Raw genomic sequence first — 57,219 nt, forward strand, 5'->3', positions numbered from 1 at the left:
TGTTCGGCGTAGAGCCGTTCCGCTGCGGCCATGATGGCCTCGCGGGTCTCGTGGGCAGCGGCCATGGTGGCCTCCTCCTCACTCGATCGTGCTGAGCTGTGGAAGCCACGTTAAAACACGTGAATTAAATAAATCAACTGATTGAAGAAACTGATCTCCCGGGTGGAGTCAGCGCCCGGGCGCGGGCGGGCGGCAGCGCAGGGCGGTCAGCGGGCCGGACAGCCGCGTGGGCCCCGCCGCGTACGGAAGAAGTACGGTCTGCCCTGCCGCCGTCTCAAGCGGGGGCCCGGACGCGCAGGTCAGCGTCCCGGCGCCGGTGAGGCAGACCAGCACCGAGAAGCCCGCGTCCAGCATCGTCGCCGGGCCGCCCCGGCACAGCTCGGCGCGGAAGTACGGGTCGGCGTCCGGCGGGAGCACGCTCCCGGTACCTGCCCCTGCGCCCGGTCCGCGCAGCCGGTCCAGCGCGGCGGCGGAGAGGCCCCGGCGGTCGACTCCGCCGAGCGCCAGGTCGAAGCCGAGGCCGAGATGGCCCTCGGCGGCGCCGAGGATCGCGAACCCCTCCCACTCCAGCAGCACGGAGAAGTCGGTCGGCTCCTGGAGCTCCACCAGCAGCACCCCCGCGCCGATCGCGTGGGGCATCCCCGCCGGGCACAGCAGCGCGTCACCGGGGGCGACCGGAACCCGGTGGACGGCGTCCAGCATCGCGCCCGTGTCCCCGGCCGCGACCCATCCGGCCAGCTCACGGGCGGTGACGTCACGGGCGAAGCCCATCCGTACCTCGGCGCCGGGGGCGGCGTCCAGGACGTACCACGCCTCCGTCTTGCCGTGCGCGCCGCCGAGGTGGGCACGGGCGAACGCCCGGTCGGGGTGGGTGTGCAGGGGCAGCCGCTGACCGGCGTCCAGCAGCTTGACCAGCAACCCGGTGTCGGTCCCGTACGCCGCCGTGTGCTCCGGCCCCAGCCAGGCCGCCGGATCGGCGGCCACGGCGTCGGCCAACCGGACGCCATCGGGCAACGTGGTCAGCCCGGCCGGGGCCCGCGCGAAACGCGGGGTGGTCGAGGCGACCCAGTCCTCGGGACGAAAGCCGTCGCCGCTCGGCGCGGTGCGCCGGAAGCGGGCGATGGCGCCGGAGTCGCGGTAGAAGGAGCGCGGCTGATTGGGCGTCAGCGGGATGGGTGCGGCGGTCATGCGGGGCTCCTCCCGGTCGGATACGGCGTACGGATGGGATGTGGCCGGGCCGGAAAGCGACAGCCACCCCAGCGGCGCCCAGCCGCGCCGGGGAGCCGCCCAACGGCAGCTTCCCCGGGGCGCGGGCGGCCCCGAACCCACGCTGCGGGCTCCGCGCGAGGCGCCCGCACGGAGCCCGGAGACGGGCGGGACCAACCCGGCAACGCGGCGAGTGGAACCGCCTCCCGACGCAGCGTGCGATCGGGTCGTCCTCGCGGCCCAAGTCCGGTACGGGCCAGACGAGTTCGGCAACGCGGCGGCCGGAGACACGGCCCAGCGGAAGCCCCGCCAGCGCGCGACCGGGACGCCGTCGCGGAGACGCCTTCCGCACCGAGCCCAGGAACGGGCCGGACGAGCCCGGCAACGCGGCGAACGGAGCCGCCTCCCAGCACAGCCAGGGCAGCGCGCGACCGGGACGCCCTCGCGGAACACACCTCCCGCACCGCGTCGGGCAACGTGGCGGGCGGGGACCACGCGGGGCGCCCCCGCACCGCGTCCGGCACCGCGGCGGGCCGGGAAGCCAGCGGGCGGGGCGGCTTCTGGCGGTCGGCGGGCCCGGGCGCTGGCCGGGAGGCGGCCACGACCGTGCGGGACGGGGCGTCAGACGGTTGGGTGCCAGGTGTGGAACCAGCCCTCGGGCAGGCGGGCCAGTGCCTGGTCCAGGGAACGGCCCGGCAGGAACGGACGGCCGTGTTCGCGGATGACCGCGTTCAGCTCGTCCAGCCGCCCGCGGGCCTGCTCGATGCCCCGGGCGCGCTCGGCCGGGTCGTGGGTGGAGACTGCGTCGCGCCAGATGGACCGGCCCGCCAGGTAACCGCACGCCCCGGCCTGGGCGGAGATCCGCACCTGGGTGCGGAAGTCCTCGTAGCCGACGCCCGCCGAAAGGATCACCCACGGGACGCGCACCGAGGAGTCCAGCTCCTTGCAGGCCGTGGCGGCCGCCGCGCGGCCCTGCTCGGTGTCGACGTAGCCGGGGAACTCGACCTTGAGCATGTCGACCCCGAGCCGGTCGGCGTCCACGGCCGACTGGATGATGCCCGCGACCCGGCGCTCCTTCCACTCCGCCGACGACGGGTCCTCGCCGGGCAGCGGGTACCAGATGGGCTCGACGACCAGCGGCAGGCTCAGCTCCGCGCACTCGGCCACCAGGTCGCGTACCACCTGGCGCTGGTGTTCGGCGGTGGCCGGGTCGCCGTCCGGGCGGTACCACCACAGCAGCTTGGCCACATCGGTCCCGGCCAGCTTGATCTGCCGGGTGGACCAGCCGTCGCGGTGCCGGGTGCGGCGCGGGCCGTCGGGGATGCGGTAGTCCTCGTCCTCGACGCTGGCCATCAGGCCGACGTCACGCGGCAGGGCGCCGCTGGCGGTGAGGTGGCCGACGCCGTAGTGGGCGTCGAGGAGTACGGCGGTCACGCTGGGCGCGACCGCGCGGATGACGGCGTCCTTCGCCCGGACCACGTCCGCGAAGCCCACCGTGGAGGGGTCCGGGGCGAGCAGTTCGGCGAAGTCCGAGAGATGGTCGAGGGCGCAGATCAGGAAGAAGCCGTCCTCGCTGGTCACACGGGTCAGTCCGCGCAGCTTGCCCGGGTCGGTGGTCAGGTCAGGCGTGGTCATCGGGGTCCTTTCGGGTACGGGTCGGGGCACAGCCGGAGTGGAGCGAGCGGGCGAGCAGCAGCCCGCCCACGAACGTGTCACCGAGGCCGATGGTGGCGGCGGGGCGGCTGAGGTGAGGGGCGGGGACGCAGTCCGCGCGCAGCCCCTCCCCCAGTGGCCCGTCGGCCGGGCGGTCCTCGGTGTAGTCGGCCGCCGGTGGCGGCGCCAGGTCGGCGGCGGGGGCGCCGCGCGCGGCCCGCGCGGCGGCGAGCAGGCTGCCCGTCATCAGCGCGGTCCGCTGTTCGGTGGGGTCGCCTCGGTGGACGGCGAGCACCCAGCCGTCCGCGTGGACGCACACCCGGTCCAGGTCGTACGCGGTGGCGAAGTGGGCCGCCGCGGTGGCGGGTGAGGTGCGGGCCGAGGGACCGGCGAGCGTGGCGAGTTCGGACAGGCTCATGCCGACGGAGTCGGCCAGCGGGGCGTACTCCTCGCATCCCGCGCGCAGGGCGCGGACGCTGGTGAACTCGGCGAGTTCGAGGTGGAGCAGTGGCAGTCCGCCGTCCCGCCAGGTGCGTACGACCTCGGTGAGCCAGGCCCGGTCGGCGGGTCCGGTGCCGTCCTCGGGCAGCCCGTTCATGCCGGACAGCAGCCCGGCCTCGGCGGTGCGGGCCAGTTCGCCGGAGCGGGCGGCGAACCACTCGTCGCGCTCGATCCCGTCGTCCGCGAAGCGCAGGATGATCCGGGAGGAGCGGGGCAGCCCGCCGGGCAGTCCGGCGGCGGGGGTGCCCTCGGCGAACTCCAGGACGCTGTGCGGCTGTTTCACCCTGCCCGGCAGGGGCGCCTCCGCGCCGGTCAGCCGCCCGGCCGGGGCGGTGCCCTCGGCCGTGCACAGCGTCACGTCGGGGTGGAGCACCGCGAGCTGCTCGGCGCTGCGGTCGGCCAGCGGGACGACGCTGGGCGCGCCGAGCACGGCGAGCGCCCAGGAGGCCTGCGGTCCGGTGCCGCCGAGCTGCACCCGGTCGGGCGCGCCGAGCAGGGCGCCCACCCAGTCGGTGCCGCCGGGCCACGGCAGGGCGATCTCGCCGCCCCGGCCGTCGCGGATGCGGCCGATGACCTCGGCGGCGACCTCACCGGCGGGTCCGGGCGCGGTGGTCTGGGCGGCGAGGGCGGCGATCCGGTCCGGATCCATCCGGCGGACGTGGTCGACGCAGGCGCTGAACCCGGCCAGCACGGGTGCGGCCTGCCGGGCCCGGGCGCGGACCCGGTCGGCCAGCGCGCGGTACCGCTCGGCCCACAGCTCGTCGCGGGCGACGACGCGCGGGATGGAGAGGCCGGTGCGGGCGGTCACTCCTTCACCGCCCCGGAGGTGATGCCCGCGACGATGCGGCGCTGGAAGGCCATGACGATCAGCACCAGCGGCAGGGTGACCACGACGGACGCGGCGGCCATGTCGCCCCAGGGGACGAAGTACTGGGACTGGAAGCCCGCGATGCCGACCGGCACGGTCTGATGCTCGGGCGAGGAGGTGAAGGCCAGAGCGAGCATGAACTCGTTCCAGTTGGTGATGAAGCCGAGCATTCCGGCGGCCGCGATCCCGGGCAGCGCGAGCGGCAGGATCACGCTGCGCAGGGTGCGCAGCAGTCCGGCGCCGTCGATGGCCGCGGCCTCGTCCAGCTGGGTGGGCAGGGACCGGAAGTGCGCGTACAGGACGAAGATCATCAGCGGCAGGGCGAGCCCCACGTACGAACCGGAGAGACCCGTGTACGTGTCGAGCAGCCCGAGCGCGTTGAGCACCAGGTAGAGCGGGACGACGATCGAGATCTGCGGGAACATCGACAGGCCGAGGACGACGGCGAGCACCACGCCCTTGCCGGGCACCGGCAGCCGGGCGAGCGCGTAGGTGGCCAGGGCCGCCAGCAGCAGCCCGATGGCGGTCGCGGTCACCGTGACGATGACGCTGTTGACCAGGTACTTGCCGAACTCGTAGTCGGTGAAGACGGCCCGGTAGTGCTCCAGGGTGCCCGGGACGGGCAGCCAGTGCGGGGTGACCGAGGACAGGTCGCGGTCCCGCTGGAACGAGGTGCTGAGCTGCCACAGGAACGGCGCCAGGGACCATACGACGACGGCGGTGACGGCCAGCCGGAACAGCGTCCGGCGGGTGAAGGCCCGGCGGCGGGCCCGGAGGGCTGCGGGCGCGGCGGGGACGGGCGCGGGGATGGCGGTCATGGCTCAGCCCTCCAGGGCGCGGTAGCGCCGGCTCAGGTAGTAGGCGAAGCCCGCGGCGATGAGCACTTCGGTGAGGAAGGCGGCGGTGGCGATCATCGAGCCGTAGCCCAGTTCGAGGCCGGAGAAGAGGGTTTTGTAGCCGAAGGTGGACAGCGTCTCGGTGGAGTCGGCCGGTCCGCCGCCGGTGAGGACGTACGGCAGGTCGAAGACCCGGAAGGCGTCGAGGATCCGGATGAGGGCGGCGATCAGCAGGGCGGGCGCGATCACCGGCAGGGTGACGGAGCGGAAGGTGCACCAGGGCGAGGCGCCGTCGATCTTCGCGGACTCGCCCAGTTCCTTCGGCACGGTCTGCAGCGCGGCGAGCACCAGCAGCGCCATGAACGGGGTGGTCTTCCACACGTCGGCGAGCCCGATGGTGGCCAGGGCGGTGTGCGGATCGCCGAGGAAGTTGACGTAGCCGTCGGTCAGATGGAGGCGGGTCAGCAGGTAGTTGGCGACACCGGACTGGCCGTCGAAGATCCAGCCGAACATCCGCGAGGTGACGACGGTGGGGATGGCCCACGGGATGAGGACGGCGGCGCGGGCCCAGCCACGGCCCCGGAAGGACTGGTGCAGTACGAGGGCGAAGCCGATGCCGAGCGCGGTCTCGACCAGGGTGGTGCCGAAGGCGAAGGCCACCGTGCGCCACCAGGCGTTCCAGAACAGATCGTCCCCGAGCAGCCGGGACAGGTTGGCGGTGCCGGTGAAACGCGATCCGCTGGAGAACCCGGCGTCGTGCAGGGACAGCCACAGGGTGCGCAGCACCGGGTAGAGGGAGACGGCGAGGACGGCGGCGAGCGCGGGCGCCAGCAGGACGATGCCCACCAGGCGCGGGCCCGGGGACGAGGACTCACGTGGCGAGAAGCGGCGGCGCGGGCCTTTGGGGTCCTCTGGGCCGGGCGAGAGCTGCGGCTGCTCCAGGGAGGGCGCGCGGTGCTTGCCGCGCAGCGGGGTGTGTCCGGGCGTTCGGTGGAAGAAGGCGAGGTGGCCCATCAGACGATCGCCTCCAGGTCGCGCCGGGCGGAGCGGAGGGTGCCGGGCACATCGCCGTAGACCAGGGCGCGGGAGACCGCGGACTGGAGGGCGAGGCTGACCCGGGAGTAGTGCGGGGTGACCGGACGGGGCACGCCGTTGCCGAACGCCTCCTTCAGCTTGACCATCGCGGGCTGGCCCGTGGCGAGCTTCTTCTCGTCGTAGACCGAGACGCGGGAGGGAGCGTTGCCGAAGTCGAGCGCGAAGGCGAGCTGTGCCTCGGTGCCGGCGAGCCAGTGCAGGAAGTCCATGGCACCTTCCTTGTTGCGGGATCCCGCCGCGACGCCGAGCTGGTAGCCGCCGAGGCAGGAGGAGGACGTGCCACCGGGGAAACGGGGCAGCGGGGCGACGTCGACCTTGCCGACGACCTTGGACTGGTCCGGGTTCTGGGAGACGCCGTAGACATAGCTCCAGTGCCGCATCATCCCGACCCGGCCCGCCGTGAACGGGCGGCGGCTGGGCTCCTCGTCCCACGAGAACACCTCGGAGGGGCTGACCTTGTAGCGGTGGACGAGGTCGCGCATGAACTGGACGGCCTCGACGCACGCGGGGCTGTCCACCCGGACCGCGCCCGAGTGGTCGATGACGTGTCCCCCGTTGGAGGCGATGAACTCGACCAGGTCGCACAGCAGGATCTCGGCCTGCTTGGCCTGCCACAGATAGCCCATGGGCACCCGGCCGCGCTGCATCTCGGCCGCGATGTCGGCCAGTTCGTGCCATTCGGTCGGGGGTTTGCGGCCGAGCGCGCGCATCAGGTCGGTGCGGTAGTAGAGACCGCCCGCGTCCACGTACCAGGGCAGCGCGACGAGTCGGCCCTGATACGTGCACGCGTCGACCACACCGGGGAAGAAGGAGCGGCGCAGGGCCGCGGAGACGTCCCGGTCCAGGGGGTGTACCCAGCCCGCGTCGGCCAGCTCGGCGATCCACACCACGTCCTGCGCGAAGACGTCGACCGTGCCGTCCTTGCGGGCCAGCAGCTGGGTGAGCTGCTGATGGCATTCGGTGCTGGAGCTGGGCGGCGGCAGGTTGCGGACGGTCACCCGGTAGCGGCTCTGGGCGGTGTTGTAGCGGTCGGCGAACGACTGCATTCCGGCCGCGCCTCCGGTGAACGCCGCGCAGGCGAAGGTGAGTTCGGTCCTGCGGCCACCGCCTCCGCTGACGCTCCGGCCGGACTCGTCGCCCCCGCAGGCGGTGAGCGCGGGGGTGGCGGCCAAGCACCCGAGGGCGGTGGCGACGACCCGGCGGCGGGTCCAGGGCGGTTCGGGGCGTATGGATGGGCGGTGCGGCTCCACGGCGACTCCATTGGCGCGCAGAAAACGGTGCAAAGCTGCGCTTGTTTATGCGACTCTTTGCTGCAAGCTACGGCTGCCCGTACCACCGGTCAAGGGTTGTGCTGCGACTTCTTGCGGTAAGGTGCGAGAATCTGCGGTGTTGCGCAGGATCACAAAGGGGGACCACACGATGACGTCAGCAGAGGGCACCCGGGCGGCGAATCTGCCCGCGCGCCGCCGGGCCGACCTCACCGCCTTCATCCAGCAGCGCGGCCAGGCCACCATCGGGGAGCTGGCGAAGGAGTTCGCCGTATCGGTGGACACCGTACGGCGCGATCTGGACCATCTCGCGGCGCGCGGCCTGGTGGCGCGCACCCACGGCGGGGCGGTGCCGGGCGGCGAACTGGCCACGGCGGACAGCCCGGTGGCGGACCGGATGAACGAGCGCCGGGAGGCCAAGGACGCCATCGGGGCCGCCGCCGCCCGGCTGGTGCGGGACAACGAGACCCTGCTCGTCAACGGCGGCACCACGGTGCTCTCGGCGGTGGCCGCGCTCGGCGGCCACCGGGGGCTGACGATCGTCACCAACAATCTGCGGGTCCCGGGAATGGTCCCGGCGCAGGCCCTGCGCGATCTGTTCGTCCTCGGCGGCGCGTGCCGGACCACCGCGCTGGTCACCATCGGCCCGATCCGCTTCCCCGACACCGCCGGGGTGAGCGCGGACACCGCCCTCATCGCGGTGGGCGGGGTCAGCGCGTCCGGGCTTTCGGTGTCCAATATCCCGGAGGCCCAGATGATCCAGGAGATGATGGACTCCGCGTCCCGGGTCGTGGTGCTGGCGGACACCGCCAAGTTCGAGCGCCGGGCGCTGGCCCGCATCTGCCCGCTCAACCGCGTCGACGTGCTGGTCAGCGAGCAGCCGCCGAGCGGTGAGCTGGCCCTCGCCCTGGAGCGGGCCGAGGTCACCCTCGCCGGGCCGTACCTCCCCGAGGACGACGGCTGACCCCGCCGGGCGCGTGGCTCCGGCGGGGTGCGCGCAGGTATGGCGTGTCTTACGTGAGCCGGTCCTTGGCCTTGTAGTACGCCCCGGCGAAGGGCAGAAACCACGCCGTCCCGTTGTAGAAGGGCACCGGGATCTTCGGGAAGCCGATGCCGCGCAGCGGGTTGGCCTCCGGGTGGCCGTCCATCACCTCGGCCATGGCGCGGCCCATGTAGGTGGCCATCTGGACGCCGTGGCCGCAGTAGCCCATCGAGTAGTACACGCCCCCGGCCTGGCCCGCGTGCGGGATGCGGTCGTAGGAGAAACCGACGCTCCCGCCCCACACATAGTCGATGCGCACGTTGCTCAACTGCGGGAATATCTCCGCCATCTCCCGCTTCAGCACCGCCCCGCTGCGGCGGTCCGAGGCCGGGTCGGAGGGGGCGAAGCGGGCGCGGCCGCCGAAGGCGAGGCGGTGGTCGGGGGTGAGCCGGATGTAGTGGCCGATGTTCTTGGAGTCGACCACCAGACGGGCCTTCGGGATGATCTCCCGGGCCAGCTCCTCGCCCAGCGGTTCGGTGACGATGACGAAGCTGCCGACGGACACCAGCCGCTTGCGGAACCACGGCAGCGACCGGTCGGTGTACGCGTCGGTGGCGGCCATCACCTGCTTGGCGCGGACGGTGCCGTGCACCGTCTCCACCAGGAAGGACCCGTCCGGGGCGCGGGTCACGGCGGTGGCGGCGTTGCGCTCGTGGAGGCGCGCCCCGGCCCGTTCGGCGGCGTCCGCGAGGCCGTGTACGTACTTGCCGACGTGCAGTCCGGCGCTGAGCGGGTCCAGCAGCGCGCCGTGGTAGTAGTCCGAGCCGAGTTCGGCGCGCAGCTCGCGCGGGCTCAGCAGCACCGTGTCATGGCCGAAGTTCTCGGCCAGATCGCGCTGCTGGGCCTTCTTCGCTTCGAAGTGCTCGGGCTTGTACGCCACCCCGAGACGGCCGCACCGGCTGAAGTCGCAGTCGATGCCCTCCTTCTCCGTCAGCTCCTCGACGACGTCGACCGCCTCGCGGAAGGCGTCGTACAGCTCGCGGGCGCGCGGCTGGCCGTAGCGCTTGCGCGCCTCGCCGGTGGAGATGGTGATGCCCTGGGTGCACATGCTGCCGTTGCGCCCCGAGGCACCGGAGCCGATCTTGTCCTTCTCCACGAGCAGGACCTCGGCGCCCTTGCGGGCGGTGTGCAGGGCGGTGGACAGACCGGTGAGACCGCCGCCGATCACCACCACGTCCACCGCGTCCGGCAGTTCCTTGCCCGAGCGGTCCGGAAACCGCGGGGCGGTGTCGAGCCAGTACGGGATCTGCTTCATGTGGTGCTCCTAGCAGCCGAGCAGGGCGGGGAGGCCGGACAGGTCGGACAGCTCGTCGTAGGGCTGGTAGGCGGTGCTGCCCCGGCGGCCGAACCGGTTGATCCACACCCGCCGGGCCAGACCCAGGTCCCGGGTGGGGATGAGGTCGTACTCCCAGCCCTGGGCGGTGTGGATGACCTGCGACGGGTCGACGCCGATGGTCTTGTACGCGTACTCGAAGGTCTGCCGGGACGGCTTGTACGCCCCGGCCTGCTGGGCCGTGATCACATGGTCGAACTCCACGCCGATGCGCTTGACGTTCTGGGCGATCAGATCGTCGTTGGTGTTGGAGATGATGGCGATCTCATAGCGGGACTTCAGGGCCCGCAGCGCCTCCGGCACCTCGGGGAAGGGCCCGAACCCGGCCACGGCCTCCACCAGGGCGTCGCCGTCGGAGGTGCGGAACTCCAGTCCGTGCAGCCGCATCGCCTTCTCCAGGCTGGAGTGCAGCACCTCGTCGTACGGGCGGTAGGCCTCCAGGACCGCCTGGAAGCGCATCACCCGGAAGTTGTCGAGGAACTTGTCCACGTCGAGCCCGTCCAGATCGAGCCGGTCCCGCAGCGTCTTCAGCGTCGCCGGGACGAGTTCGAAATCGACGAGGGTGCCATAGGCGTCGAAGGTCACTACCTGGCGCATGTTCTTTACCTCACTGGTTGTCATGGGGGTCAGACCACCCGCTCGCCGGGGGTCACGATGTCGTCGAGGGCGGCCAGATCGGCCGCGTCCGGTATCCATTCGGCGGCCGCCGCGTTGGCGGTGGCCTGGTCCGGGGTCATCGCTCCGCAGATCACGGAGCCCACCCCGGGGAGTGCGGCGAGTCCGCCGACCGCCACCCGCAGCAGCGGCTGGCCACGCTCGGCGCCGTAGGCCGTCAGCGCCTCGACCCGGTCGAGGGCCGCGTCGGTCAGCCACCCCTCCCGCCAGGAGAGCCTGCTGCCCGGCGGCGGTGGTTCGCCACGCCGGTACTTGCCGCTGAGCAGGCCGTTGGCCAGCGGATAGTACGGCAGCAGCGCGGTGCCCAGCCGGGTGGCGGCGGGGGTGAGCGTGGTTTCGGCGGTGCGGTCCAGCAGGTGGTAGCGCACCTGGGTGGAGACGAACCCGGCCACCAGCCGCTCGCCCGCCATATTGGAGCAGCCGTAGTGGCGCACCACGCCCTCGGCCACCAGCTCCTCCAGCGCGGCGGCGGTCTCGGCGACCGGGGTGATGCCGTCCGGCTCGTGGTACTGGTACAGGTCGATGTAGTCGGTGCCGAGCCGCCGCAGCGACCTCTCCACGGCGTGCCGGATGTACGGACGTGAGCCGCGCGGGCCGAAGCGTTCGTACTCCGGTCCCATGGCCATGCCGAACTTGGTGGCCAGCACCACGCGCTCGCGACGGCCCTTGAGGGCCGCGCCGAGCAGCCGTTCGCTGTCGCCCGCCTGGCCACCGCCCCCGCCGTATCCGCCGTAGGTGTCGGCGGTGTCGAAGAGGGTGATGCCCGCCTCCAGCGCGGCGTCGACCACTGCCCGGGTGGCGTCCTCGTCCAGCCGTGAGCCGAAGTTGTTGCCGCCGAGGCCCACCACCGAGACGCGTGGCCCGCTGTCGCCGAGCTGCCGGTAGCGCATCAGCCCTCCCCCTCGCCGGAAACCACGCCGAAGCCGACGCACACGTTCTTCAGCTGGGTGTAGCTGTCCAGGGCGGCGAGGCCCTTCTCGCGTCCCCAGCCGCTGTGCTTGTAGCCGCCGAAGGGCAGCTCCACCCCGGTGCCCACGCCCACCGCGTTGACGTTGACCTGCCCGGCCCGGATGCCGTCGGCGAGGCGCAGCGCCGTGGGCAGGTCACGGGTCCATACGTACGAGGACAGGCCGTACGGGGTGTCGTTGGCGAGGGCGAGCGCGTCCGCCGCGTCGTCGAATTCGATGACGGTGATGACCGGGCCGAAGATCTCCTCCTGGGCGGTGCGGGTGTCGTTGGTGAGCCCGGTGAGCACGGTGGGCTCGATGAAGTACCCGTCGGCGAGCGCCGGATCGGCCGGGCGGCCGCCACCGGTACGGACCACTGCGCCCTCCTCGCGGGCCAGCCGCAGATAGCCCTCGACCCGGTCGCGCTGCCGGGCCGAGACCAGCGGGCCCAGGTCCGGATCGGCCGGGCCAGGACCCAGCCGCAGCGCTTCGGCGTGGGCCACGAGCCGGGCGGTGAACTCCTCGGCGAATCCGTCGCCGCGCTGCAGCAGCAGCCGGGTACCGGCCGAACAGGTCTGCCCGGCGTTGCCGAACACCGAGCCCGCCACCGCGCCCAGCGCCAGGTCCACATCCGCGTCGGCGAACACCACGCTCGGGGACTTGCCGCCCAGCTCGACCACCGAGGGCACCACATTGGCGGCCGCGCCGCGGGCCACCGAGATCCCGGTGGCCACCGAGCCGGTGAAGGTGATCTGGTCGATTCCGGGGTGTCCGGCGAGGGCCGCGCCCGTCTCGCCGTCCCCCGGCACCACGTTGAGTACCCCGGGCGGCAGCCCGCACTCCAGGGCGATGCGGCCGATCTCCAGCGGCGTCAGGGGCGCCTCCGGGGACGGCTTGAGGACGACCGTGCAGCCCGCCGCGAGGGCGGGGGCGCTGCCCCGGGCGGTGTTCTGGAGCGGGTAGTTGAACGGGATGATCTGCCCGGAGACCCCGATCGGCTCCCGCACGGTGTAGTCGAGCAGTCCCGGGCCGAGCGGCACGGTCGTACCGCCCAGCTTGTCGGCGACGCCGGCGTAGAACTCGAAGTAGCGGGCGGCGGCCTCCACATCGGCCCGCGCCTGGCTCAGCGGTTTGCCCACGTCGAGCGATTCCAGCCGGGCCAGTGCGGTGGCCCGGAGGCGGATCTCGGAGGCGATACGGAACAGCAGCCTGCCCCGGTCGGCGGGGCGCAGCCGTGCCCAGTCGGCGGCTTCCAGGGCGCTGCGGGCGGCCGCCACCGCCCGGTCCACATCGGCCGGACCCGCCTTCGCCACCTGGGCGATCGGGGTGCCGTGGGCCGGATCGAGGACGGTGAAGGTGGCGCCGTCCGTGGCGAGGACGGGCTTGCCGTCGATGAGCAGTTCGGTGACGGGCTCATCGGTGGCGAAACTCGTCCCGGGCTCCGCCGTCATGGCCGGATCTCCCCCTCGACACCGCCGAAGATGACCACCTCGTCGCCGGGGCGCACGGTACGGAGCCGGCGCACCCACAGCACGATGCCGTCCCTGGGGGCGCGCACCTCCTCCAGCACGGCTCCGTAGTGGTCGATGACGGTGCCGATCAGATCGCCCTCCTTGCACTGCTCGCCGGGCGCCGCGTGGCCGAGGAAGAAGCCGCCGTCGGCCGAGCGGGCGAAGGTGCCGCTCACCGCCGTGTAACTGGTGCGCCGTTCGGACTCGCCCTCGATCATGCCCAGTTGGCGCATGATGTTGCGGACCGAGCCGAGGTGGAGGTCCACGGTCTCCTCGCGGTACGTGCCGCCGCCCGCCTCGATGGTGATGGCGGGCTTGCCCGCCTGGAGGGTGGACAGCCGGGCCGTACCGCCCCAGGAGCCGCCCTTCCAGATCAGCTCGTGTCCGGCGGCGAGACCGATGGGGGTGGCCAGTTCCTCGTAGCCGCCCTGGACGATGGTCAGCGGGGCGATCTCCCCGAAGGTGCCGCCGGTGTGCAGGTCCACCAGGGCGTCGATGGCGGGGATGACCTGGTCGACGAAGGTGGCGGCGAGCCGCAGCGAGTACGAGCCGTCCGCGTCGCCGGGGAAGATGCGGTTGAGGTTGGCGTGGTCGAGGCCGCTGGTGCGGGCTCCGGCTTCGAAGGCCGGGGTGTTCACGCAGGGGATGCCGACGAGGGTGCCGCGCAGGGTGGTGGGGTCGGTGGTGGCGACGGCGCGGCGGACGGCCTCCATGCCCTCGTACTCGTCGCCGTGCACACCGCCGTCCACGCACAGCACCGGGCCGGGGGCGGTGCCGTTGACGACGAGCAGCGGGATGCCGAGCTGGACGCCGTAGGAGTGGGCGCCGACCGGGATCAGCCCCTGGGCGCGCTCGCCGGGGGCGCAGGTCACGGGGCCGATGGTGTAGGAGGCGACGTCGGTGACTGTCATGGGTGGAAACCTCGTGTGTGTGAGTGCGGGTCAGGCGGTGGGGAGGTGGGTGGCGGCCTCGCCGAGGGTGGCGCCGATGATGTCGACGATCCGGTCCAGCAGCGCGCGGTCGCTGATGAGCGGCGGCGCGATCTGCACCAGCGGCGCGGCGCGGTCGTAGACGCGGGCGAGCAGTCCGGCCTCGCGCAGCCGCCGCGGGATGAGGTCGCGTACGAGCGCGGCGCGCAGGGGTTCGCTGAAGGCGCCGTGTTCGCCGTCCCCGGCGAGTTCGACGGCGTAGAAGTAGCCCTCGCCGCGGACGTCGGCGACGATCGGCAGCGCGCTCAGCTCGGCCAGCCGCTTGGCGAGGTGGTCCTGGCCGTCGCGGACGCCCGCCAGGATGCCGTCGCGTTCGATGATGTCGATGCTGCGCAGGGCGATGGCCGCGCACAGCGGGTGGCCGCCGAAGGTGTAGCCGTGGTTGAGGACTTCGCCGGGGCGGTTGAGGACGTCGGCGACCCGGGTGCTGATCATGGTGGCGCCCATCGGGGCGTAGCCCGCGGTCAGCCCCTTGGCGAGGGTGATGAGGTCGGGGCGGGCGCCGTAGCGGTCGCCGCCGAACCATTCGCCGAGCCGTCCGAATGCGGTGATGACCTCGTCGGCGGCGAGCAGGAAGCCGTACCGGTCGGCGAGGCGTCTGAGCCCCTGCCAGTACCCGGCGGGCGGCGGGATGCAGCCGCCACGGTTCTGCACGGGCTCGGCGATGAGCATGGCGATGGTCTCCGGCCCCTCGTCCAGGATCGCGGCTTCCGCGTCGGCGAGGAGGTGTTCGGTGAACGCGGCGTCGTCGAGCGGTTCGGGCAGCCTGCCTCGGTTGGTGTCGGCGATGAACCGGGTGGTGACGGCCGCGGGCCCGTACGGCTGGGTGAGGCCGGGGTCGTCGGTGAAGGACAGCGCGCCGAGGGTGAGCCCGTGGTAGGCGCCGTGCCGGGCGATGGCCTTGGTGCGGCCCGGTTCGCCGCGCAGCGCGTGGTATTTGCGGGCCACCTTCCAGGCGGCCTCGACGGCCTCGGAGCCGCCACCGCTGAAGAAGGTGTGGGTGATGCCATCGGGTGCAAGCGCGGCGATCCGGTCGGCGAGTGCGAGCGCGGTGGGGTGCGCGGAGCTGGACCACAGCGGGCTGTAGCACAGCTCGCCGAGCTGGTGGCGGGCCGCGTCGGCGAACTCGGCGGCGTATCCGTAGCCGAGCTGGGCGCAGTACAGGCCGGACAGTCCGTCGATGTAGCGGCGGCCGTCGGCGTCGTGGACGTACGGGCCCTCGCCACGGGTGACGACGAACAGATCGCGGCCCGGGGCGCCGATGGATCCGTTGGCGGTCATGTTGAGCAGCAGATGCCGCTCGGCGGTGCGGTGACCGGTGGTGGGAAGGGCTTCGATGCTGGTCATACGGCGTCGCCTCCGGGGGCGAGTCCGGCGGCGTTCTCCACCGACAGCAGGGAGTGCTGACGTCCCGAGCCGATCCAGCGCACCAGACCCACCAGGACGAGCGCGAGCACCGCGAAGGCGATGAGCACGGCACTGACCGCGGTCACGCTCGGGTCGACGTCGTAGGAGAGGGCGTTGAACACCTGCACGGGCAGGGTCACGGTGTTCGCGGAGGACAGGAACTGGGAGATGAAGAACTCGTCGAAGCTGGTGATGAAGGAGAAGATGGCGGCGGCGACGATGCCGGGCGCGGCCATCGGGAAGGTGATGCGGCGGGCCACGGTGAGACGGCCCGCGCCCATGCTGGCGGCGGCGTCCTCCAGCCGTTCGTCGATGCCGCGCAGAGTGGCCACCAGGATCATCACCGCGATGGGCGACGCGAGGACGGTGTGGCCGAGGGCGATGGCGATGGGGCTGCCGAGCATCGCGGCGGGTTCGAAGAGCAGGAACAGCCCGAGCGCGGTGACGACCTGCGGGATCAGCAGCGGGCCGAGGACGAGGGCGTACACCGCGGAGCGCAGCGGCAGTTCGCTGCGGGTGAGCGCGGTGGCCGCGGTGATGCCGAGGATCACCGAGAACACGGTGGTGATGGCGGCCACCAGCACGCTGAGCGACAGCGCGGCGGGCCACTTGCTTCCGTCGGCGAACAGCGACCGGTACCAGCCGAGGGTCCAGGTGCTGGGCGGGAACGAGCCGAAGGCGTCGCCGCCGAAGGAGGTCACGACGATGACGATGATCGGCATGGCCAGGAAGAGCAGGATGAGGGTGGCGGCGGCGGTGAGCGCGATCCGCCCCGTCCAGGTGCCGCGCAGTCCGGTCATGACGTACTCCTCTTCTTCGCGCCCGCGCCGATGGACCGGGCGGTCTTGAGCAGCAGCAGTCCGGCGAAGGTGATGAGCAGCAGGACGACGCCCTGGGCGGCCGCCCCGTTCCACTGGTCCTGCTTCATCACCTGGTCGTTGATGAGGGAGGCCACCATGGTCTGCTTGGTGCCGCCCATCAGGGCGGGGGTGATGTAGTAGCCGAGGCACAGGATGAAGCTGAGCAGTCCGGCGCTGGCCAGGCCGGGGGCGACGAGCGGCAGATAGATACGGACGAAGATGCGCACGCGTCCGGCGCCCATGCTGGCCGCGGCGGCGAGCAGCCGCCGGTCGACGCCGCGCATCACCCCGTACAGCAGCAGGACGGTGTACGGGAGCATCACGGCGGTGGTGCCGATGACCACGCCGGTCTCGTTGTAGAGCATCCGGAACGGGGCGCCGGGGATCTTGAGGCCGGTGAGGGACTCGTTGGCCAGGCCCTGGTCGCCGAGCAGGATGATCCAGCCGTAGGTGCGCACCAGGGCGCTGATGAAGTGCGGTACGACGACGATCAGCATGACGAGCCCGGCCCAGATCGGCCGCAGCCGGGAGAGCGCGTTGGCGAGGACGAAGCCGACGGCGAGGCTCAGCAAGGACGTTTCCGCGGAGATCCGCAGGGTGGTGAAGAGGACGGAGAGATTGGCGCCGCTCAGCGCCTCCGCGTACCAGTGCAGGGTGAGCGATCCGTCGGTGCTCTTCAGGCTGAGCAGCAGGGTGCCGAGGATGGGGAAGACGAAGAGGACGAGCAGGTAGAGGACGATCGGCGAGGCGTTGAGCAGGCCGATCCGGGCCCTGCGGGTGCCCACCAGCCGGTGGCGCAGCCCGCGCGGGCGGCTCGGCTTGGGGGCGCTGTGGGGACGTACGGGCGTGGCGGGGCGCACCAGGGATCCGGCCATGGCTCAGCCGTCCCGCTCTGCCGGGAAGACGTTGATGTCCTCGGCGTCGGCGGTCAGTCCGACCCGCTCGCCGGTGACGGGGGCGCGCCCGGCGGGCACTTCGAGACGGAGCGGCGGGGTGTCCTCGGCGATCCGTACATCGCTGCGGACGAGGGTGCCCACATAGGTGACGGTTTCCACGGTGCCGGTACAGAACCCCTGCTCGGGGGCGCAGACGCGGAGCCGTCCGGGCTGGACGGCGGCCTGCACCGGCTGGCCGGGGCGGAGGGGATGGGGGCGTGCGGTGAGCAGTCCGCCGTGGTCGAGGCGGACCAGGGTGACGTCGTCGTCGCCCTTCATCACCCGGCCGGGGAGGAAGTTGGCGGCGCCGAGGAAGTCGGCGACGAATGGGGTCCGGGGCCGCTCGAAGAGTTCGCGCGGGGTGTCGAACTGGTCGATGCCGCCGTCCCGCATCACCGCGATGCGGTCGGAGAGGACCAGCGCCTCCTCCTGATCGTGCGTCACATAGATGACGGTGAGGCCGAGTTCGCGCTGAATGGCCTTGATCTCGATCTGGAGCTGGTCGCGGAGTTTCTTGTCGAGCGCGCCGAGCGGTTCGTCCATGAGGATCACCGGCGGGCGGTAGATCAGCGCCCGGCACAGGGCGACGCGCTGCTGCTGTCCGCCGGACAGCTCGCGCGGGCGGCGTCCGGCGAAACCGGCCATGCCCGCCATCTCCAGGGCCTCGTGCACCCGCCGCCGGATCTCGGACTTGGCCACGCCGCGCAGTTGCAGCGGGAAGGCGAGGTTCTCGAAGACGGTCATGTGCGGGAAGAGCAGATACTGCTGGAAGACGAAGCCGAAGCCGCGCTTCTGCGGGGCGAGCCGGGTGACGTCGCGGCCGCCGACGGTGACGGTGCCGGAGTCGGGTTCGACGAATCCGGCGACCATCATCAGGGTGGTGGTCTTGCCGGAGCCGGAGGGGCCGAGGAAGGTGACGAACTCCCCCGCCGCTATCTCCATCGAGGCGGAGTCCACGGCCACGGCGCTGCCGTAGGTCTTGTGGAGCCCCACGATGGACAGGGCCTTGCCGGTGGGCGATGTCTGCGGGGACGCGGTGGTCATGGCGGGTTCGGGGTCGGCGATGTGGAGGTCAGGCACGGGACCACTCCAGCCAGCGCTTGGCGATGGTGTCTTCGTTCTTGATCCACCAGGCGACGTCCAGGTCGAAGCCGGATTCCAGGTGGGCGGGCGAGCTGGGCAGATTGGCCTTGATGTCGTCGGAGAGATCGTCGTAGGCGGACGGCACGACCGGGCCCATCGGATAGATCTTGGCGAACGCGGCCTGGACGTCGGGCCGCAGGGAGAAGTCGATGAGCTGGTAGGCGGCGTCGGTCTTGTCGGTGCCCTTCGGGATGCCCCAGCCGTTGGACTGCCTGCGGGCGCCGTTCCACTGGTACGCCATCGGGCTGCCGCCCTTGATCAGCGCGTCCAGCCGTCCCTGCCAGACGCTGGTCATCACCACTTCCTTGCGGCCGAGCAGCACTCCGGGGAGCGCGCCGGTGTCCCAGTACTTCTTCACCGAGCCCTTGATCCGGTCCATGGACTTGAACGCGCGGTCCACGTCGAGCGGGTAGAGCTTGTCCATGGACACGCCGTCGGCGAGCAGGGCGAATTCCAGCTCGGGCAGGTCGGCGTCCTGGGTCTGCAGGGAGCGGCTGCCGGGGAACTTCTTGGTGTCCCAGAAGTCCGCCCAGGACTCGGGCTTACGGTCGCCGAAGGTGTCGGTGCGGTAGGCCATGACGCTGGCCCAGTAGTTCTTGCCGACCGCGTAGTCGGTGACGAGCTTGCTCGCGATCCGGGCCTTCTTGAAGTTCTTCAGCCGGTCGTGGTCGAGCTTCTGCAGGGCGCCCTTCGCACCGAGCTTCATGAAGTCGGCCATCGAGTCGTCGATGACGTCGAACTGCGGCCTGCCCTGCTTGATCTGGGCGAGCATCTGGGCGTACTGGATGTTGACGACCCGGATGGAGATGCCGGTCTCCTTGGTGAAGGCGTCGTACAGCGCCTTCTGGTTGGCGTCCCCGTAGGTGCCACCGCTGTTGCGGACGGTCAGGGTCTTCTTGCCGCCGCCGCTGTCGGCGCGGCTGGTGCCGGTGCCGCAGGCGGCCAGCGACGGCAGGGCGGCGACGGCGGCGAGGCCACCGGCCCCGCGCAGCAGTGCTCTGCGGCCGATCAGGGGATCTCTCATCACTGCACCTCCGGGTTGTGCGGGTCGGGCGGGTCGAGCGGGGTGGCGGTCGAGGCGGTATGCGGGGTCGCGAGGGCGGCGAGTTCGGCGCCGGTGGCGACGGTGAGGCCGTGCATCCCGTAGAAGAGGCGGCCGGTGGCGGGCGCGGTGACCTTGTGTTCCCGGCCGTCGGCGGGGTCGACGAGGCGGCCGAGGATCTGGCCTTCGGCCACGTCCCCGCCCCGGCCGGTCTCCGGGTACCACAGCCCGGTGGCCGGGGAGGTCACGGACGCGGCCCACACCCACTCCCGGGTGGCGGGACGCGGTGCGGGGTCGTCGGTGTTCCCGGTGTCCGGCAGAGGGTCGAGGGTGCCGAGGTGGCGCAGCAGCCGGAAGAGGCCGTCGAGCAGGGTGCGTACGGTGTCGGGGTCGCGGTCCCCGAGCTGGCCGGTCTCGATGAGGATGGCGGGCACGCCCCGGCGGGCGGCGGCGGCGTGGCTGTTGCCGCCGGTGGCGTCGGTGCCGAGGATGACGTCCGGGTAGCCGACGGCGTGGGCCATGCCCCGGGTGGTGGCGTCCAGTGCGGCGTCGCCGGTGAGGCGGTAGCCGACGAAGTCGGTCAGGGTCTCGTCGATGCCACCGCTGTGCAGGTCGGCGTAGGCGTCCGCGCCGGGCAGCAGCTGAGTGAAGAGCCAGTCGGCCAGCCGCTCGGTGGGCCCGCCGTCCGGGTCGCCGGGGAAGATCCGGTTGATGTTGACGCCGTCCAGCGGGGATACGCCGAGGCGGCCCTGGTAGACGGCCGGAGGGTTGGCGACCGGGCAGAGGACGACCTGTCCGCACACCTCCTCGGGGGTCAGCAGGGCGGCCAGCCGCGTGGCGGCGTCGACACCGGCGAACTCGCCGCCGTGCACTCCGCCGGTGAGCACGACGCGGGGGCCGGGGCGGACACCGTTGACCAGCGTGACCGGGAGGTCGACGGTGACCGGGCCGAGATCCACGGGGACGGTGCCCCGGGTCTTGCGGCCGGTGTCGGCGGTCAGCGGACCGACGGTCAGTGTCATCTCGTACCTTCCGTGAGGGGGGTGCCCGAGGGCTCAGGCCGTGGCGCGGTCGCGCGTGGACAGGAAGTCGATGGGCTGGAGCGTGTCGCCGTCCAGGGCGAGGTCGGCCGCGATGTCGCCCATGGCGGGCGAGAGCTTGAAGCCGTGCCCGGAGAATCCGGCCAGCAGCACGATGTCCTCGCAGCCGGGCAGCGGGCCGACCAGCGGGCGGCTGCTCTCGGTGTAGCCCTCCATGAAGACCGAGAGCCGCACCGGGTCGGGGTGCAGGTCGGGCATGAAGCGGCGGGTCAGCTCGGTGAAGACGGCCAGTTCCTCCGGTGCCACGGTGCGGTCCAGCCGCTCCGGGTCGGCCACCGCACGGTGCAGGGCGCGGGAGAGGCCGAGCTTGACCGAGATGCCGTCGGGTGAGGGCAGTCCGTAGCAGTGGGTGGGCGCGGTGCGGATGAAGGCGGGCGCCTCGGCGCCGTGCCAGTCGTGGGCGGTGGGCAGGAACCAGGCGTTGACCAGCCGCCGGATGTCCACCTCCCACTCCAGGTCGGGCAGCAATTCGTTGACCCAGGGGCCGACGGTGACCACGGCGGCGTCGTACGTCTCGGTGCCCTGGTCCGTCACGACGGCCACGCCACCGCCCGCGGGGGCCACCTCCCGCACCGGTGTGTAGCGGTGCAGCCGGGCGCCCAGCCGCTCGGCGCGGGCGGCCGCGGTGTGCACGCTCAGCTCGGGCCGCAGGAAACCGGCGTTGCGGTCCAGTACGGCGGCGTCGCCGTCCTCGACACGGAACTGGGGGAAACGTTTCGCCAGCGCGTCCGCGTCCAGCACCTCGTGGTCGAGGCCGTGTTCGGCGATGGACTCCAGGACGGTGCTCATCTGGTGGTGTTCGGTGGGGCCCATGAGCAGACATCCGGTGAGCCGCCGCAGCTCGCGGCCGGTCTCCCGCTGGAGTTCGTTCCACAGCGCGTCGGCGTGGCGCAGCAGCGGTACGTAGCGGGAGTCCTCGAAGTGGGCGCTGCGGAAGATCCGGGTCTCGCCGCCCGCCGCGCTCCGGTCGTGGCCGGGTGCGTACCGGTCGTAGCCGGTCACCTCCGCACCCCGGGAGGCCAGCCGCCACATGGCCTGGCTGCCCATGGTCCCGGTGCCGATCACCGCTACGCGCTTCCTCATTGCCACGGATGCCTCCTGGGGTGGAGTGGCGAGGTTTCCCAGACGGCCTGTTCCACAATGTGGCATGCCGTGCTAGATTGCAGCATCAATGTCGCAGCGCTCCAGGGACCGGTCAAGAGACCGTGCAACGAAAACTCCAGAAGTTAATGGCGGAAACCAGATGGAAATGAAGAGCGTGATCCGCAGCCTTCGCATCCTCGAAGCGGTCGCCCAGCACCAGCCGGTGACCGTCGGCGAGCTGACGAAGATCTTCGGACTGCCCAAGTCGACCGTGCAGCGCACCCTCGTGACGCTCAACGAGGCGGGCTGGCTGCGCGCCAGCCGGGGCGACACCACGCGCTGGGAGGTCGGCGCCCGGGTGCTCGCGGTCCGCCCGGCGGCACACCAGGGGTCGAGCCTGTTCGCGGCGGCGCGGGAGCCGATGTGCCGACTGCGCGACGCGGTCGACGAGACCATCCATCTGTCCGTCCCGGACGGACTGCGCTGCATGGTCATGGTCGACCGGGTCGACTGCACCCAGGCGGTGCGCACCTATCACCAGGTCGGCGACACCTCGCCGATGCACGCCACGGCCACCGGCCACGCGGTCCTCGCCCTCCTCCCCGCCGACGAGGTCGACGAGGTCATCACGGACGGGCTGGACCGCTACGGCGATGCCACCATCACCGATCCGCGGGAGCTGCGCGCGGAGCTGGAGCGGGTCCGGCGGGACGGCTATGCCGTCAATCGCAACCAGTACCGGCCCGGCGTCTGCGCCATCGCCGCGCCGATCGTCACGGGGGACGGGGCCCCGGTGGCCACCGTCGCCATCTCCATGCCCGACTCCCGCTACGACCCGCACGAGGTGGACCGGTGGGGGCGGCTGGTGGCCGATACCGCGGCGGAGATCAGCGCCCGTCGTTTCGAGTGATGTCACTGATGTCTGTGATGTCAGTAGATATCCGGGCCATGCTCGACGAGCGAATACCTCTTTGTCAATAAGTCGTTTTCGCGAGAGAGACATCGGACCTGTCGAGCGGAATTACCGCAAGCACGCCCTCGAATCCGCCTCCCTCCGTTGACCCCATCCGATGTTTCTCCTAGGTTGCGGTCGACCCTGAACACTGGAGGCGGTAGATGAGATCCACGCTCAGGCGCATTTCCGTGACCGCCGTGGCGGCGCTGGCCGTCCTGACCTCGGCGCTGCCGGGCACCTCGGCGGCCGAGGAACGGCAGGGGCGTACGTACTACGTCGCCACCTCGGGCTCCGACCGGGACAGCGGCGACCGAAACCACCCCCTGCGCACCATCGGCCGCTGCACCGAGCTGGTCCGGCCCGGGGACACCTGCCTGATCCATCGCGGAACCTACCGCGAGCGGGTCGCCCCGCCCTCGGGCCGCGCGGGCGCCCCGATCACCCTCGCGGCGTACGGGGACGGGCCGGTCACCGTCGACGGGACGCGGACCGTGACCGGCTGGAAGGACGCGGGCGGCGGTCTGGTGGCCACCGATGTGAGCCTGCCGCTCGCCCGCGACGAGAACGCGCTCTTCCTCGACGGCGGCCGCGCCATGGAGGGCCGCTGGCCCAACTCCGGCCCCGATCCGCTCAATCCGTCCTGGGCGGTCGCCGAGCGCAGCTCCACCGACCAGCACATCGACGACCCCGACCTGCCGACCGGTGACCTCACCGGCGCCACCGTCCATCTGTGGGCCGGATCCAACCCGTGGAGCCAGCAGACCGGCACCGTGACCGCCACCGCGAAGGGTGCCCTCGATTTCAAGGGCGGCAATTACCGCTGCACCCCGCTGTGCATGGGCGACCAGACCTACCGCAACTATTACCTGGTGGGCGCGAAAGCCACTCTCGACCAGCCCGGCGAGTGGTATTACGACACCGGCGAGAAGCGGCTCTACCTGGTCCCGCCCAAGGGCGGCATGGCGGGCCACACGGTGACCGCGAAATACGAGAAGTGGGGGCTGGACCTCTCGGACAGCTCCCATGTCACCGTCCGCGGACTCGGCGTGTGGGGCACCTCGCTGCGCACCGGGGAGAAGAGCACCGGTGTGCTGGTGGAGGGGCTGCGGGCCCGCTACCTCTCCGAGTTCTCCACGCTGCCCATGCCACGCGACGACGAGCTGGCCATCCCGCCGGGCGAGGGCCACATCGTCGCCTCCCGGGTGCTCGACTCCGGCGTCCAGATCCTCGGCACCGGCAACACCCTGCGCGACAGCGACATCGGTTTCTCCGCGGGGACCGGTGTGCTGCTGCGCGGCAGTGGCAACACCATCACCAACAACTACATCCACGACGTGGGCTGGATGGGCAGCTATACCCCCGGCATCGAGATCAACGGCAGCGGGCAGACCGTCACCCACAACACCGTGCGACGCACCGGCCGGGCGAGCATCGACACCGCCTGGCAGCTGAACGGGGTGCCCTTCAAGGACAACCGCATCGCCTACAACGACCTGTCCGAGGCGATGCGCACGTCCCGCGACGGCAGCCCCTTCTACGTGTGCTGCAACCTGGACGCGACGGGGACGAGCGTCGACCACAACACCGTCCACGACGCGGACGGCCAGGTCGGCTACTACATCGACAACTCCTCCAGCCAGTTCCTGCTGCACCACAACGTGGCGTACAACACCGGCACCCGCGGCACGTTCTTCAACGGCCACAGCGGGGTCAGCCTCGGCAACCGCGACCACAACTCGACGTACGGGGCGGGCGTTTCCACCGCCGTGCGGCTGAGCGGCGCGACGGACGCCACCGGTACGTACGTCAGCAACGACGTGGCGCTCGCCCCGATGGAGATCTCCGGTCCGGGCGATCCGGCCCCCGTGGTGCGCAACAACCTGCTGCCACCGGCCGACCCCCGGTACACCGACGTCCGCAACGGCGAGCTGTGGCCCCGGGCCGGATCCCCCGCCATCGACGCGGGCGAGAAGGTCGACGGGGTGACCACCGGGGTACGCGGCGCCGGGCCCGACCAGGGCGCGTACGAGTACGGGGCGCCGATCTGGTCGGCCGGGTGCGATCTGGCCGGGTGCGAGTCGCGGGTGCGCAACGACGGGTGGAAGGCCACCTTCTCCGGGGGCGGCTCCGGGGGCGGTGACGCCTCGGCCGCCGTCGACGGTGTGCAGACCACCCAGTGGAAGGCGGGCACCGCCCAGACCGCCGGGCAGGCGCTGACCCTCGACCTGGGCGCGGCGAAGTCCTTCTCCCGGCTGGCGGTCGACGCCGGCCTGGACGCCACGGGCCACCCCTACGGCTTCACGGTGTCCGTCAGCCGCGACGGCAAGGACTGGGGCGCCCCCGTCGCCCGCGTCGCGGGCCGCTCCTTCACCCAGGACGCGGTGTTCGAGCAGCGCACGGCACGGTATGTACGGATCGAGCTGACCGCGGCCGGTGACGTGCCGTGGGCGGTGAACGAGATCCGGCTGTACGCGGACGGGCCGGACGCGGCCAGCACGCTGCAGGCCGAGCGGGCGGAGGTGCTGCGCGGCGGCAAGCGCGGCGACGCGGCGACGGGCGTGCTGGGCTCCGGCGGCCTGGTCGGCTTCCGTCAGGTCGCGTTCGGGGCGGACACGGCGGAGCGGCTGACGGTGCGGATGGCGTCGGCGGGCTGCGGCAAGCCCTGTGCGCTGCAACTGCGGCTCGACGGTCCCGAGGGCCGGGTGGTGGCGACGCTGCCGGTGCGGGACACGGGTGGCGCGGACCAGTGGCAGGAGAAGTCGGTGCGGCTCGCGCGCGGGGTGACGGGCGACCATGACGTGTACCTCGTCGCGACGGGCGCGCGGAAGGTGGCCTCGGTCGACTGGCTCACGCTGCGCGGCTGACCCATCCGATGAGCGCGGCTGGAGCGCCTCGGTCCGTCAAGGGCGGCCGAGGCGCTCCAGCCGTTCGTCCACTCCGGGGCACAGCTCCCGGGCCGTGTCCAGGAAGGCCGCGAGGACCGGGGAGCGGTCCTGGGCGCGGAAGGACATCACCAGATCGGGCAGTTCCACGCGCGGACTCACCTCGCACACCCAGGTGCCAGGACGCGGCGCCGCCCGCAGACACGCCGGGCCGAGCCCCACCCCGACGCCGCACGAGGCCAGCCCGATGATGGTGTGCACATCGCGGGCGTCGGTGACCCCGCCGCCCGGCGCGGCCGCCCCGGTTCCGTCGCCCAGCAGCGTGTCGAGCCACCCGGCGACCACCGGTTCCTCGTCCTCGGGCGCCACGATCAGATGCTGCCCCCTGAGCTGTTCGACGGTCACCCTCGGCTGCCCGGCGAAGGGGTGAGCGGCCCCGACGACCGCGACCAGCTGGTCCCGGCCGACCGTGAGCGACACCAGATCCTCGGCCCCGGCACCCCGGGGCGCGCCACGCCCGATGCTGATGTCCAGCTCACCGCCGAGCAGGGCCGTCGCGGACTGGCAGGTCGACATCTCGTGCAGCCCCAACCGCACCTCGGGGCGCTCCCGGATGAACCGGCCGAGCAGGGACGGCAGCAGCTCCAGCAGCGCCGAGCCGATGAAGCCGAGCCGCAGCCTGCCGGTCTCGCCCCGGGCGGCCCGGCCCGCGTCGGACACGGCGCCCGACATCTCGGCCAGCGCCCGGCGCGCCCTGGCCAGGAACGCCTCCCCGGCGGCGGTCGGAAACACGCCACGCGCCGTACGATCGAAGAGCCGGGCGCCCAACTCCCGTTCCAGTGCGGCGATTTGCTGGGACAGCGGGGGCTGGGCGATGCCGAGGGAAGCGGCCGCCCGACCGAAGTGCCGGTGATCGGCCAGGGCCAGGGCGTACCGCAGGTGTCGTGCTTCCACACGGGCGATGATATCGAGGAGCTATCGGCGGGCCGGTCGTGAGATATGGCGGTGGATGGCGCCCGGGCGCCGGGGTGGACTGTCGCCATGAGCGATCGGCCACTCCCGGCCAGAGAGGGTGTTCAGCGATGATTTCCGACCATCACGGAGACTCCGTCCGCACGAACCGTGCCACCGTCAATGGGACGAGCCTGCACTATCGGACGGGCGGGTCCGGTCCTGCGGTGGTGCTGCTGCACGGTGTGCCCAAGACCGGCTACCACTGGCGCCACCTCGTCCCGAAGCTGACGCCGGGGCACACCGTCGTCGTCCCCGACCTGCGGGGCCTCGGCGACTCCGCCCGTCCCCCGGGCGGCTACGACTCCGCGACGATGGCGGACGACATCGCCGCGCTCATGGCGCACCTCGGACACGAGTCCTACAGCGTGATCGGCGAGGACTGGGGAGCGGTGATCGGCTACCAGCTCGCCGCCCGCCACCGCGACCACGTGGGCGCCCTCGTGTTCGCCGAGGCGTTGTTCCCCGGGTTCGGCTTCGAGGATCACACCGCGCTCACCGAGGAGAACGTCTCCAGCGGGATGCACCTGTGGCATCTGGGCTTCTATTTCCAGCCGGACGTACCCGAGATGCTGATCGCCGGGCATGAGCGCGAACTGATCACGTACATGATCAAGAATGAGCGCAGCCTCCCCGACACCGCCACTCCTGACGCGGTGGACGAATATGTGCGCTGCTACTCCATGCCCGGCGGCATCCGCGCCATGCTCGCCATCTACCGCGCCATGCTCGTGGACGCCGAACAGAACCGGCGGGCGGCGCGGAAGCCGCTGGACATCCCGGTGCTGGCGCTCGGCGGCTCGGCGTTCATCGGCGACCGGAACGAGGCCCAGATGCGGCTCATGGCCCGCGATGTCACGGGCCATGTCTTCGACGCCGGACACGACCTCGCCGAGGAGGTGCCGGACGAAATGGCCGCCGTGGTGCTGCCCTTCCTGGCGGGGCGGGGCTGACGCTGGCACAGTGACCGCATGGACTTCGCCACCGCCTTCCGCCGCGAGACCCTGGCGTTCGAAGCCGCCGCCCGCCGGGCCGTGGACGGGGGCACGTCGCCACTGGTGCCGTCGTGCCCCGGCTGGTCGATGGCCGATCTGGTGCTGCATCTGGGTGGTGTGCACCGCTTCGTCGCCCGGATCGTGGAGGACGGGCTGACGGAGCCGCCGGACGTCACGGACGTGACGCTCTTCGGCCTCCCCGAGGACCGCGCGAACTGGCCCACGCCGGAGGGCGGACCACACGCCGGACCGGTGCCGCCGGACCTCGTCGCGTGGTTCGCCGAAGGGGCCCGGGCGCTGGAGGCGCACGTCCGTGACGGCGATCCGGGGCAGCGGGTGTGGACCTGGTCGCGGGAGCGGACCGCCGGGTTCTGGTGGCGGATGCAGACCATCGAGGCGGCGCTGCACCGCTGGGACGCCGAGAGCGCGCTCGGGGTGCCCGGGCCCGTCGAGACCGCCCTCGCGGTGGACGCCGTCGCCCAGACGTTCGAGGTCATGGCCCCGGCGCGGCGCGCCTGGAAGGAGGCGCCACCGGGCGCGGGCGAGCGGTTCCGGCTGCGGCAGACGGACGGGCCGGGCGGGTGGACGGTGTCGTTCGAGGGCGATGAGGTACGCCTCGACGGGGACGCCGCCGGGCCGTGCGACCTCGAACTGACCGGAACCGCCTCGGACTTGATGCTCTTCCTGTGGCGGCGGATCCCCGCCGACCGGCTGGACGGGGTGCGGGGCGACCCGGCGATGGCCGACCGCTACTTCACCCTCGTCCCGCCGGTGTGACCACGCGGGCGTCCGCCACCCCCGGTTAGTCCCGGTCGTACTCCTGGGAGATGACCTCGACGCGTCGGGTGCTCTGGTCGACGCGTACGGTGTCGAGCCCCATGGCGTCGAGCTGGCTGATCGCGTCCGCCTCCGCCACCGGGTCCAGCACCCGCAGGGCGATGGCCAGGTCGTCGCCGTCCGCGGGCAGGTCCTTGAGCAGCGACTTCATCAGCCGGTCGGAGCTGCCCTCGGGCGCCTCCGCGCCGACGGCCATGTGCACCATCAGCTGCTCCACACCGGTCTCGTTCCACCGGGCGTGCCCGATCCACACCGCGTGCACACCGGGGAAGTCCAGCAGCCGGTCGCGCAGGGCGTCGCGCAGGGCCACCGCGCGCGGGTGGGTGGACCACCTGAGGGTGAGCGTGCGGTCCTCGGCGAGCCGCTGGCCGCGCTGCTGGAGGATCTGGTGCAGCAGGTCCATGGGAACCCCGGCGTAGCCCCCGGGGGAGAACACCGACAGGGTCGCCACCTTGGTCTGCTGCTCGATGTCCAGCAGCCGCGCCGCATCGCAGTGCACCGCCCCGGCGGCCTGCGGAAGCCGCTCCCGGCAGCACTCTTCGCTGGTGTATCCGGGCAGGCTAGGGCCGCTTCCCTCCATGCCGACGAACATCACCGAGCCGTTCGCGTCCACGGGCAGATACACCCCGAAGTCCACGATGGCGTTGAGCAGTTGTTCCCCTTCGGTCCTGGCGGCCTGTCGGTCGAGTATGTCGGCGAGTGCCTGGTTCCCTGTTGATGTCACGCACCGAGCATAAAAGGTGTGCGGATGCCACGATGATCTGGACCGCGTCGTGGACGAGGCGTGGACTCGATGGGTCACCCCGTGGCCACCCCCGGGGCGCGCTGGCGGATCGGGGTGCACACCCCCACCGCCACGATGAGCAGGAACAGGGCGGCGGACCCCAGCAGCGGGCCGCGCACCCCGAACCGCGCCACCAGCGCGGTGAGCCCGGCGGCGCCCAGCGGGGCGAGCGAGTTGTGCAGCGTCCAGAAGGCCGAGGTGACCCGGCCGAGCAGATGGTCCGGGGTGACCGCCTGGCGCAGGGACATCGAGGAGATGCCCGCGAGCGTCATGCCGAATTGGTAGCACAGCACCGTCACCGTCGTCCCCAGCACGGTGGTGGACCGGGACAGCAGGCCCAGCGCCAGCGCGCACAGCGTGTTCGAGCCCAGCCAGCACACACCGAACCCCAAGGACCGCCGCAACACCGGGATGAGCACGGCGGCCAGAACGGTCCCGGCGCCCGCCACGCCCATCACGACGCCGACCGTGCGGTCGCTCCCGTCCAGCCCCTCCCGTATCTGGTAGATGAAGACGTCGGTCATGCCCAGGCTGAGCAGCGAGACGCCGGTGAGCAGCACGGTGAGCCAGCGCAGCACCGGCGCCTGCCACAGGAAGACGAACCCGGCCAGGAACTCCTGCTTCGCCCTGCGCCACCCGGCGGCCCCGGTGGCCCCGGCGGCCCCGGCGGGTGGCGTGGCGTCCTCGGCGGCCGTCTTCCGGAAGCGGATCAGCGAGAGCGCGAGGGCCGAGGCGGCGAAGCTCGCCGCGTTCACCGCGATCGCCGCCGTGGGCCCGAGCAGCCCGGACAGTCCGCCCGCGAGCATCGGCCCGGCGATGAAGGCGATGGCGTTCGTCGTGGTCAGCCGCCCGTTGGCCTCGATGATGCGCTCGGTGTCCACCAGATTGGGTACGGCGGCGACATACGTGACCTTGAAGACCATGTCGAAGACCGCGGCCAGCGCCATCACCACGTAGAGCAGCCAGACCTGGGGACCGGCCAGGGCCCAGCTGGCGGGGATGAGGGCGAAGAGCACTACCCGGACCCCATCGCACACGATCATCAGCTGCCGCCGGGGCAGCCGGTCGACCAGGATGCCCGCGAACAGCCCGGTGCCGATCGACGCGACGCCCGCGACGGCCGTCAGCAGTCCCATCTGGACGACCGACCCGGTGGCCTTGAGCACCAGCAGCGGCAGCGCCACCAGGGCGAAGGCGTTGCCCAGTTCGGAGAAGGTCTGCCCGCACCAGAAGACGGTGAAATCACGGTTGGCCCATAACGGCTGCCGCCCCACGGCCGTCCCGGCCCTGACCGCCCTCACCGCCCCTGCCGCTTCCGCCGGGCGGTGCGGGGCGCGGCGAGGGCGTCCCCGCTCTCCCGCACCGATACGCCGAGGGCCTGGGCGAACTGCGGTGCCAGTTCCAGGAGTTGAGTGCCGGTGATGGTGGCGCCGCGCAGCGCGTCGATCCCTTCGGTGATGTCCAGCCGGGCGGCGTCGCGCAGATCGACGCGGGTCATACGCGCGTTGCCGCACCGCACCCCCTCCAGCGTCGACCCCGGGAACGCGACGTCCGTCAGCTTCGCCCCACCGAGGTCGGTGTCCCGCAGGAGGCAGTCCGCGAAGGTGACCTCCCGCAGGTCGGCGGTGCGCAGGTTGACCGATTCGAACTTGCATCGGTGGAAGGTCACGCGGTGCAGCGACGTGCCGAACATCTCCAGTCCGGCGAGTACGCAGCCGATCAGCTCAGCGTCCAGCCAGTCGCCGTCCGCAAGGTCGGAGCCGACCCAGCGCACGCCGTCCAGCCAGACGTCGTTGAAGCGGGCCCCGCGATAGCGGCCTCCGGTGAACGACACGGCGGAGAAGGCGGATTCGAGGAAGCGGGCCTGTCCGGCGTCGGCCCCCTCGAACTCGCCGCCGTCGAAGTGGACGGTGTCGTAGTCCCCGTCCACGGTCAAGGAGCCGTCGAACGGGCGCAGATGGCCCGCGTACGGCAGGTCGGCGAGCTGACGCGGGGATGACATGGCGAAACCTCATTTCCGGGGCACCACCGGCCCGGGTGCGCGGTGTGCGAGATCGGTGGTGGATCGATAGTGCCATTCAACTTCCGCGGTCCCGACCGTTGACATGTGGTGTAAGCCACTCCTACCTTCGGGCAAGCCGGTTCGGGTCTCCGGCGATCCTTCGATATTTCGAACGCACGGATCTCCCGAGAGGTACGCGTCAGTGGTGTCGAACCGGTTCGACCAGCAGCCCCCGCCCGTCAATATCGGCGAGATCGCCCGTCTCGCCGGGGTGTCGCGCAGCACGGTCTCGTACGCGCTCAGCGGCAAGCGGCCGATCTCCGACCGCACCCGGCAGCGCATCCAGCAGGTCATCGAGGACCGGGGCTTCCAGCCGAACGCCAGCGCCCGCGCGCTGGCCCATGGCCGCACCCGCACCCTCGGGCTGGTGTTTCCGACCGTCAGCCGCCGCTACACCGATATGCAGCTGGACTTCATCAACAGCGTGGTCGACGCCGCCGCCGCGCACGACCACGACATCCTGCTCTCGCGCAGCGACGGCGACGGCGACGACTCCTTCCGCCGTCTGGTCGGCGAACGGCGGGTCGACGGCGCGCTGCTGATGGAGATCCGGGCGCCGGACTCGCGAGTGGAGCCGCTGGTCCGCTCCGGCTTCCCGTTCGTTTCCATGGGGCATACCGAGGACACGGACACGGCCGAGCTGTCCTGGGTCGATCTGGACTTCGCGGAGCTGACCGCCGCCTGTGTGCGCCATCTCGGGCGGCTCGGCCATCGCCATCTCGCCCTGGTGGGCAGGCCCCGGGAGCTGTTCGACGCCGGATACGTGCCCGCGCTCCAGGGGCGGACCGGGTTTCTGCGGGCCACCTCGGAACTCGGGCTCACCGGCGAGGTCCACCACTGCGGCGACGACGCGGACTCGGGCCAGGCGGTGGTGGCGCGGCTGCTGGACCGGGACCCGCGCACCACCGCGGTCGTGACGCTCAACGAGGCGGCGCTGGTGGGCCTGTACCGGGGGCTCGGCCTCGCGGGGCGTTCCGTACCCGGCGACTTCTCGGTGACCGGAGTGGCGGCGGCCCGCTGGGCGGAGGCCGTCACACCGATGATGACCGGCGCCGACGTGCCCTCCGACCTGATGGGACGGCTCGCTGTGGAACTGCTGCTGGAGCGGCTGGAGGCCCCGGCCTCGGCGCCCCGGCAGCATCTGCTCACCCCTTCGCTCACCCCGCGCGCCAGCACGGGTCCGGCACCGCACCGCAACTGACCGACTCACCCCTCGGAGACGCACATGGCCAACTCGGAGCCGCACATGGCCAACCGGGCCGACAAGCCCCCGGCTGCCGCCGGGAGCCCCCTCCTCCGCCGCTCCTTCCTGCGGATATCGGGCTCCGGGCTGCTCGCCGCGGGGCTGGCCGGTCCCCTCACCGCCTGCGGCGGCGGGGACGGCGGATCGTCGGGCAAGAACCTCGTCTGGTGGGACTACCTCGTCGAGGACGCCCGTCAGCCGGGCATCAAGGCCCTGATCGCCGACATCGAGAAGAGTGTCCCCGGGCTGAAGATCACCCGCCGGACCTTTCCGTACGCCGAGCTGGAGCCCGCCATCATCAAGGGCGCCGCCTCCGGCGATCTGCCGGACCTGGCCATCGTGGACAACACGTCGATGAACTCCCTCGCCCCGCAAGGGCTGCTCACCGACCTCACCGACCGGGTGAAGCAGTGGGGGCAGGCCGACGCGTACTACAAGGGCCCGTGGAGCAGCGGGGTCATCGACGGCAAGACCTACTCGGTCCCCAACAACGCCAACTGCCTGGCCCTTTACTACAACACCGAGCTGCTGGAGAAGGCGGGCATCGAGCCGCCGAAGACCTGGGACGAGCTGTCCGCGGCGGCCCGCAAGCTCACCAAGGGCAGCACCTTCGGGCTGGCGATGAGCGCCATCAAGACTGAGGAGGGGGTCTTCCAGCTCCTGCCCTTCCTGTGGTCGGCGGGCGCCGATCTGGACACCTTCGCCACCGGCGGTGCCACCGCGCTCGGCTATCTGGGGGAGCTGGTACGGGCGGGCGCGCTCTCCAAGCAGTGCGTGGGCTGGACCCAGCAGGACGTCAACACCCAATTCACCTCCGGCCGCGCGGCCATGCAGATCAACGGGCCGTGGCAACTGCCCGGCCTCAAGCAGCAGTCCACGGTGAAGTGGGGTGTGGTGCCCCTTCCGGTGGACAAGGAGCCCGCGAGCTGCCTCGGCGGGGAGAACTGGGTGATCCTGGGGACCAGCGGCCAGGCGGACCAGGCGTGGCGGGCCATCGAGCACAGCCAGCGGAAGAAGCCACTGGCCGCCTATCTGGGGTCGGTGGGGCTGCTGCCCGCGCGCAGCGACATGGCGGACAGCGGCGACTGGGCCACCGACCCCACCCTGAAGGTGTTCGTGCGGGAATTCGCCAACGCCCGGCCACGCTCGTACGGCGAGCACTATCCGCAGATGTCGAAGGCCATGGCCGTGGCGCTGCAGGCCACCCTGACCGGCAGCTCCTCCCCCGGGGCCGCCGCGAAGAAGGCGGCGGACGCCATCGCGCCCAAGCTGTCGAAGTAGCGGGGCCGCGATGACCACGCAGAGCCTGCGGACCCGCCGCACCCGGGCCGGTTACGGGATGTCGGCGCCCGCGCTGCTCTTCCTCGGCGCGACCATGCTCTTCCCGCTCGTCTACAACCTCTGGACCTCGGTCCATCAGGTCGAGATCGGCGATCTGGTCACCGGCGACTGGGCGTTCAACGGCGCCGACAACTACGACGCGGTGGTGTCCGAGGGCGCCTTCTGGCACGCCGCCCGGATCTCGCTGCTGTTCACGGCCGGTTCGCTGGTCTTCCAGTTCACCATCGGCTTCGCGCTGGCGCTGCTGTTCGTACGGCAGTTCCCGCTGGCGGGGCTGTTCCGGGGGTTGATGCTGGTGACGTGGCTGCTGCCGCCCATCGTCAGCGGCACCCTGTTCCGCTGGATGCTGGACGCCGACTCGGGCGCGTACAACGAATTACTGCACGCCATCGGGCTGGACGCGCTGGCGCACAACTGGCTGACCGACCCGGACACCGCGCTGCCCGGTGTCATCGCCGCCAATGTGTGGGTGGGCGTGCCCTTCAACATGCTGCTGCTCCTGGTCGGGCTCCAGTCCATCGACCCCACCCTCTACGAGGCGGCCGCCATCGACGGCGCCGGTCCGTGGCAGCGGCTGCGCCACGTCACCCTGCCGCTGATGCGGCCGGTGGCGGCGGCGGTGCTGCTGCTCGGCCTGGTCTACACCTTCAAGGTCTTCGACCTGGTCTTCGTGCTGACCGGCGGTGGCCCCGTCGATTCCACGACCGTTCTCCCCCTCTATGTCTACGAGTCGGCGTTCAAGCTCTTCCAGCTCGGCCGGGGCGCGGCGGCGGGCACGCTGCTGCTGCTCGTACCTCTGGTGGTGGCCGTGGCGTACGTACGCAGGCTGCGCAAGGAAGGAGCCGCCGCATGACCCGACCCCGCCGCCCCTGGCTGCTGACCCTGGTCGCGGGCGTCATCACCGCCTTCTTCCTGCTGCCGCTGTACTGGATGATCGCCACCTCGCTGAAACGCCCCGACGAGGTGCTCAGCTCGCCGCCGCAGTGGTTTCCGTCCCCGCCGAGCGGCGAGAGCTACGCGCAGGCGCTGGACAAGCCGATGCTCGGGCAGGCGCTGTTCAACAGCGTCGCCATCTCGCTGGGCGTGGTGGCGCTGACCCTGCTGCTCGCGGTGCCGCTCACCTACGCGGTGGCGCGCATCCGGATGCGCGGCTCGGCGGCCATGGTGCTGTCGCTGCTGGTGGCACAGCTGCTGCCGAGCATCGTGCTGGCCGCCCCGCTGTTCATCGTCCTCCGGGACGCCGGGCTCAACAACACGCTGCTGGGTCTGGTGATCGCGGACACCACCCTCACCCTGCCCTTCGCGGTGATCGTGCTGCGGCCGCTGGTGCGCGCCATGCCCGCCGAGATCGAGGAGGCGGCGCTGGTGGACGGCTGCGGACTGCCGGGGGTGCTGTGGCGGATCGTGCTGCCGGTGATGCGGCCGGGGCTGATCGCGGTCGGCGCCTTCTCCTTCCTCCTCGGCTGGGGCGAGTTCGTGTTCGGCATCACCGTGAACAGCGACCCCGGAGTCCAGCCGGTCACCGTGCTGCTCAACACGTTCGTCGGCCAGACCGGCACCGCCTGGGGACCGCTGATGGCGGCCGCCACGATCGTCAGCGTGCCGGTGGTGTGCGTCTTCGCGATGCTCCAGCGGTTCATCGTGGGCGGGCTCACCGCCGGAAGTGTCAAGTCCTGACGCCATTTATTGGCCGACCGGCATATGCTCGGCGCCCCGAACCGGACGATCTGCGGGCAGTTGCCCGCGATCATCCGGTTTCCGGGCTAGCTTTCCGCTTGTCCTGACGCAACGTCAAGATTTGTCGTCGGAAGGCGGGTTGAGCGAGATGCGAAGCCGTAGGGACATACTGAGGACGGCCGGGGCGGTGGCGGGCGCCGCCGCGGTGGGAGCGATGGGCAGCGGCACGGCGGCCGCCGTGGACCAAGGAAGAGGGGCGGCGAGGAGTACGAGACGGATCTCCAGTTCCGTGGGGACCCGGCTGAACACCTTCCAGGACGCCTCCGGGCTGGTGACCGTGTCAGTGTTCTCCCACCGGGGGAACCCGCCCCAGCAGCACTGGATCGATGAGACCGTGCTGGTCGGCGACGGCGACATGATCGCCATCGGCGGCGGGGCCACGGCGGCCGAGTATCCGAACGGGGCGCTGCTGACCGCCTCGTACCCCACCGACGACCTCTCGGGCTGGACCGTCGGTTCGAAGGACCATATCGACGCCCAGGCCCATGAGCTGACGTCCTATGTCATCGGTCTGAAGATCGCCGGGATGAGCCGGGACGAGCTGCTGCGCTCGGTGTACGTCTCGCGCGCGGACAGCGGGGTGGCCCCGCATCCGGAGGCCGAGGCCGGGGTTCCTTCGTCCACCGACTACGTACTGGTCGGCGGTGGTTTCCGGGTGGACTGGCACGGTGCCGGAAATCTCGCCACCGCGTCCTTCCCGTCGACGGAGACCTCCTGGAAGGCGCGGTCGAAGGACCATCTGGCGTCCGATCCGGCCAATATCCGGGTGTTCGCGATCGCGCTGCGCCGCAATCTGCGGGTCGGGACCGTGTCGAACAGCTTCATGCGGGCCGACTCGGGTCAGTCCTCGCACCCGGCCGCCGTGGCATCGGTCGAGCCCGGGTTCGCGCTGACGGGCGGCGGCGCCGATGTGCACTGGCGGGGCGCGGGCAACCTGCTGTGGAAGCTGGAACCGGCGACCGGCCGGACACCGAGCTTCAGCGCGGCCGCCAAGGACCACCGGGCCGCCGACCCGGCCACGATCACGGCGTACTCGCTGGGCATCCGGATCGGCTGACCGACCCGGGCGGGCCCGGCGGGGCCCGCCCGGGGTCTCCACCGGCGGGACCCTGTGTCACCGCCGGTGGAGGCTCCAGGACCAGTGGTACGTCCCCGCGCCCAGCCGGTAGCGGGGCAGGGTGTCCGGGCCGCAGGACGCGGTGCCGAGGCCCCGGTGGGCGGCGTCGAGGTGCACCACGCACCGGGGCCGGGGCGCCAGTTCGTCGTGGTGGGTGGCGGCGGCCAGGTCGGCCGCCCGGTGGCGGGTGACCGACACCTGCCGCGGCTCGTCCAGCCGTACGGCCAGCCCGCCGCCCGCGTCCGACGACAGCAGCGAGAAGTGGCGCACCCCGTGCCGTCCGCCACTCTCCTGCGGTCTGAGGTACGGGGTGAACAGCCGGTCCACGCGCACGCTGTGGTGGCCGACCGGACCGCCCGCGCAGCGGTCCGGGTACGTCTCCCAGGGGCCCTGGCCGTACCACTCCAGGTGGTCGAGGCCGCACACCGTCTCGAAGACCGTGCCCACGCGGGCGGCGTCGGTCAGCGCCTCGGGGAGGGTGGCCGTCTCCTCCACCAGCAGGCCGCCGTCGGGCAGCGGGGTGAAGACCTGGAGGTGTTCGACGGTGCCCACGGCGGTCGGATACGCGCCGCGCACCAGGGTCCGGGCGCCGTCGTGGTCGACCGAGCGGGGTTCGCGCTCCAGCCGGTCCAGGCCCAGCGTGTGCCAGTGGTCGGCGGCGCCGCCCAGCAGATCGTTGTCGGTGGGCGCGCGCCACAGGCTGAGCACGGGCGGGGAGGTCAGCAGCGGATGGCGCAACAGCCCGTCCGCGTCGAGGGAAACGGCCGGGCCGGAGGCGGCCACGGGCGGGGGCGCGGGCCGTTCGCGGAGCCGGATCTGCGGAGTGCACACCTCGGTGCCGCGCCGCGCCCATGGCTCGTCTCGCCGGGTGGTGACCCGCAGCGTGAGCCACGCCTCGCCGCCGACCTCGGGCAGCCGGTCCACCAGTTCGGGTGGCGGGGCGAGGTGCGCCGACGCCCCGGGCCCGAGCGCGGCGGGCAGCGCGGCCGGGGCAGTGCGGGTGCCCGCGTCCTCCAGGGACAGCCGCCACTCGGCGGTCAGCCACGACAGATCGCGGAAGTGCTGCGCGTTGGTGACGCGCACCGAACCGTCCGGTTCGCGCGACAGCCTTACGGGAGCGGCGAGTTCGCGGTGTTCGTACAGGGCGGGTTTCGGGGTGCGGTCGGGGAAGACCAGGCCGTCCGCGCAGAACGCGCCGTCGTTCGGGGTGTCGCCGAAATCGCCGCCGTACGCCCAGCGGTAGCCCTCGGCGGCCACGCCGTGGGCGTACGCGCCTTCGCCACCTCGGCCCGCCGGGCGGCCCGCCGCCCGGCCGGTGGTGCGCTGGAGCAGTCCGTGGTCCCAGAACTCCCAGATGAAACCGCCCTGGAGGCCAGGGGTGGTCTCGATGGCGGCCCAGTGGTCGGCGAGCGTGCCGTTGCTGTTGCCCATGGCGTGCGAGTACTCGCACAGGATGAGCGGTTTTATCTGCTCGCCGGAGGTGGCGTGCGCCACGATCTCGTCCAGCGAGGCGTACATCGGGCAGACGATGTCGCTCGCGACGTCCGGCGAGGCCCAGCCGGTCTTGGCCGCGCCCTCGTACTGGAGCGGACGGGTCGGGTCGTAGCGGCGCAGCCACCCGGCGGCCGCGTCGTGGTTGGCGCCGTAGTCGCTCTCGTTGCCCAGCGACCAGATGATGACGCTCGGGTGGTTCTTGTCCCGGAGCGCCATGCGCGCGACCCGGTCGGTGAAGGCGGCCAGGTAGCGCGGATCGTCGGCGATCTCATGGGCGTGGTCGTGGCTTTCGATGTCCGCCTCGTCGACCAGGTAGAGGCCGAGTTCATCGGCGAGGTCGAGGAGCGCGGGATCGTTGGGGTAGTGCGAGGTGCGCACCGCGTTGAAGCCGAAGCGCTTGATGGTCTCCAGGTCGGCGCGCATCTCGGCGGGGGTGACGGTACGCCCGGTGAGCGGGTGGAAGTCATGCCGGTTGACGCCCCGGATGAACACCCGCTGGCCGTTGACCAGCAAGTCCCGGCCCTCGACGGCGACGGTACGGAAGCCCACGCGGTGGTGCGAGGTGTCGGCGGTCGAGCCGTCGGGGCGGTGCAGCGTCACGGTGAGTCCGTACAGCTCGGGCGTCTCGGCGGACCAGGTGCGCACCCCGGGTACGGACGCCCGTAGCCGTGCCTCGCCGAGGAAGTCCGAGACCCGCGCCTCCTCGGCGCACCACGCGGCGTACTCCTCGTCCACGGCCAGCTCGCCGACCCCGTCGAGGTGGGCCGAGACCCGCCATCCGGCGGGCAGCGCGCCGTCCGCCGAGCGCACCTGGACGTCGACCCGCAGCCGTCCGTCCGCCGGGGCGGTGATCCGCACATCGGCCAGGTGCAGCGGGTCGGTGGCGTAGACGAGGACCGGCCGGGTGAGGCCGCCGTGCCACCACTGGTCCTGGTCCTCGATGTGCGAGGCGTCGGACCACTTCACCACCGTCAGCCGCAGAGTGTCGGCCGCCCCGGGGTGTACCACGTGGCTGATGTCGAACTCGCTCGCGAGGTGGGAGTCCTTGCCGATGCCCACCGGGCGGCCGCCCACCTCGGCGAGCAGCACGCTCTCCGCGGCGCCGACCTGGAGGACGATGCGGCGGCCCGCCCATGCGGCCGGGATGTGCAACTCCCGCTCATGCACTCCGGTGGGGTTGTCGGCGGGCGGATGCGGCGGGTAGTCGGGCCATGGCATGCGCCAGTTGGTGTAGCGCGGGATGTCGCCGGTGTCCTGGGTGGTCCAAGGTCCCGGGACCTCCAGCCTCGTCCAGGTGTCACCAAGCGGAGCTTCGGGGCCGGGCAGCAGCTGGAAGCGCCACGGGCCGTCCAGGGAGAGGCTGCCGGACCTGCGGTCGACCGCGTGCATCGGCAGCCGCCGCCAGGAGGTCAGCTCGGGGGATTCCCACGGCCGCAGCTCGCCCCAGAGGGAAGGGGGTACGGACATCAGCGGATGGCCCCCTTGCCGAGGTCCGCCATGATCTGCCGGGCGCCGATGAAGAACACCACGAGCAGCGGGAGCAGCGCGAGCAGCGCCCCGGCCATCACCATGCCGTAGTCGGTGGTGCCATGGACGCTGTTGAGCTGGGACAGCGCGACCTGGAGCGTCACATGGTCCGGGTTGATCAGCGCGATCAGCGGCCAGGCGTAGTCGTTCCACTGGCCCATGAAGGTGAAGATGCCGAGGAAGGCGAGGCCCGGCCGGACCACGGGCAGCGCCACGTGCCAGTACTGCCGCAGGAAGCCGCAGCCGTCGAGCCGGGAGGAGTCCATCAGCTCGTCGTGGATGGCGCCCCTCATGTACTGGCGCATCCAGAAGATGCCGAAAGCGTTGGCCGCGGCTGGTACGACGAGGGCGGTGAGGGAGCCGATCCAGCCGAGCTTCGCCATGATGACGAACTGCGGGATGGCCTGGAGCTGGGCGGGCACCATGAAGATGCCCATCATCACGACGAACAGCAGCTTGCGGCCGGGGAATTCGTACTTGGCGAACACGAAGGCCGCGAGCGAGTCGAAGAAGAGCACCAGGAAGGTCACGGAGACCGCGACGATCAGGGTGTTGGCCATCGAGCCGAAGAAGTCGATGTTCTGGAAGAGATGGCGGACGTTCTCCAGGAAGTGGGTGCCCGGCAGCAGCTTCGGCGGGAACTGGAAGATCTCGGTCGACGTGCGGGTCGACATGACGATCGTCCAGTAGAAGGGGAAGAGCGAGAGCAGCACCCCGGCGATGAGCGAGATATGGAGGCTCAGCCCACGGGCGCGGGTGCCCTTCATGCCCTTCACGCCCCTCATGCCCTTCACGCTTTTTATGCCCTGCATGACGGTCTCCCTACGCGTCCTTGCGCTGCACCAGGCGCCAGTTGATGATCGAGAAGAGCGCGACGACGAGGAAGATGCCCCAGGCGATCGCGGCGCCGTAGCCGAAGTCGTTGTTGTCGAAGCTCTGCTGGAAGAAGTAGAGGACCATCGTCTGGCCGGAGTTGCCCGGGCCGCCCGCGAAGGTCGAGGTGTTGTTGGTGTTGGAGAGCAGCACCTGGGGTTCGGTGAAGCTCTGCAGGCCGGTGACGGTCGAGACGATGAGGGCGAAGAGGATGATCGGCCGCATCATCGGCACGGTGATCCGGAAGAAGGTCTGCACGGGTCCCGCGCCGTCCACGCGGGCGGCCTCGTACAGCTCGGTCGGGATGGTCTGCAGCCCGGCGAGGAAGATCAGCGCGTTGTAGCCGGTCCACTGCCACGTCATCAGCACGGCGATGGCGACCTTGATGCCCCAGGCGGAGTTCAGCCAGGCCACCTGGTCGAGGCCGAGCCCCTGCAGCACGGCGTTGGCGAGGCCGAAGTTGGTGGAGAAGACCGAGGAGAAGATGATCGCGACGGCCACGACGGACGTGACGTTCGGCAGGAAGTAGGCGAAGCGGTAGAAGTTCTTGAAGCGCACCGCCGAGTTGAGCATCACGGCGGTCACCAGCGCGATGAAGAGCATCGGCAGGGTGGCCATGGCCCAGATGGTCAGGGTGTTGGTGAGGGAGTGCCAGAACTGGGCGTCGCCGAGCAGATAGCGGTACTGGGACAGCCCGGCGTACTCCATCGTCCCCAGCCCGTCCCAGCGGTGGAACGAGAGATAGAGGGAGTACCCCACCGGGATCAGGCCGAAGCAGAGGAAGAGCAGATAGAACGGGGAGATCGCGAGGTAGAGCCGCCAGTATCCGAAGATGGACCGGGGCTTGTGGCGCGCGTGGGCCGCCTTCGCGCCGCCGCGGGCGGCGGGCGGGGCACCGAGCCCGGGCACGGCGGTCATATCCCCACCCCCATGTGCTCCGCTACGCGTCGGCATTTGCTCATGGCGTCCTTCCAGGCCCGGGCGGGGTTCTTGTCGAGCGCGTTCACCGCGCGCAGCTGGTCGGAGACGATCTGGTCCAGGGTGTAGTCATAGGGGCTGTGGTAGGCGACCGGGATGTCCCTGGCCGCCGGGCCGAAGACATCGATGGTCCGCTGGCCGCCGAAGAACGGGTCCGGCGCGCGCATCGCCTTCAGCCGGTACGAGGCGGGGGTGGACGGGAAGAGGGTGGCGTCCGTGAAGCCGCGGGCCTGGTTGGCGGGGTTCAGCAGCCAGGTGATGATCTCAAAGGCCTGCTCGGGTTCCCGGCAGTACTTGGTGATGGCGAGGAAGGAGCCGCCGTTGTTGGCGGCGCCGCCGGGCATGGCCGCCACCCGCCACTTGCCGCTGGTCTTCGGCACCGTCAGCTTGAGGTCCCCGGCCGCCCAGGAGGCGCCGAGCTGGCTGGGCAGCAGGCCCTTCTCCATCGCCGCGTTGGAGTCCGGCGTACCGGACTGGTACTTCGAGCACAGCCCGCGCCGATACGCCTCGATGGCGGTGTCCCAAGCGCGGCGTATGTGCTCGCCGTCGCCGATGAAGTGCCGGTCCTTGTCGACGTACCGCTTGGTGCTCTGCGCGACCATGTACTGGTAGACCGTGAGCGCGTCGATGAGCAGATAGGCGCCCCGGACCTTCCGCTTCAGCCGCTCGCCCGCCGCGAGATACGCGTCCCAGGTGTTCATCTCCCGGGCGACGTCGGCGGGGTCCGTGGGCAGTCCGGCCCGGTCGAAGACGGCGGGCATGTAGTAGTGGGCGACCGGACCGGTGTCGATGGGGAAGCCGACCATACGGCCCTCGGGGGTGCAGCCCTCCGCCCACTTCCAGGGCAGGTACTGGCTCTTGAGCTTCTCCGCGCCCAGCGTGCGCAGATCGACGAACTGTCCGGCGTTCGGGAGGTACGAGGCCATGTCCTCGCCCTTGAGGCCGGTGATGTCGGGGACGTAGGACCGTCCGGCCATCGTGGTCAGCAGCTTGGACTTGAAGTAGCCGCCGATCTGGGCCGGCTTCAGCGAGACGCCCGTGAAGCGCGTCTTCGCGTCGGCGACGACCTTGTCGCTGAGCCCGCCGGTCCAGTACCAGAGGGTCATGTCGCGGCCCGTGGAACCGCTCGGTACCGAGCAGCCCGCCGTGGTGCCGCCGAGCGTCGCGACCGCCGTAGTGGCCAGCCCCGCGCGCAGCAGCCCTCTCCGGGAGAGGTGCACCGCTCCCACCGCCCTTCAAAAGTGTGCAAGGTATGGCACAGGATCGTGCGCCCCCCGATCAGAAAGAGCAATAGTTGAGCAGAAGCAAGCATAGAAATGATTGAGAATGACGAGTACTGTGCACGTCGTGCTGGCTGAGCGACGACATCAGATGATCTTGCGGGCGCTGCGTTCCGGTGGACCGGCCGCTGTGGCGGACCTGTCCGCCCAGCTGAACGTGAGCGCCGCGACAATCCGCCGCGATCTGCTGAAGCTGGAGGAGGAGGGGCTGCTCACCCGGGTCCACGGCGGCGCGGTCGTCGAGGGCGGCGATCAGCCCTTCGCCGAGGTCGCGGAGGTGCGGGTGACGGAGAAGGACGCCATAGCGGTCCGCGCCGCCGAGCTGGTCGAGGACGGGCAGACGGTGCTGCTGGACATCGGCACCACCGCCTATCGCCTCGCCCGGCAGCTGCACGGCCGCAGACTGACCGTGATCACCAGCAATCTGGTGGTCTACGAGGAGCTGGCCGACGACGACGCCATCGAGCTGGTGCTGCTCGGTGGGGTGCTCCGGCGCGAGTACCGCTCGCTGGTCGGCTTCCTCACCGAGGACAACCTGCGCCAGCTGCACGCCGACTGGCTGTTCCTGGGCACCAGCGGCGTCCGCCCCGGCGGCCAGGTCATGGACACCACGGTCGTCGAGGTCCCGGTCAAGCGGGCCATGATCGCGGCCTGTGACCGGGTGGTCCTCCTCGCCGACGCGGCCAAGTTCCCCGGCACCGGGGTGGCCAAGGTGTGCGACCCCGGCGACCTCGACGCCGTGGTGACCAATGCCCCCTCGACCCTGCCGGCCTGCGCCGCGTTCGAGGAGGCCGGAGTGGAAGTGGTACGGATATGAAACTCACGATCCTCGGCGGCGGCGGATTCCGGGTGCCGCTCGTGTACGGGGCCCTGCTCGGCGATCACGCGGAGGGCCGCGTCACCGAGGTCACCCTGCACGATCTGGACCCCGCCCGGCTCACGGCCATCGCCCGGGTGCTCGGCGAGCAGGCCGACGGCATACCGGACGCCCCCACCGTGGCCGTCACCACGGATCTGGACGAGGCGCTGCGCGGCGCCGACTTCGTCTTCTCCGCGATCCGGGTCGGCGGTCTGGAGGGCCGGGCCGCCGATGAGCGGATCGCCCTCGACCAGGGCGTTCTCGGCCAGGAGACGGTCGGCGCCGGTGGTATCGCGTACGGGCTGCGCACCGTACCCGTCGCCGTGGACATCGCGCGGCGCGTCGCCCGGCTCGCGCCCGACGCCTGGGTCATCAACTTCACCAACCCGGCCGGGCTCGTCACCGAGGCCATGTCCCGCCACCTCGGGGACCGGGTCATGGGCATCTGCGACACCCCGGTGGGGCTCGGGCGGCGGGTCGCCCGCGTCCTGGGCGCCGACCCGGACCGGGTGTGGATCGACTACGTCGGGCTCAACCACCTCGGCTGGCTGCGGGGCCTGCGGATCGACGGGCGCGACGAGCTGCCACGGCTGCTCGCCGACGACACCGCCCTCGACGCGTTCGAGGAGGGCAGGCTGTTCGGCCGCGAGTGGCTGCGCGCCCTCGGCGCGATCCCCAACGAATATCTGCACTACTACTACTTCAACCGCGAGGCGGTGCAGGCCTTCCAGGAGGCCAAGCAGACCCGCGGCGCGTTCCTCCGCGATCAGCAGGCGGTGTTCTACGACGCGATGCGGGACCCCGCCGCCCCGCCGCTGGCCACCTGGGACCGCACCCGCGCCGAGCGCGAGGCCACCTACATGGCCGAGAACCGCGAGGCGGCGGGCGCCGGGGAGCGCGACAGCCACGACCTGGAGTCCGGCGGCTACGAGCAGGTGGCACTCGCCCTGATGCGGGCCATCGCCCGCGACGAGCGCGCCACGCTGATCCTGAACGTGCGGGGCGGCGCCACCCTGGGCGTCCTGGACGAGGACGCGGTCATCGAGGTGCCCTGCCTGGTGGACGCGAACGGCGCCCGCCCCGTCTCCGTCGCTCCCCTCCCCCACCACGCCACCGGCCTGGTGTGTGCCGTCAAGGCCGTAGAACGCGAGGTCATGGCGGCGGCCGAGAGCGGTTCGCGCGCCACCGCCGCCAAGGCGTTCGCCCTCCATCCGCTCGTGGACTCGGTCACCGTCGCCCGCCGTCTCGTCGACGACTACGCGGGCGGGCACCCCGGCCTCGCGTATCTGAACCGGAAGTAGGAACCCCCGTCATGCACGATGAACGCCGCCGTATCGAGGAGCGCGTCGAGCGCGTCCTGAAGCAGCGCATCCAGCCCGCCGTGCACGCGGCGTCGGTGCCCCTGACCATCGAGGCGTGGCAGGCGCCGGACGAGCCGGTGCCGTTCGCCGAGGCCGCGGCCGCCCCGTACGAGCCGTTCGCCCTCGGCACTCCCTGGGGGCCGCCGTGGGGCACCACCTGGTTCCGGGTCAGGGGCGAGGTCCCGGCCGCGTGGGCGGGGCGGCGGGTCGAGGCCGTCTTCGACCTGGGCTTCGTCGGCGACTGGCCGGGCAACCAGGCCGAGGCGCTGGTCCACACCCTGGACGGCAGCCCGCTGAAGGCCGTCAACCCGCAGAACCAGTACGTGGCGGTGGCGAACCCGGCCGAGGGCGGCGAGCAGATCGCGTACCTCATCGAGGCCGCCTCCAACCCCGACATCCTGGCGAACGACTTCGCCGCCCCGACCCCGCTGGGCGACAAGCTCACCGCGGGCCGGGCCCCGCTCTACACCTTCGCCCGCGCCGACCTCGCCGTGCTGGACGAGGACGTGTGGCACCTCGCCCTGGACCTCGCGGTCCTGCGCGAACTGATGCTGGAGCTGGACGAACACCAGCCGCGCCGCCACGAGATCGCCCACGCCATCGACCGCGCGCTGGGCCGTCTCGATCTGGAGGACATCTCCGGCACCGCAGCCGCCGTACGCGACGCGCTGCGCGGTGTCCTGGAACGCCCCGCGCACGCCTCCGCCCACACCATGTCGGCCGTCGGCCACGCCCATATCGACTCCGCGTGGCTGTGGCCGATCCGCGAGACCAAGCGCAAGACCTCGCGCACCTTCTCCAATGTCACGGCGCTGGCCGCCGAGTACCCCGAGTTCATCTTCGCCTGCTCGCAGGCGCAGCAGTACGCGTGGGTGAAGGAGGAGTACCCGCAGGTCTGGGAGCGGATCCACGAGGCGGTACGGGCCGGGCAGTGGGCGCCGGTCGGCGGCATGTGGGTCGAGGCGGACGGCAATCTGCCCGGTGGCGAGGCCATGGCCCGGCAGCTGGTGCACGGCAAGCGCTTCTTCCTGGACGAGTTCGGCATCGAGACCAACGGGGTGTGGCTGCCGGACTCGTTCGGCTACAACGCCTGCTTCCCGCAGCTGGCGCGGCTCGCCGGAAACGAGTGGTTCCTGACCCAGAAGCTCTCCTGGAACCAGACCAACAAGCTCCCCCACCACACCTTCTGGTGGGAGGGCCTGGACGGCTCCCGGATCTTCACCCACTTCCCGCCGGTGGACACCTACAACGCCGAGTTCTCCGGCCAGGAGATGGCGCACGCGGTCCGCAACTACGCCGACAAGGGGCGCGGTACGCGCTCGCTGGCGCCCTTCGGACACGGGGACGGCGGTGGCGGCCCCACCCGCGAGATGCTGGAGCGGGCGCGCAGGCTGGCCGATCTGGAGGGCTCGGCGAAGGTCGTCATCGAGCACCCGGACGACTTCTTCGCCGCCGCGCGCGCCGAGTACGAGGACGCCCCCGTGTGGTCGGGCGAGCTGTATCTGGAGCTGCACCGTGCCACGTACACCTCCCAGGCCCGCACCAAGCAGGGCAACCGGCGCAGCGAGCATCTGCTGCGGGAGGCGGAGCTGTGGGCGACGGCGGCCGCGCTGCGGGCTTCCGGCCACCCGTATCCGTACGAGCGGCTGGACCGGCTGTGGAAGACGGTGCTGCTGCACCAGTTCCACGACATCCTGCCGGGCTCGTCCATCGCCTGGGTGCACCGGGAGGCGGAGGCGGAGTACGCGCGGGTGGCGGCGGAGCTGACGGCGATCACCTCCGCGGCCCTGGACGCGCTGGGTACGGAGCAAGGTGGCGCGGAGACCCGCCCGCATGTGTACAACACCAGCCCGCGCCCCCGCACCGAGGTGATCGCCGTGCCCTCGGGCACCGCCGAGGGGCAGCCGCTCTCCGACGGCCGGGTCGCCGTCTACACCGAGGTCCCCGCGTCCGGCAGCGCTCCGCTGGCGACCGGCGCGGAGCCGGAACATGTCGTCGTCGGCGACCGGATGCTCGACAACGGTCTGATCCGCCTCGAACTGGCCGAGGACGGCACCATCGCCTCGCTGCGCGACCTCACCGCCGACCGCGAGGTCTTCGCCCCGGGCGCCCCCGGCAATCTGCTGCGGCTCCACACCGACCTCCCCAACTGCTGGGACGCCTGGGACGTCGACAAGCACTACCAGCAGCGCTACACCGATCTACTGGACGCCGAGTCGGTCACCGTCGCCGAGAAGGGCCCCCTGCTCGGCGCGCTGCGCGTCGAGCGCGCCTTCGGCAAGGGCTCGCGGATCGTCCAGACGATCACGGTCCGGGCGGGCAGCCGCCGTATCGACATCGCCACCGACATCGACTGGCACGAATCCGAGAAGCTCCTCAAGGCGGCGTTCCCCGTCGACATCCACGCCGACCGCTCCACCGCCGAGATCCAGTTCGGCCACGTCCACCGCCCGACGCACACCAACACCAGCTGGGAGGCGGCCCGGTTCGAGGTGTACGGCCACCGGTGGGTGCATGTGGGCGAGCCCGGCTACGGGGTCGCGGTGCTCAACGACGCCACGTACGGCCACGATGTGTCCCGCACCACCCGCGAGGACGGCGGTACGACGACCACGGTACGGCTCAGCCTGGTGCGCGCCCCGCGCGTCCCGGACCCCGAGGCGGACCAGGGCAGGCACCGCTTCACGTACGCCCTGCTCCCCGGCGCCACCGTCCAGGACGCCATCGCCGAGGGGTACGCGCTCAACCTCCCGCTGCGGGTGGCCGAAGCGCGGACCGCCGCCACCCCGCTGGTCACCACGGACGGTCCGGCCGCCGCCATCGAGGCCGTCAAACAGGCCGACGACCGCTCCGGCGATGTCGTCGTGCGGCTCTACGAATCGCTCGGCGGCCGCACCCGCACCACCCTCCGCCCGGGCTTCGCGCACACCGGTGCCGTGGTGACGGACCTCCTGGAGCGGCCGGTCGCGGACGCCGAGCCCGTCACCGCGCACGAGGACGGCAGCGTCACCGTGTCCTTGCGGCCCTTCCAGATCCTCACCCTCCGGTTCAGCAGGAGCTGACCACATGGCCATGCAACCCTGGTTCCCCGACGCCAAGTTCGGCATCTTCATCCACTGGGGCGTCTACGCCGTCGACGGTGTGCAGGAGTCGTGGTCGTTCTTCGAGGGCGACATCCCGCACGACCAGTACATGGCACAGCTCGACGGGTTCACCGCCGCCGCTTACGACCCCGCCGCGTGGGCCCGGCTGTTCGCCCGCGCGGGGGCCCGCTACGCGGTGCTCACCAGCCGCCACCACGACGGCGTCGCCCTGTGGGACACCGCCGAGGGCGACCTGAACGTCGTACGGCACACCCCGGCGGGCCGCGACCTGGTCGCCCCGTACGTGGACGCGCTGCGCGCCGAGGGGCTGAAGGTCGGGCTGTACTACTCGCACAGCGACTGGAACCACCCCGACTACGCCACCACCCGCTACGCGGGCAGGCCCCCGGAGCAGGAGAACAATCCGTACGCCGAGGTCCCCGAGGAAGCGGCGGACCTGGTGGCCTGGGCGCGCTACCTCGCCTACCGCGACGCCCAGGTGCACGAGCTGACCAGCCGCTTCCGCCCCGATCTGCTCTGGTTCGACGGCGAGTGGGAGCGCGCCGAGGAGCAGTGGGGGATCCGGGAGCTGGCGGCGCTGATCCGCGCGCAGGTGCCGGACTGTGTGCTGAACGCGCGCATGCTCAGCGAGGGCGACTACGCGACGCCGGAGCAGGGCGTGCCGATCGAACCGCCCACCGGGCCCTGGGAGCTGTGCCTGACCTTCAACGACTCCTGGGGTTTCCAGCACCACGACCACAACTACAAGTCGACCGGGCAGCTGATCCGCTACTTCGCCGAGACCATCGGCGCCGGTGGCAACCTGCTGCTGTCGGTGGGCCCGAAGGAGGACGGCACGATCCCGGCCGAGCAGATCGAGCGGCTGGAGGGCATGGGCGACTGGATCGCCCGCCACGCGGAGGCCGTGTACGGCACGGTGGCGGGGCTGCCCGCCGGACACCACTACGGCCCGAGCACCCTCGCGGCCGACCGCCGCACCCTCTATCTGACCGTCTTCGACATCCCGCGCGGCCCCATCGGCGTGCGGGGCCTGCGCACGCCGGTCCGCCGGGTCCGGGTGCTCGGCACCGGCACCCCGCTGGAGCACCGGGTCATCGGCGGGCTCCACGAGGTGCCGGGGGTGCTGTGGATCGACCCGCCCGCGGCCGCCGATCTGGACGGCCACGCGACCGTGCTCGCCGTGGAACTCGACGGCGAGCTGGAGCTGTACCGGGGTTCCGGGCGCGCCTGAGGAACCCCGGGGTGGTCAGCTCCGTACCTGGATCAGCGCGTGGGTGCCAGCGGTACGCCAGTGGCGCTCACGCGCGTCCAGCGCGGCCTCGGTGTCCGCGTCGAGGCCGGTGATGACGTCCGACTTCAGGGTGCGCAGGGCGGCCACCGGACCGGGGAAGTACGCGGTGCGGTCGGCGAACGGGGTGGTCGGGGACCACAGCTGGTCGCCGACGAGGCGGCGGTAGTTCAGGTCGCCCTTCAGCACGGTGACGGTGGCCTCCGCGAACTCCCGCCGCAGACCGTCCGGCATCTGGGCGTACGGCAGCGGCGCGCAGAAGAAGTCGTGCGCCCGGACAGTGAGCCGCCCGTCCGCCATCGCCGCCCACAGCCGCGCCCCGGCCTCGCCCGCCGCGCCCTCGGCACGCGCCAGCTGGCGCAGACAGTCGACGACGTCGGCGGTGGTGGCGTCGGACACGTAGTACGGGTACGGCTTCACCTGCAGGACGACCCGCTCGGCGCGCCCGTGGCGGAGCAGATGGTCGATGAGGACCAGGTCGGGGAGGAGTTCGCGGCCCGCGTTGTCGGCGACCAGGCACACCGTGGCCGGGGCACCGGCGGGCAGCAGCCGCCACAGCGCCGCCGACTCGTCGGCCACCAGCGGTTCCGCCTCGGACGACGCGGCGCCGCCGGAGGTGACGTGGAAGCCGAGGTCCGCGCGGTTGCCCCAGAGCGCCCCGTGCAGCAGCGCGTCCCCCGCCTCGTCGGCGGAGCGGTCCAGGATCTGGTCGAGCGCGGTCAGTTCCCGGGCGGTCTCGGGGGTGTCCAGCTCGGCCTGTTTGAAGGGCCGGAACGGGTCGATGCCCTGCCAGGGCCCGTCGCCGAAGTAGCCGACGGCATCCAGGAGTCGGCGGTAGAAGTAGCTCTCGATCCAGAGGAAGGGGACGTCGAACCACGAGCGGCCGACGTAGTCCCGCCCCCAGCTCTGCCACCGGTCGTGGTCGTGCGCGCCCGGGTCGAGCGGGGTGATGACGCCCTCGGCGTGCTCGTGGCGCAGGGCGTCGAGTGCGCGGTGCTGGTCGGGTCCGTACGGGAAGGCGTCCCGTACCTTCTCGATGAGCGCCGGATGCCGCTCGGTCAGCACACTCCGGGCGAACGATCCGGGTTCGTCACCGAGGATCACGGGCGCGTCGGCGGGTTCGGACATGGCAGCCAGGGTTTCACACCGGGGCGGGGGATCCGCTACCAGTGCGCGGGGCGCGTCAGGGCGGACGGCAGCCGGGTGGCGGCGTCGCCCCGGGCGGCGTTCAGCTGGGCCTGGGTGAGGAAGAGGGCGCCGGTCAGATCGGCACCGCCGAGGGAGGCGTCGCGGAGGTCGGCCCCGATCAGATCGGCGGCGCTCAGGTCGGCGCCGGTCAGGTCGGCCGCGATGAGCAGGGCCCCGCGCAGGCTCGCGCCGCGCAGATCGGCGCCCCGGAGCCGGGCCCCGATGAGATCGGCTCCCCGGTGGTTCTTCGCCTTGCCCCGGCGCCCGGTCCGGGCCCGGGCCCGGGCCAGTTCGCTCGTCCGCAGCAGCAGCGCGTTGACACCGTCCCGGTGGGCGGCCACGTCCAGGGCGAGGATGTCGTCGGCGCCGCCCTCGGTCAGCTGCTCGGTGGTACGGAGCGCCTCGCGCAGCTCGCCGTGGAGCGGGCGGGCCGCGGGGAGGGTGAGGGCTTCGGTGAGGTACCAGAGGAGTTCATGGAGCTGCCGCATCACGGGGAGGACGGCGAACATGGAGGACGCGGTCCCCGGGTGCGCCCGCCAGTCGCGGCCCTCGAACGTGGTCTGCGAGACCTTCTGCCCGGCGCCGAAGCAGTCGAAGACGGTGCAGCCCGCGAAGCCCTTCTCGCGCAGCTGGGAGTGGATACCGCAGCGGAAGTCGGTCCGCAGGTTGTGGCAGGGCTGCCCGGCCGCCTTGTCGACGGCGAAGTCGGCCGAGGCCGCGAAGGGCAGGGCCACACAGCACAGCCCGAAACAGTTGGCGCAGTCGGCCCGCAGATCGGGGCGGACCGCGTCGGATATCGGGGCTTCGGCTCCGGCTGACACCGTGTGTACTCCCAAGGGGGACGCGCGCCGCCCTGGTCCCGGCGGCGCTGTTGCGAGTTCCCATGGTCCCAGACGCGGCGGTCCGATCAGCCCGGGACGATCAGGTCGATGCCGTACGCGGCGACCGCCAGGCAGGCGGCGAAGCACACCACCGCGACGGCCGCGGCCCCCTTCCCCCTGCCCCGGGTCGGCGCGGCCGCCCAGCCCCGGTCCGGGGCCCGGCCGTCGAGGTCACCCGCGCCGGGGGTCTCGCCCGAGGCGCGGGCCCAGGCGGCGATGCCGAGCGAGAACATCACGACCACCACGACGGTGATCCCCAGGCTGACTCCGAAGACCCCTCCGAGGATGCCCCACTCGACGTCCATCGCGCCCGCCTCCTTCGCCGCGCCGTCCCTGATCAGGGCTAAGAAGTCCGTGGTCCCGGGTCATGCCGCCGGGCGCACGGAGTGCTCCGGGCGTTCGGCGGCGGGCAGCTCGTTGACGTTGTCCGAGTTGACCGGGCGGCGGCGGGAGAGCGCGTAGAAGGCCGCGGCCGCCACCACCGCGATGCTCGCCACCAGGGCCACGCCCGCGTCGCCCCGGTCGGCGACCCAGGCCGCGACGCCTCCCACGGCCGCCGCCGCGGGCAGGGTGAGCAGCCAGGAGACCGCGATCCGCCCGGCGATCCCCCAGCGCACCTGGGCCAGCTTGCGGCCGAGCCCGGCGCCCAGAATGCTGCCCGTGCAGACCTGGGTGGTGGACAGCGCGAAACCCATATGGGACGAGGACAGGATGACCGCGGTGGCGCTGGTCTCGGCCGCGAACCCCTGCGGGGTCTGGATGTCGGTCAGCCCCCGGCCCATGGTCCGGATGATCCGCCACCCCCCGGCGTACGTGCCCAGGGAGATCGCGAGCCCCGCGGTCAGCACCACCCACCACGGCGGCCCGCTGCCATGGCCGAGCACCCCGGCGGAGATGAGGGACAGGGTGATGACACCCATCGTCTTCTGCGCGTCATTGGTCCCGTGGGCCAGGGCCACCAGGGACGCCGATCCGACCTGGCCCGCGCGGAAGCCCGTGCGGACCGCCCCGCGCGCGGCGCGGCGGGTGATCACGTAGGCCAGATACGTGGCGAGCGTGGCCACCACGCAGGCCACCAGCGGGGAGGCGATCGCCGGGATCACGATCTTTTCGAGGATCTCGGCGAACCGCACCGCTGATCCCCCCGCCCCTACCCACACCGCCCCGATCAGCCCGCCGAAGAGGGCGTGGGAGGAGCTGGAGGGCAGCCCGACGAGCCAGGTGATCAGATTCCACAGGATCGCCCCCACCAGCCCCGCGAAGATCATCGCCAAGGAGACCCGGCCATCGTCCACGATGCCGTTGGAGATCGTCTTGGCCACTTCGGTGGACAGGAACGCACCCGCCAGGTTCAGCACTCCGGCGACGGTGACGGCGATCCGGGGGGACAGCGCGCCGGTGGCGATGGAGGTGGCCATGGAGTTGGCCGTGTCATGGAATCCGTTGGTGAAGTCGAAGGCCAGCGCCGTGATGATCACTACGATGAGCAGGAAGGAGACGGACCCCATCCGGACCTCCCCGCACCGGGGTTCCGCGCCGCCGCACCGAACCGTCCGCGAATTCGCTGCCTCTCCCAAGCTAAGGGCGAGTTCACCGGCCCGCCAGCGCACCCCCGCGCAAGCCGACCCGGGCCGGGAGCACCGCCGCCGCCACTCCCAGCAGCAGACATCCGCCGGCCGCGACCGCCACCCACGGCCAGGCCACCTCCAGTGCGACCGGGACACCGAGGGCGGTGCCCAGCCCGTGGACCATGCCGAGCAGGACGGGCGCGGCCACCGCCACCCCCAGGGCCGCGCCGAGGGCCACGACGCAGACCGTCTCGCCCGCGACGGCCAGCAGCACCTGTCGGCGGGTCGCGCCGGACAGCCGCAAGGTGTGCAGGTCGCGGGCCCGGTCCACGGTGGCGGCGAGCAGCGTGGCGGCGACGGCGATCGCGGTGTACCCCGAGGTCATGGCGGTCAGGATCAGGGTGAAGATACGGACCAGCCGGTCGTCCTCGGCGTCGGCCACGGCCGCGTACTCCGCCACCGGCACCTCGCGCACGCCCAGTCCGGGCGCGGGCCGGGCCGGTGGGCCGCCGGTGCGGTAGACGACGTCGGCCAGCGCCGAGGGATCGTGGGCACGCACCAGCTCGCGCGGGAGGAAGAGCTGGTACGGCAGGGAGTCGTCCGCCACCGCGAGGACCCGCAGCCGTACCGTACGGCCGTCCTCGAAGGTCAGCGCGGCGGTCCGGCCCGGGCGCCAGCCGTGGGCCACGGCCACGGCCCGGGTGACGACGGCCGTCCGGGCCCGTGGCGCGGGCGTCCCGTATACGCGGCCGAAGCCGGGCGACACCCCGGCCGCCGACAGCGCCGGGCCGCCCTGGCCGCCGTAGACCGTGGTCGACAGCAGAGCCGTCCCCCGGACCCCGGCGGCCGCCGCGTCCGACAGGCCCGGTGTGCCGCTGGGGGCGACCGCCGCCTCGGCCCGCACCGCAGCGGCCCGCCCGGCGGCATCGGCGGCCGCGGTGGTCTGCACCGCGCTGGTGATCAGCGTGGCGAAGGCGACGGTGGCCAGTACGGGAGCGACGGTCGCGGAGGTACGGCGGACGGCGGTGACCATGTTCGCGCGGACCAGCAGGGCGACGGCCCCCGGGCGGCGGGCCAGCGGCCGGGTCAGCGCCCCGGCCACCGGGCCGACCAGTGCCGGGATGAGCAGGGTGAGGCCGGTGGTCAGCCCCATCGCGGCGCCCAGGCACAGCAGCACCATGGCGTCGGGCCCCGCGAAGGCGGTGCCGACCGCGCACGCCAGGCCCAGCGCCGTGGCCACCGCCCCGGTGACCCACCGGCGCCGGGTCATCGGGCGGCTGTCCACCTCCGCCTCGCGCATCGCCTCCAGCGGTGCGATCCGCGCCGCCCGCCGCGACGCCGACCAGACCCCGGCCAGCGCCACCAGCAGACCCAGCGCGAAGGCCGCGGCGAGCACCCAGGCCCGCGTCCGGACCTCGAACCCGGGCGGCTGGAACCCCGCGTCGACGAACACCCCGGCCAGCGGGGACGCGAGCAGAGCGCCCAGCGGCGCGCCCGCCGCGCCGCCGATGGCGCCCACCGTGAGCGCCTCCCCGTACAGCAGGCGACGCAGCTGGCGCGGGGTGGCGCCGATGGTGCGCAGCAGGCCGAGGTCACGCCGCCGCTGGGCGACGGTGAACGCGAAGCCCGAGGACACGACGAGAACGGTGACGAACGCGGAGAGCGCGGTCATGGCGGTGAGGACCTGGGCGCCGATCCAGCGGGTCATCTCGTCCTGCGGAGGGGCCAGTTCGTCGCGGGCGGCCCCGCGCAGCACCGTACCCGCGCCGCCGACGGTCCCGCGCGCGGCGGCCGCGACCGCACCGGCGTCGGCGCCGGGCTTCAGGACCAGTCCGATCGTCCTGACCCCGCCCGCGAGTTCGGCGGCCCGGTGGCCGGTGGTCCAGTAGCCGGGGCCGTCCATCGTCCCGGACACGGTGAAGCGCCCCGGTCCGCGCGCGGTGAGCACCGTGATCCGGTCGCCGGGCGCGTGCCGGAGGGCCCGGTCCACGACGATGTCGTCGTCGGCCACCGGTGGGCCGCCCGCGCGGAGTCCGTACGAGGCGAGCGCCGCACTCGGCCAGCCGTGGCCCTGCCGCTCCCCCGCCCGCTGCCGGGTGCCGGTCGCCTGGGCGTAGAAGGACCGGTCGGCGACCGCCGCCGCGACGCCGGGGAGGTCCGCCAGGGCGCGCCGCAGCCGCTCGGCCCGCTCCGGGGCCCACGGCGGGTTCTGCGCGAACACCCCGCTGGTCCGGGCCCCTTCGGGGCTGCGTACCAGCACCGGCGCCCCCGCCAGCCGCTCGGGCACTCCGGGGCCGCCGGACAGCAGGATCAGCGCGCTCAGTGTGATCACCGCGACGCCCATCGCCGTGGTCACGAAGGCGCCCAGGAAGGAGGTCCAGCGCTCACGCACCGTCGCCATCGCGATCATTACCGCACCTCCAGGGCGGCGGTCCGTGCCGCGATCGCCTCCGCGCCAGCCGTATCCGGCAGTTCGCCCGCGAGCCGCCCGTCCGAGAGCAGCACCACCCGGTCCGCGTAGGCGGCCGCCATCGGATCGTGGGTGACCATGACCACCGTCTGGCCCTGGGCGTCGACCAGTTCGCGCAGCATCCGCAGCACCGTCCGGGAGGTCCGGGTGTCGAGCGCCCCGGTCGGCTCGTCGGCGAAGAGGACGGCGGGCCGCGTGATCAGCGCCCTCGCGATCGCGACCCGCTGCCGCTGTCCGCCCGACAGTTCGCCCGGCCGGTGCCCGGCCCGGTCCGCGAGGCCGACCCGGGCCAGCGCCTCGGCCACCTCGTCCCCGGCGGGGCGGCGCCCGGCCAGCCGCAGCGGCAGTTCGGCGTTCTGGGCCGCGGTCAGCGCCGAGACGAGGTTGAAGGACTGGAAGACGAAGCCGACCCGGTCCCGGCGCAGCAGCGTCAGCGCGTTCTCGTCGAGCCCGCCCAGCTCCGTACCGTCGATCAGCACCTCCCCGGACGTGGGCCGTTCGATGCCCGCCGCGCAGTGCAGCAGGGTGGACTTGCCGGAGCCGGAGGGGCCCATGACGGCGGTCATGGTGCCCGCGCCGAAGCCGATCGTCACCGCGTCGAGGGCGGTGACGGCGTGTTCTCCGGTGCCATGGCGTCTGGTCACCGAGCGCAGTTCGACCGGGGCGGTGACCCGGGCGATGGGTGTCGTGGTCATGGGTCCAGCCAACTCGTCCGCAGGGCACGGCACATGGGCGCGAGGGCGAGTACGCGTACTCCACCTGGCACTACCGCCAAGAGGCCGCGGCCCCGCTACCGTCGGATCCCGTGTTCCCCCGTATCCCTTCCACGGTCCTCACCCGCGGCCCGCGCGGGCCGCTGCGCACCGGCCGCCCCTGGCGAGCGGTGGGCTATCTGCTGTCCGGCGGGCTGTTCGCGGCCGTCGTCTACGTCGGGCTGGGCGGACTTCTCGCGGCGCCCATCGGGCTGGTGGCCCGGGTGGTCTGCGGGCTTCTGATCGTGGCCTTCGCGGTCGCGCTCGCGGGTCCGTTCGAGCACCGTCGGCTCGCCCTCGTCGTACCCGGTCTGCCGCGCCCGCCGGACACCTGGCGGACGGTCGGCTACGGCGCGGTCTCCGTCCTGGCCGTCGGCTGGGCCGACCTCGCCGTCGTCCTGGTGTCCCTGGGCATCCCCGGTGGGCTGCTCCTCACCCCCTTCCAGCCGACCGCCACGCCCTGGCAGACGGTCGCGGGCCCGGTGGCGGGCGCCCTGCTGCTGCCCGTGGCCGCCTGGCCCATCGGCGCGTGGGCCACGGCGCGCGCCACCGTCGCCCGGGCCGTGCTGGCTCCCGGGGACCACGAGCTGCGCGAGGTGGTGCGCTCCCGGGCCCGGCTGGTCGACGCCTTCGAGACCGAACGCCGCCGCATCGAGCGCGATCTGCACGACGGGGCACAGCAGCGGCTGGTGGCGCTCACCATGAAACTGGGCCTGGCCACCCTCGCCCTGCCGCCCGGCAGCGAGGCGGCGAAGGAGGTCGGGGAGGCGCACGGCCTGGCCAAGGAGGCGCTGGCCGAGTTGCGGGAGCTGATCCGCGGGGTCCATCCGCAGGTCCTCACCGAACGCGGGCTGCCCGCCGCCGTACGGGACATCGCGGGGCGCTCCCCGATCCCCGTCGACCTCGACATCGACCTTCCGGGGCGGCTGCCGCCCGCCGTGGAATCCACCGCGTACTTCGTGGCCGCCGAGGGCCTGAGCAACATGGCCAAGCACAGCGGTGCCGGACGTGGCCGGATCGCCGCCCGGCTCCACGACGGTGTGCTGTGCTTCGAGATCGAGGACGACGGGGTCGGCGGCGCCGCCCCCGGCCCCGGTACGGGACTTGTCGGGCTCGCCGACCGTATCGCCGCCGCGGA

At 72.1% G+C, this 57,219-nt stretch carries 48 protein-coding genes (2 of these 48 running past the window's edge); 15 read left to right on the forward strand and 33 right to left on the reverse strand.

Annotated elements, in window-relative coordinates; translation table 11 throughout:
- From ACFV9T_RS19395 to ACFV9T_RS19425, 7 genes are all read right to left on the reverse strand, one after another.
- On the reverse strand, positions 1-65 hold the start of the coding sequence (locus ACFV9T_RS19395) for a TetR/AcrR family transcriptional regulator (RefSeq protein WP_385441820.1). The gene continues 598 nt to the left of window position 1, outside the view; 65 of the gene's 663 nt are visible here — the first part of the coding sequence; the start codon lies at positions 63-65; its stop codon lies beyond the left edge, outside the window.
- A gap of 103 nt (positions 66-168) precedes the next feature.
- The gene (locus ACFV9T_RS19400) at positions 169-1,188 is read right to left on the reverse strand and encodes a carbohydrate kinase (RefSeq protein WP_385441822.1); all 1,020 of its coding nucleotides are present in this window, start codon (positions 1,186-1,188) and stop codon (positions 169-171) included.
- A 639-nt stretch (positions 1,189-1,827) separates the two neighbouring features.
- On the reverse strand, positions 1,828-2,841 hold the full coding sequence (locus ACFV9T_RS19405; RefSeq protein ID WP_385441823.1) for a tagatose 1,6-diphosphate aldolase: 1,014 nt from the start codon (positions 2,839-2,841) through the stop codon (positions 1,828-1,830).
- Positions 2,828-4,168: an ADP-dependent glucokinase/phosphofructokinase gene (locus tag ACFV9T_RS19410; protein WP_385441824.1), complete on the reverse strand. Its 1,341-nt coding sequence runs from the start codon at positions 4,166-4,168 to the stop codon at positions 2,828-2,830. Before ACFV9T_RS19410 ends, ACFV9T_RS19405 begins: the two co-directional genes overlap by 14 nt.
- On the reverse strand, positions 4,165-5,046 hold the full coding sequence (locus ACFV9T_RS19415) for a carbohydrate ABC transporter permease (protein ID WP_385441826.1): 882 nt from the start codon (positions 5,044-5,046) through the stop codon (positions 4,165-4,167). The genes ACFV9T_RS19410 and ACFV9T_RS19415 overlap by 4 nt, the downstream gene beginning before the upstream one ends.
- A gap of 3 nt (positions 5,047-5,049) precedes the next feature.
- Positions 5,050-6,078 carry a carbohydrate ABC transporter permease gene (locus tag ACFV9T_RS19420; protein ID WP_385441828.1) on the reverse strand — a complete coding sequence of 343 codons (1,029 nt, stop codon included), beginning with the start codon at positions 6,076-6,078 and terminating at the stop codon, positions 5,050-5,052.
- Positions 6,078-7,409 (reverse strand): ABC transporter substrate-binding protein, encoded by a 1,332-nt coding sequence (locus ACFV9T_RS19425; protein ID WP_385441829.1) that lies wholly within the window; start codon positions 7,407-7,409, stop codon positions 6,078-6,080. Before ACFV9T_RS19425 ends, ACFV9T_RS19420 begins: the two co-directional genes overlap by 1 nt.
- 169 nt (positions 7,410-7,578) lie before the next feature.
- On the opposite strand from ACFV9T_RS19425, the gene ACFV9T_RS19430 reads away from it, so the two are divergent.
- The gene (locus ACFV9T_RS19430) at positions 7,579-8,391 is read left to right on the forward strand and encodes a DeoR/GlpR family DNA-binding transcription regulator (protein ID WP_385441832.1); all 813 of its coding nucleotides are present in this window, start codon (positions 7,579-7,581) and stop codon (positions 8,389-8,391) included.
- Positions 8,392-8,440: 49 nt separating this feature from the next.
- On the opposite strand, the gene ACFV9T_RS19435 is transcribed toward ACFV9T_RS19430, so the two are convergent.
- Genes ACFV9T_RS19435 through solA form a run of 12 tightly spaced genes read right to left on the reverse strand, consistent with a single transcriptional unit; the run spans position 8,441 to position 21,494 of the window.
- Entirely contained in the window at positions 8,441-9,724 is a 1,284-nt protein-coding gene (locus tag ACFV9T_RS19435) for an NAD(P)/FAD-dependent oxidoreductase (RefSeq protein WP_385441834.1), read from the reverse strand.
- Positions 9,725-9,733: 9 nt separating this feature from the next.
- Positions 9,734-10,399: a haloacid dehalogenase type II gene (locus ACFV9T_RS19440; RefSeq protein WP_385441836.1), complete on the reverse strand. Its 666-nt coding sequence runs from the start codon at positions 10,397-10,399 to the stop codon at positions 9,734-9,736.
- 29 nt (positions 10,400-10,428) lie between these two features.
- Positions 10,429-11,367, reverse strand: a complete 939-nt coding sequence (locus tag ACFV9T_RS19445; RefSeq protein ID WP_385441839.1) for an aldo/keto reductase — start codon at positions 11,365-11,367, stop codon at positions 10,429-10,431.
- Positions 11,367-12,875 (reverse strand): aldehyde dehydrogenase family protein, encoded by a 1,509-nt coding sequence (locus ACFV9T_RS19450; protein WP_385441842.1) that lies wholly within the window; start codon positions 12,873-12,875, stop codon positions 11,367-11,369. The genes ACFV9T_RS19445 and ACFV9T_RS19450 overlap by 1 nt, the downstream gene beginning before the upstream one ends.
- Positions 12,872-13,846 carry a succinylglutamate desuccinylase/aspartoacylase family protein gene (locus ACFV9T_RS19455; protein WP_385441844.1) on the reverse strand — a complete coding sequence of 325 codons (975 nt, stop codon included), beginning with the start codon at positions 13,844-13,846 and terminating at the stop codon, positions 12,872-12,874. The genes ACFV9T_RS19450 and ACFV9T_RS19455 overlap by 4 nt, the downstream gene beginning before the upstream one ends.
- A 30-nt stretch (positions 13,847-13,876) precedes the next feature.
- Positions 13,877-15,271 carry an aminotransferase class III-fold pyridoxal phosphate-dependent enzyme gene (locus ACFV9T_RS19460; protein ID WP_385441845.1) on the reverse strand — a complete coding sequence of 465 codons (1,395 nt, stop codon included), beginning with the start codon at positions 15,269-15,271 and terminating at the stop codon, positions 13,877-13,879.
- Complete coding sequence (locus ACFV9T_RS19465; RefSeq protein WP_385441847.1) at positions 15,268-16,131, reverse strand: ABC transporter permease; 864 nt, start codon at positions 16,129-16,131, stop codon at positions 15,268-15,270. Before ACFV9T_RS19465 ends, ACFV9T_RS19460 begins: the two co-directional genes overlap by 4 nt.
- A complete protein-coding gene (locus ACFV9T_RS19470) occupies positions 16,128-17,066 on the reverse strand; it encodes an ABC transporter permease (RefSeq protein WP_385441849.1) in 939 nt (312 codons plus the stop codon). The genes ACFV9T_RS19465 and ACFV9T_RS19470 overlap by 4 nt, the downstream gene beginning before the upstream one ends.
- Positions 17,067-17,069: 3 nt before the next feature.
- On the reverse strand, positions 17,070-18,170 hold the full coding sequence (locus tag ACFV9T_RS19475; protein ID WP_385441982.1) for an ABC transporter ATP-binding protein: 1,101 nt from the start codon (positions 18,168-18,170) through the stop codon (positions 17,070-17,072).
- Between the two features lie 28 nt (positions 18,171-18,198).
- Positions 18,199-19,293: an ABC transporter substrate-binding protein gene (locus ACFV9T_RS19480; RefSeq protein ID WP_385441851.1), complete on the reverse strand. Its 1,095-nt coding sequence runs from the start codon at positions 19,291-19,293 to the stop codon at positions 18,199-18,201.
- Positions 19,293-20,333 (reverse strand): succinylglutamate desuccinylase/aspartoacylase family protein, encoded by a 1,041-nt coding sequence (locus ACFV9T_RS19485; RefSeq protein ID WP_385441852.1) that lies wholly within the window; start codon positions 20,331-20,333, stop codon positions 19,293-19,295. The genes ACFV9T_RS19480 and ACFV9T_RS19485 overlap by 1 nt, the downstream gene beginning before the upstream one ends.
- Before the next feature lie 33 nt (positions 20,334-20,366).
- Complete coding sequence (gene solA / locus ACFV9T_RS19490; RefSeq protein WP_385441854.1) at positions 20,367-21,494, reverse strand: N-methyl-L-tryptophan oxidase; 1,128 nt, start codon at positions 21,492-21,494, stop codon at positions 20,367-20,369.
- A gap of 166 nt (positions 21,495-21,660) precedes the next feature.
- Here solA and ACFV9T_RS19495 point away from each other — a divergent pair, with 166 nt between their 5' ends.
- Both ACFV9T_RS19495 and ACFV9T_RS19500 read left to right on the forward strand, forming a co-directional pair.
- The gene (locus ACFV9T_RS19495) at positions 21,661-22,404 is read left to right on the forward strand and encodes an IclR family transcriptional regulator (RefSeq protein ID WP_385441984.1); all 744 of its coding nucleotides are present in this window, start codon (positions 21,661-21,663) and stop codon (positions 22,402-22,404) included.
- Between the two features lie 206 nt (positions 22,405-22,610).
- Entirely contained in the window at positions 22,611-25,313 is a 2,703-nt protein-coding gene (locus ACFV9T_RS19500) for a carbohydrate-binding protein (protein WP_385441855.1), read from the forward strand.
- A 36-nt stretch (positions 25,314-25,349) separates the two neighbouring features.
- Here the strand turns inward: ACFV9T_RS19500 and ACFV9T_RS19505 are convergent, their stop codons facing one another.
- On the reverse strand, positions 25,350-26,285 hold the full coding sequence (locus ACFV9T_RS19505) for a LysR family transcriptional regulator (RefSeq protein WP_385441857.1): 936 nt from the start codon (positions 26,283-26,285) through the stop codon (positions 25,350-25,352).
- Positions 26,286-26,413: 128 nt separating this feature from the next.
- On the opposite strand from ACFV9T_RS19505, the gene ACFV9T_RS19510 reads away from it, so the two are divergent.
- Positions 26,414-27,295 (forward strand): alpha/beta fold hydrolase, encoded by an 882-nt coding sequence (locus ACFV9T_RS19510; protein ID WP_385441859.1) that lies wholly within the window; start codon positions 26,414-26,416, stop codon positions 27,293-27,295.
- A gap of 18 nt (positions 27,296-27,313) precedes the next feature.
- Positions 27,314-28,114: a maleylpyruvate isomerase family mycothiol-dependent enzyme gene (locus ACFV9T_RS19515; protein ID WP_385441860.1), complete on the forward strand. Its 801-nt coding sequence runs from the start codon at positions 27,314-27,316 to the stop codon at positions 28,112-28,114.
- A 25-nt stretch (positions 28,115-28,139) separates the two neighbouring features.
- Here the strand turns inward: ACFV9T_RS19515 and ACFV9T_RS19520 are convergent, their stop codons facing one another.
- The 3 genes from ACFV9T_RS19520 to ACFV9T_RS19530 all read right to left on the reverse strand — a co-directional run bounded on the left by ACFV9T_RS19520 (position 28,140) and on the right by ACFV9T_RS19530 (position 30,960).
- On the reverse strand, positions 28,140-28,898 hold the full coding sequence (locus ACFV9T_RS19520) for a hypothetical protein (protein WP_385441862.1): 759 nt from the start codon (positions 28,896-28,898) through the stop codon (positions 28,140-28,142).
- A 74-nt stretch (positions 28,899-28,972) separates the two neighbouring features.
- On the reverse strand, positions 28,973-30,259 hold the full coding sequence (locus tag ACFV9T_RS19525; protein ID WP_385441863.1) for an MFS transporter: 1,287 nt from the start codon (positions 30,257-30,259) through the stop codon (positions 28,973-28,975).
- On the reverse strand, positions 30,256-30,960 hold the full coding sequence (locus ACFV9T_RS19530) for a pentapeptide repeat-containing protein (protein ID WP_385441866.1): 705 nt from the start codon (positions 30,958-30,960) through the stop codon (positions 30,256-30,258). The genes ACFV9T_RS19525 and ACFV9T_RS19530 overlap by 4 nt, the downstream gene beginning before the upstream one ends.
- Before the next feature lie 202 nt (positions 30,961-31,162).
- Between ACFV9T_RS19530 and ACFV9T_RS19535 the strand changes: the two genes are divergently transcribed.
- From ACFV9T_RS19535 to ACFV9T_RS19555, 5 genes are all read left to right on the forward strand, one after another.
- The gene (locus ACFV9T_RS19535) at positions 31,163-32,221 is read left to right on the forward strand and encodes a LacI family DNA-binding transcriptional regulator (RefSeq protein WP_385441867.1); all 1,059 of its coding nucleotides are present in this window, start codon (positions 31,163-31,165) and stop codon (positions 32,219-32,221) included.
- 24 nt (positions 32,222-32,245) lie between these two features.
- A complete protein-coding gene (locus ACFV9T_RS19540) occupies positions 32,246-33,544 on the forward strand; it encodes an ABC transporter substrate-binding protein (RefSeq protein ID WP_385441869.1) in 1,299 nt (432 codons plus the stop codon).
- A gap of 10 nt (positions 33,545-33,554) precedes the next feature.
- Positions 33,555-34,457 carry a carbohydrate ABC transporter permease gene (locus tag ACFV9T_RS19545; RefSeq protein ID WP_385441870.1) on the forward strand — a complete coding sequence of 301 codons (903 nt, stop codon included), beginning with the start codon at positions 33,555-33,557 and terminating at the stop codon, positions 34,455-34,457.
- Positions 34,454-35,281 carry a carbohydrate ABC transporter permease gene (locus ACFV9T_RS19550; protein WP_385441872.1) on the forward strand — a complete coding sequence of 276 codons (828 nt, stop codon included), beginning with the start codon at positions 34,454-34,456 and terminating at the stop codon, positions 35,279-35,281. Before ACFV9T_RS19545 ends, ACFV9T_RS19550 begins: the two co-directional genes overlap by 4 nt.
- 289 nt (positions 35,282-35,570) lie before the next feature.
- On the forward strand, positions 35,571-36,398 hold the full coding sequence (locus ACFV9T_RS19555) for a hypothetical protein (protein WP_385441875.1): 828 nt from the start codon (positions 35,571-35,573) through the stop codon (positions 36,396-36,398).
- A gap of 57 nt (positions 36,399-36,455) precedes the next feature.
- Here the strand turns inward: ACFV9T_RS19555 and ACFV9T_RS19560 are convergent, their stop codons facing one another.
- The 4 genes from ACFV9T_RS19560 to ACFV9T_RS19575 are packed head-to-tail and all read right to left on the reverse strand — an operon-like array spanning position 36,456 to position 42,550.
- Positions 36,456-39,419 (reverse strand): glycoside hydrolase family 2 TIM barrel-domain containing protein, encoded by a 2,964-nt coding sequence (locus tag ACFV9T_RS19560; RefSeq protein ID WP_385441877.1) that lies wholly within the window; start codon positions 39,417-39,419, stop codon positions 36,456-36,458.
- Entirely contained in the window at positions 39,419-40,264 is an 846-nt protein-coding gene (locus tag ACFV9T_RS19565; protein ID WP_385441987.1) for a carbohydrate ABC transporter permease, read from the reverse strand. Before ACFV9T_RS19565 ends, ACFV9T_RS19560 begins: the two co-directional genes overlap by 1 nt.
- 37 nt (positions 40,265-40,301) lie before the next feature.
- Positions 40,302-41,270, reverse strand: coding sequence for a carbohydrate ABC transporter permease (locus ACFV9T_RS19570; protein ID WP_385441879.1), 969 nt, complete (start codon positions 41,268-41,270; stop codon positions 40,302-40,304).
- Positions 41,267-42,550, reverse strand: coding sequence for an extracellular solute-binding protein (locus tag ACFV9T_RS19575; RefSeq protein ID WP_385441880.1), 1,284 nt, complete (start codon positions 42,548-42,550; stop codon positions 41,267-41,269). Before ACFV9T_RS19575 ends, ACFV9T_RS19570 begins: the two co-directional genes overlap by 4 nt.
- Before the next feature lie 127 nt (positions 42,551-42,677).
- On the opposite strand from ACFV9T_RS19575, the gene ACFV9T_RS19580 reads away from it, so the two are divergent.
- From ACFV9T_RS19580 to ACFV9T_RS19595, 4 genes are read left to right on the forward strand one after another with little or no spacing between them, the layout of a single operon-like run.
- Entirely contained in the window at positions 42,678-43,427 is a 750-nt protein-coding gene (locus ACFV9T_RS19580; protein ID WP_385441989.1) for a DeoR/GlpR family DNA-binding transcription regulator, read from the forward strand.
- Complete coding sequence (locus tag ACFV9T_RS19585; RefSeq protein WP_385441882.1) at positions 43,424-44,770, forward strand: 6-phospho-beta-glucosidase; 1,347 nt, start codon at positions 43,424-43,426, stop codon at positions 44,768-44,770. Before ACFV9T_RS19580 ends, ACFV9T_RS19585 begins: the two co-directional genes overlap by 4 nt.
- A gap of 11 nt (positions 44,771-44,781) precedes the next feature.
- Positions 44,782-47,892, forward strand: coding sequence for an alpha-mannosidase (locus ACFV9T_RS19590; RefSeq protein ID WP_385441884.1), 3,111 nt, complete (start codon positions 44,782-44,784; stop codon positions 47,890-47,892).
- 4 nt (positions 47,893-47,896) lie between these two features.
- On the forward strand, positions 47,897-49,165 hold the full coding sequence (locus ACFV9T_RS19595; RefSeq protein ID WP_385441886.1) for an alpha-L-fucosidase: 1,269 nt from the start codon (positions 47,897-47,899) through the stop codon (positions 49,163-49,165).
- 15 nt (positions 49,166-49,180) lie between these two features.
- On the opposite strand, the gene ACFV9T_RS19600 is transcribed toward ACFV9T_RS19595, so the two are convergent.
- From ACFV9T_RS19600 to ACFV9T_RS19625, 6 genes are all read right to left on the reverse strand, one after another.
- Positions 49,181-50,350, reverse strand: coding sequence for a damage-control phosphatase ARMT1 family protein (locus ACFV9T_RS19600; protein ID WP_385441889.1), 1,170 nt, complete (start codon positions 50,348-50,350; stop codon positions 49,181-49,183).
- Between the two features lie 35 nt (positions 50,351-50,385).
- Complete coding sequence (locus ACFV9T_RS19605) at positions 50,386-51,231, reverse strand: pentapeptide repeat-containing protein (RefSeq protein ID WP_385441891.1); 846 nt, start codon at positions 51,229-51,231, stop codon at positions 50,386-50,388.
- Between the two features lie 86 nt (positions 51,232-51,317).
- Entirely contained in the window at positions 51,318-51,596 is a 279-nt protein-coding gene (locus ACFV9T_RS19610; protein WP_385441892.1) for a hypothetical protein, read from the reverse strand.
- Positions 51,597-51,656: 60 nt separating this feature from the next.
- Positions 51,657-52,799, reverse strand: a complete 1,143-nt coding sequence (locus ACFV9T_RS19615) for an anion permease (RefSeq protein WP_385441894.1) — start codon at positions 52,797-52,799, stop codon at positions 51,657-51,659.
- An 82-nt stretch (positions 52,800-52,881) separates the two neighbouring features.
- Positions 52,882-55,269: an FtsX-like permease family protein gene (locus ACFV9T_RS19620; protein ID WP_385441896.1), complete on the reverse strand. Its 2,388-nt coding sequence runs from the start codon at positions 55,267-55,269 to the stop codon at positions 52,882-52,884.
- Positions 55,269-56,024, reverse strand: coding sequence for an ABC transporter ATP-binding protein (locus ACFV9T_RS19625; protein ID WP_385441898.1), 756 nt, complete (start codon positions 56,022-56,024; stop codon positions 55,269-55,271). Before ACFV9T_RS19625 ends, ACFV9T_RS19620 begins: the two co-directional genes overlap by 1 nt.
- A gap of 110 nt (positions 56,025-56,134) precedes the next feature.
- Here ACFV9T_RS19625 and ACFV9T_RS19630 point away from each other — a divergent pair, with 110 nt between their 5' ends.
- On the forward strand, positions 56,135-57,219 hold the 5' portion of the coding sequence (locus tag ACFV9T_RS19630; protein ID WP_385441900.1) for a sensor histidine kinase. It continues 94 nt past the right edge of the window; 1,085 of the gene's 1,179 nt are visible here — the first part of the coding sequence; it begins with the start codon at positions 56,135-56,137; its stop codon lies off the right edge, out of view.

The sequence above is a fragment of the Streptomyces sp. NPDC059850 genome (assembly GCF_042731515.1).
Taxonomy (GTDB): Bacteria; Actinomycetota; Actinomycetes; order Streptomycetales; family Streptomycetaceae; genus Streptomyces.

Coding starts and splice junctions, on each gene's coding strand:
- ACFV9T_RS19595 (WP_385441886.1), top strand. CDS start 47,897: ATGGCCATGCAACCCTGGTTCCCCGACGCCAAGTTCGGCATCTTCATC.
- ACFV9T_RS19455 (WP_385441844.1), bottom strand. CDS start 13,846: ATGACAGTCACCGACGTCGCCTCCTACACCATCGGCCCCGTGACCTGC.
- ACFV9T_RS19600 (WP_385441889.1), bottom strand. CDS start 50,350: ATGTCCGAACCCGCCGACGCGCCCGTGATCCTCGGTGACGAACCCGGA.
- ACFV9T_RS19430 (WP_385441832.1), top strand. CDS start 7,579: ATGACGTCAGCAGAGGGCACCCGGGCGGCGAATCTGCCCGCGCGCCGC.
- ACFV9T_RS19470 (WP_385441849.1), bottom strand. CDS start 17,066: ATGGCCGGATCCCTGGTGCGCCCCGCCACGCCCGTACGTCCCCACAGC.
- ACFV9T_RS19415 (WP_385441826.1), bottom strand. CDS start 5,046: ATGACCGCCATCCCCGCGCCCGTCCCCGCCGCGCCCGCAGCCCTCCGG.
- ACFV9T_RS19445 (WP_385441839.1), bottom strand. CDS start 11,367: ATGCGCTACCGGCAGCTCGGCGACAGCGGGCCACGCGTCTCGGTGGTG.
- ACFV9T_RS19550 (WP_385441872.1), top strand. CDS start 34,454: ATGACCCGACCCCGCCGCCCCTGGCTGCTGACCCTGGTCGCGGGCGTC.
- ACFV9T_RS19565 (WP_385441987.1), bottom strand. CDS start 40,264: ATGAGGGGCGTGAAGGGCATGAAGGGCACCCGCGCCCGTGGGCTGAGC.
- ACFV9T_RS19440 (WP_385441836.1), bottom strand. CDS start 10,399: ATGCGCCAGGTAGTGACCTTCGACGCCTATGGCACCCTCGTCGATTTC.
- ACFV9T_RS19480 (WP_385441851.1), bottom strand. CDS start 19,293: ATGAGAGATCCCCTGATCGGCCGCAGAGCACTGCTGCGCGGGGCCGGT.
- ACFV9T_RS19625 (WP_385441898.1), bottom strand. CDS start 56,024: ATGACCACGACACCCATCGCCCGGGTCACCGCCCCGGTCGAACTGCGC.
- ACFV9T_RS19495 (WP_385441984.1), top strand. CDS start 21,661: ATGAAGAGCGTGATCCGCAGCCTTCGCATCCTCGAAGCGGTCGCCCAG.
- ACFV9T_RS19610 (WP_385441892.1), bottom strand. CDS start 51,596: ATGGACGTCGAGTGGGGCATCCTCGGAGGGGTCTTCGGAGTCAGCCTG.
- ACFV9T_RS19485 (WP_385441852.1), bottom strand. CDS start 20,333: ATGACACTGACCGTCGGTCCGCTGACCGCCGACACCGGCCGCAAGACC.
- ACFV9T_RS19615 (WP_385441894.1), bottom strand. CDS start 52,799: ATGGGGTCCGTCTCCTTCCTGCTCATCGTAGTGATCATCACGGCGCTG.
- ACFV9T_RS19570 (WP_385441879.1), bottom strand. CDS start 41,270: ATGACCGCCGTGCCCGGGCTCGGTGCCCCGCCCGCCGCCCGCGGCGGC.
- ACFV9T_RS19420 (WP_385441828.1), bottom strand. CDS start 6,078: ATGGGCCACCTCGCCTTCTTCCACCGAACGCCCGGACACACCCCGCTG.
- ACFV9T_RS19585 (WP_385441882.1), top strand. CDS start 43,424: ATGAAACTCACGATCCTCGGCGGCGGCGGATTCCGGGTGCCGCTCGTG.
- ACFV9T_RS19500 (WP_385441855.1), top strand. CDS start 22,611: ATGAGATCCACGCTCAGGCGCATTTCCGTGACCGCCGTGGCGGCGCTG.
- ACFV9T_RS19515 (WP_385441860.1), top strand. CDS start 27,314: ATGGACTTCGCCACCGCCTTCCGCCGCGAGACCCTGGCGTTCGAAGCC.
- ACFV9T_RS19475 (WP_385441982.1), bottom strand. CDS start 18,170: ATGACCACCGCGTCCCCGCAGACATCGCCCACCGGCAAGGCCCTGTCC.
- solA (WP_385441854.1), bottom strand. CDS start 21,494: ATGAGGAAGCGCGTAGCGGTGATCGGCACCGGGACCATGGGCAGCCAG.
- ACFV9T_RS19540 (WP_385441869.1), top strand. CDS start 32,246: ATGGCCAACTCGGAGCCGCACATGGCCAACCGGGCCGACAAGCCCCCG.
- ACFV9T_RS19405 (WP_385441823.1), bottom strand. CDS start 2,841: ATGACCACGCCTGACCTGACCACCGACCCGGGCAAGCTGCGCGGACTG.
- ACFV9T_RS19460 (WP_385441845.1), bottom strand. CDS start 15,271: ATGACCAGCATCGAAGCCCTTCCCACCACCGGTCACCGCACCGCCGAG.
- ACFV9T_RS19590 (WP_385441884.1), top strand. CDS start 44,782: ATGCACGATGAACGCCGCCGTATCGAGGAGCGCGTCGAGCGCGTCCTG.
- ACFV9T_RS19450 (WP_385441842.1), bottom strand. CDS start 12,875: ATGACGGCGGAGCCCGGGACGAGTTTCGCCACCGATGAGCCCGTCACC.
- ACFV9T_RS19560 (WP_385441877.1), bottom strand. CDS start 39,419: ATGTCCGTACCCCCTTCCCTCTGGGGCGAGCTGCGGCCGTGGGAATCC.
- ACFV9T_RS19435 (WP_385441834.1), bottom strand. CDS start 9,724: ATGAAGCAGATCCCGTACTGGCTCGACACCGCCCCGCGGTTTCCGGAC.
- ACFV9T_RS19465 (WP_385441847.1), bottom strand. CDS start 16,131: ATGACCGGACTGCGCGGCACCTGGACGGGGCGGATCGCGCTCACCGCC.
- ACFV9T_RS19620 (WP_385441896.1), bottom strand. CDS start 55,269: ATGATCGCGATGGCGACGGTGCGTGAGCGCTGGACCTCCTTCCTGGGC.
- ACFV9T_RS19530 (WP_385441866.1), bottom strand. CDS start 30,960: ATGTCATCCCCGCGTCAGCTCGCCGACCTGCCGTACGCGGGCCATCTG.
- ACFV9T_RS19545 (WP_385441870.1), top strand. CDS start 33,555: ATGACCACGCAGAGCCTGCGGACCCGCCGCACCCGGGCCGGTTACGGG.
- ACFV9T_RS19400 (WP_385441822.1), bottom strand. CDS start 1,188: ATGACCGCCGCACCCATCCCGCTGACGCCCAATCAGCCGCGCTCCTTC.
- ACFV9T_RS19510 (WP_385441859.1), top strand. CDS start 26,414: ATGATTTCCGACCATCACGGAGACTCCGTCCGCACGAACCGTGCCACC.